The 57,671-nt window shown below is 34.6% G+C and carries 43 protein-coding genes and 1 tRNA gene (1 of these 44 running past the window's edge); 15 read left to right on the top strand and 29 right to left on the bottom strand.

The features are described 5' to 3' along the window. Nucleotides 1-88: 88 nt before the first annotated feature. From B0A65_RS19090 to B0A65_RS19175, 17 genes are all read right to left on the bottom strand, one after another. A tRNA-Ser gene (locus tag B0A65_RS19090) sits at nt 89-173 on the bottom strand. 149 nt (nt 174-322) lie between these two features. Continuing rightward, on the bottom strand, nt 323-712 hold the full coding sequence (locus B0A65_RS19095) for an acyl-CoA thioesterase (RefSeq protein WP_074656248.1): 390 nt from the start codon (nt 710-712) through the stop codon (nt 323-325). 1 nt (nt 713) lies between these two features. Further along, entirely contained in the window at nt 714-1,844 is a 1,131-nt protein-coding gene (gene ribB, locus B0A65_RS19100; protein WP_074656249.1) for a 3,4-dihydroxy-2-butanone-4-phosphate synthase, read from the bottom strand. Between the two features lie 5 nt (nt 1,845-1,849). Next, a complete protein-coding gene (locus B0A65_RS19105; protein WP_074656252.1) occupies nt 1,850-3,301 on the bottom strand; it encodes an LptF/LptG family permease in 1,452 nt (483 codons plus the stop codon). Between the two features lie 7 nt (nt 3,302-3,308). Next, nucleotides 3,309-4,001: a LolA family protein gene (locus B0A65_RS19110; RefSeq protein WP_074658239.1), complete on the bottom strand. Its 693-nt coding sequence runs from the start codon at nt 3,999-4,001 to the stop codon at nt 3,309-3,311. A 7-nt stretch (nt 4,002-4,008) separates the two neighbouring features. Then, nucleotides 4,009-6,462 (bottom strand): DNA translocase FtsK, encoded by a 2,454-nt coding sequence (locus B0A65_RS19115; RefSeq protein ID WP_074656254.1) that lies wholly within the window; start codon nt 6,460-6,462, stop codon nt 4,009-4,011. A 15-nt stretch (nt 6,463-6,477) separates the two neighbouring features. Continuing rightward, a complete protein-coding gene (locus B0A65_RS19120; protein ID WP_074656259.1) occupies nt 6,478-6,852 on the bottom strand; it encodes a diacylglycerol kinase in 375 nt (124 codons plus the stop codon). 10 nt (nt 6,853-6,862) lie between these two features. Continuing rightward, the gene (gene tpx, locus B0A65_RS19125) at nt 6,863-7,360 is read right to left on the bottom strand and encodes a thiol peroxidase (protein ID WP_026985956.1); all 498 of its coding nucleotides are present in this window, start codon (nt 7,358-7,360) and stop codon (nt 6,863-6,865) included. A 745-nt stretch (nt 7,361-8,105) separates the two neighbouring features. After that, nucleotides 8,106-8,363, bottom strand: a complete 258-nt coding sequence (locus B0A65_RS19135) for a DUF6952 family protein (RefSeq protein ID WP_017495510.1) — start codon at nt 8,361-8,363, stop codon at nt 8,106-8,108. 83 nt (nt 8,364-8,446) lie between these two features. Next, on the bottom strand, nt 8,447-8,755 hold the full coding sequence (locus B0A65_RS19140; RefSeq protein ID WP_007805605.1) for a thioredoxin family protein: 309 nt from the start codon (nt 8,753-8,755) through the stop codon (nt 8,447-8,449). Nucleotides 8,756-9,029: 274 nt separating this feature from the next. Further along, complete coding sequence (locus B0A65_RS19145) at nt 9,030-9,668, bottom strand: peroxiredoxin (protein ID WP_041519144.1); 639 nt, start codon at nt 9,666-9,668, stop codon at nt 9,030-9,032. Between the two features lie 137 nt (nt 9,669-9,805). Further along, nucleotides 9,806-11,419, bottom strand: a complete 1,614-nt coding sequence (locus B0A65_RS19150) for a glycoside hydrolase family 3 protein (RefSeq protein WP_074656262.1) — start codon at nt 11,417-11,419, stop codon at nt 9,806-9,808. A 2-nt stretch (nt 11,420-11,421) separates the two neighbouring features. Beyond that, complete coding sequence (locus B0A65_RS19155) at nt 11,422-11,871, bottom strand: GNAT family N-acetyltransferase (RefSeq protein WP_083370348.1); 450 nt, start codon at nt 11,869-11,871, stop codon at nt 11,422-11,424. A 25-nt stretch (nt 11,872-11,896) separates the two neighbouring features. Then, the gene (locus B0A65_RS19160; protein ID WP_056188821.1) at nt 11,897-12,238 is read right to left on the bottom strand and encodes a tetratricopeptide repeat protein; all 342 of its coding nucleotides are present in this window, start codon (nt 12,236-12,238) and stop codon (nt 11,897-11,899) included. A gap of 22 nt (nt 12,239-12,260) precedes the next feature. Further along, the gene (locus B0A65_RS19165; RefSeq protein WP_074656265.1) at nt 12,261-13,802 is read right to left on the bottom strand and encodes an MFS transporter; all 1,542 of its coding nucleotides are present in this window, start codon (nt 13,800-13,802) and stop codon (nt 12,261-12,263) included. Further along, nucleotides 13,789-15,360, bottom strand: a complete 1,572-nt coding sequence (locus B0A65_RS19170; RefSeq protein WP_074656267.1) for a glycoside hydrolase family 10 protein — start codon at nt 15,358-15,360, stop codon at nt 13,789-13,791. The genes B0A65_RS19165 and B0A65_RS19170 overlap by 14 nt, the downstream gene beginning before the upstream one ends. Before the next feature lie 393 nt (nt 15,361-15,753). Next, nucleotides 15,754-16,962: an anhydro-N-acetylmuramic acid kinase gene (locus B0A65_RS19175; RefSeq protein WP_074656270.1), complete on the bottom strand. Its 1,209-nt coding sequence runs from the start codon at nt 16,960-16,962 to the stop codon at nt 15,754-15,756. A 232-nt stretch (nt 16,963-17,194) separates the two neighbouring features. On the opposite strand from B0A65_RS19175, the gene B0A65_RS19180 reads away from it, so the two are divergent. From B0A65_RS19180 to B0A65_RS19200, 5 genes are all read left to right on the top strand, one after another. Continuing rightward, nucleotides 17,195-18,466 carry an AbiH family protein gene (locus tag B0A65_RS19180; protein WP_074656272.1) on the top strand — a complete coding sequence of 424 codons (1,272 nt, stop codon included), beginning with the start codon at nt 17,195-17,197 and terminating at the stop codon, nt 18,464-18,466. 13 nt (nt 18,467-18,479) lie between these two features. Continuing rightward, entirely contained in the window at nt 18,480-19,334 is an 855-nt protein-coding gene (locus tag B0A65_RS19185) for a HEPN domain-containing protein (protein WP_074656275.1), read from the top strand. 266 nt (nt 19,335-19,600) lie between these two features. Further along, nucleotides 19,601-20,029, top strand: a complete 429-nt coding sequence (locus B0A65_RS19190) for a DUF6896 domain-containing protein (RefSeq protein WP_074656277.1) — start codon at nt 19,601-19,603, stop codon at nt 20,027-20,029. Nucleotides 20,030-20,043: 14 nt separating this feature from the next. Further along, entirely contained in the window at nt 20,044-21,444 is a 1,401-nt protein-coding gene (locus tag B0A65_RS19195) for a hypothetical protein (protein WP_074656280.1), read from the top strand. 259 nt (nt 21,445-21,703) lie between these two features. Then, on the top strand, nt 21,704-21,925 hold the full coding sequence (locus B0A65_RS19200) for a hypothetical protein (protein WP_074656283.1): 222 nt from the start codon (nt 21,704-21,706) through the stop codon (nt 21,923-21,925). A gap of 143 nt (nt 21,926-22,068) precedes the next feature. Here B0A65_RS19200 and B0A65_RS19205 read toward each other — a convergent pair whose 3' ends face one another. Together B0A65_RS19205 and B0A65_RS19210 are read right to left on the bottom strand one after the other, a co-directional pair. Further along, nucleotides 22,069-23,349, bottom strand: a complete 1,281-nt coding sequence (locus tag B0A65_RS19205) for an SH3 domain-containing protein (RefSeq protein WP_074656285.1) — start codon at nt 23,347-23,349, stop codon at nt 22,069-22,071. Beyond that, nucleotides 23,342-25,216 carry a DUF5675 family protein gene (locus tag B0A65_RS19210; RefSeq protein WP_207556461.1) on the bottom strand — a complete coding sequence of 625 codons (1,875 nt, stop codon included), beginning with the start codon at nt 25,214-25,216 and terminating at the stop codon, nt 23,342-23,344. Before B0A65_RS19210 ends, B0A65_RS19205 begins: the two co-directional genes overlap by 8 nt. 808 nt (nt 25,217-26,024) lie before the next feature. On the opposite strand from B0A65_RS19210, the gene B0A65_RS19215 reads away from it, so the two are divergent. Next, the gene (locus B0A65_RS19215) at nt 26,025-28,934 is read left to right on the top strand and encodes an FAD-binding and (Fe-S)-binding domain-containing protein (RefSeq protein ID WP_074656288.1); all 2,910 of its coding nucleotides are present in this window, start codon (nt 26,025-26,027) and stop codon (nt 28,932-28,934) included. Between the two features lie 153 nt (nt 28,935-29,087). Here the strand turns inward: B0A65_RS19215 and B0A65_RS19220 are convergent, their stop codons facing one another. Beyond that, on the bottom strand, nt 29,088-30,245 hold the full coding sequence (locus B0A65_RS19220; RefSeq protein WP_074656291.1) for a Gfo/Idh/MocA family protein: 1,158 nt from the start codon (nt 30,243-30,245) through the stop codon (nt 29,088-29,090). Between the two features lie 378 nt (nt 30,246-30,623). Here B0A65_RS19220 and B0A65_RS19225 point away from each other — a divergent pair, with 378 nt between their 5' ends. Continuing rightward, the gene (locus tag B0A65_RS19225; protein ID WP_074656293.1) at nt 30,624-32,555 is read left to right on the top strand and encodes an amino acid permease; all 1,932 of its coding nucleotides are present in this window, start codon (nt 30,624-30,626) and stop codon (nt 32,553-32,555) included. Nucleotides 32,556-33,028: 473 nt separating this feature from the next. Here the strand turns inward: B0A65_RS19225 and B0A65_RS19230 are convergent, their stop codons facing one another. After that, a complete protein-coding gene (locus B0A65_RS19230; RefSeq protein WP_074656295.1) occupies nt 33,029-34,231 on the bottom strand; it encodes an aminotransferase class I/II-fold pyridoxal phosphate-dependent enzyme in 1,203 nt (400 codons plus the stop codon). A gap of 428 nt (nt 34,232-34,659) precedes the next feature. Here B0A65_RS19230 and B0A65_RS19235 point away from each other — a divergent pair, with 428 nt between their 5' ends. The 3 genes from B0A65_RS19235 (at nt 34,660) to B0A65_RS19245 (ending at nt 37,639) form a co-directional block, all read left to right on the top strand. After that, nucleotides 34,660-35,115, top strand: coding sequence for an Lrp/AsnC family transcriptional regulator (locus B0A65_RS19235; protein ID WP_074656297.1), 456 nt, complete (start codon nt 34,660-34,662; stop codon nt 35,113-35,115). A gap of 407 nt (nt 35,116-35,522) precedes the next feature. Further along, nucleotides 35,523-36,926, top strand: coding sequence for a dihydrolipoyl dehydrogenase (lpdA, locus tag B0A65_RS19240; protein WP_074656300.1), 1,404 nt, complete (start codon nt 35,523-35,525; stop codon nt 36,924-36,926). A gap of 167 nt (nt 36,927-37,093) precedes the next feature. After that, a complete protein-coding gene (locus B0A65_RS19245) occupies nt 37,094-37,639 on the top strand; it encodes a lipocalin family protein (protein WP_074656303.1) in 546 nt (181 codons plus the stop codon). 446 nt (nt 37,640-38,085) lie between these two features. Here B0A65_RS19245 and B0A65_RS19250 read toward each other — a convergent pair whose 3' ends face one another. Beyond that, nucleotides 38,086-38,460: a DoxX family membrane protein gene (locus B0A65_RS19250; RefSeq protein WP_074656305.1), complete on the bottom strand. Its 375-nt coding sequence runs from the start codon at nt 38,458-38,460 to the stop codon at nt 38,086-38,088. 210 nt (nt 38,461-38,670) lie between these two features. After that, entirely contained in the window at nt 38,671-39,564 is an 894-nt protein-coding gene (locus B0A65_RS19255) for a DUF4349 domain-containing protein (protein ID WP_074656307.1), read from the bottom strand. 277 nt (nt 39,565-39,841) lie between these two features. Here B0A65_RS19255 and B0A65_RS19260 point away from each other — a divergent pair, with 277 nt between their 5' ends. The 3 genes from B0A65_RS19260 (at nt 39,842) to B0A65_RS19270 (ending at nt 45,287) form a co-directional block, all read left to right on the top strand. Beyond that, nucleotides 39,842-41,128, top strand: coding sequence for an anthranilate synthase component I family protein (locus B0A65_RS19260; protein ID WP_074658245.1), 1,287 nt, complete (start codon nt 39,842-39,844; stop codon nt 41,126-41,128). Nucleotides 41,129-41,877: 749 nt separating this feature from the next. Continuing rightward, the gene (gene tilS / locus B0A65_RS19265; protein ID WP_074656310.1) at nt 41,878-43,188 is read left to right on the top strand and encodes a tRNA lysidine(34) synthetase TilS; all 1,311 of its coding nucleotides are present in this window, start codon (nt 41,878-41,880) and stop codon (nt 43,186-43,188) included. Then, nucleotides 43,188-45,287, top strand: coding sequence for a protein-disulfide reductase DsbD family protein (locus B0A65_RS19270; RefSeq protein WP_074656313.1), 2,100 nt, complete (start codon nt 43,188-43,190; stop codon nt 45,285-45,287). The genes tilS and B0A65_RS19270 overlap by 1 nt, the downstream gene beginning before the upstream one ends. Before the next feature lie 256 nt (nt 45,288-45,543). On the opposite strand, the gene B0A65_RS19275 is transcribed toward B0A65_RS19270, so the two are convergent. The 3 genes from B0A65_RS19275 to B0A65_RS19285 all read right to left on the bottom strand — a co-directional run bounded on the left by B0A65_RS19275 (nt 45,544) and on the right by B0A65_RS19285 (nt 51,543). Beyond that, complete coding sequence (locus tag B0A65_RS19275; protein WP_074656316.1) at nt 45,544-46,860, bottom strand: ammonium transporter; 1,317 nt, start codon at nt 46,858-46,860, stop codon at nt 45,544-45,546. Nucleotides 46,861-47,198: 338 nt separating this feature from the next. Beyond that, entirely contained in the window at nt 47,199-48,506 is a 1,308-nt protein-coding gene (locus tag B0A65_RS19280) for an amidohydrolase family protein (protein ID WP_074658247.1), read from the bottom strand. A gap of 37 nt (nt 48,507-48,543) precedes the next feature. Beyond that, nucleotides 48,544-51,543 (bottom strand): amidohydrolase family protein, encoded by a 3,000-nt coding sequence (locus B0A65_RS19285; RefSeq protein ID WP_074656319.1) that lies wholly within the window; start codon nt 51,541-51,543, stop codon nt 48,544-48,546. A gap of 131 nt (nt 51,544-51,674) precedes the next feature. On the opposite strand from B0A65_RS19285, the gene B0A65_RS19290 reads away from it, so the two are divergent. Both B0A65_RS19290 and B0A65_RS19295 read left to right on the top strand, forming a co-directional pair. After that, nucleotides 51,675-52,649 (top strand): Gfo/Idh/MocA family protein, encoded by a 975-nt coding sequence (locus tag B0A65_RS19290; RefSeq protein WP_074656320.1) that lies wholly within the window; start codon nt 51,675-51,677, stop codon nt 52,647-52,649. Nucleotides 52,650-52,728: 79 nt separating this feature from the next. Next, a complete protein-coding gene (locus tag B0A65_RS19295) occupies nt 52,729-54,264 on the top strand; it encodes a YifB family Mg chelatase-like AAA ATPase (protein WP_074656322.1) in 1,536 nt (511 codons plus the stop codon). 308 nt (nt 54,265-54,572) lie between these two features. Here B0A65_RS19295 and abc-f read toward each other — a convergent pair whose 3' ends face one another. The 3 genes from abc-f to B0A65_RS19310 all read right to left on the bottom strand — a co-directional run. Further along, nucleotides 54,573-56,162, bottom strand: coding sequence for a ribosomal protection-like ABC-F family protein (abc-f, locus tag B0A65_RS19300; RefSeq protein WP_074656325.1), 1,590 nt, complete (start codon nt 56,160-56,162; stop codon nt 54,573-54,575). Nucleotides 56,163-56,331: 169 nt separating this feature from the next. Next, the gene (locus tag B0A65_RS19305) at nt 56,332-57,012 is read right to left on the bottom strand and encodes a GNAT family N-acetyltransferase (RefSeq protein ID WP_074656326.1); all 681 of its coding nucleotides are present in this window, start codon (nt 57,010-57,012) and stop codon (nt 56,332-56,334) included. Nucleotides 57,013-57,224: 212 nt separating this feature from the next. Further along, nucleotides 57,225-57,671, bottom strand: the 3' portion of a protein-coding gene (locus B0A65_RS19310; RefSeq protein WP_123890386.1) for a hypothetical protein. The gene runs 111 nt beyond the window's last position; only the last 447 of its 558 coding nucleotides appear in the window; its start codon lies beyond the right edge, outside the window; it ends in the stop codon at nt 57,225-57,227.

Consider the following 57,671-nt stretch of genomic DNA (forward strand, 5'->3'; position numbering starts at 1 on the left):
ATTTACGTCTTGATCCATTATTTTACAAAGAAAATAATAGGATAAAAAAAAAGAAACCCTTAACAAAAGTTAAGGGTTTCAAGTTCAGCGGAGAAAGAGGGATTCGAACCCCCGGACCTGTTACAGTCAACAGTTTTCAAGACTGCCGCATTCGACCGCTCTGCCATTTCTCCAGTATGTCGCCATCATTTGCTGATTGCGAGTGCAAATATAGTGCGCTTTTCCGATTATAAAAACTTTTTCATTGATTTTTTTAACTTAATTTTCAAGTGTCTAATAATCAGTATTTACTAAAAGGATATTTTTATGCTAAATAATATAATTAATCTAAAATAGGCGTTGGTTTCTTGTTTTCATCGACTGCAACAAACGAAAAAGTTCCTGAAACTACGGTTTCGCGAAGTTCAGAATACATTTGTTCCATGAAAATATCCACATGAATTTTGCAACTTGTTCTTCCAACGCTAATCACTTTGGCAACTAATTCTATTAAAGTTCCGGCTGGTATTGCTTTTTTAAAGTCAATTTGGCCTGTAGAAATCGTTACCACTTTCTTTCGGCTGAATCTGGTAGCGCAAATAAAAGCAACTTCATCCATAAGATGAAGTGCAGTTCCTCCAAATAAAGTATCATAATGGTTCGTTGTACTCGGAAAAACGGCTTTGAATATATGGGTTTCTGACTTTGAAATTCTCTCTTCTAATGTCCCCATATTAATAACTTACGTATTCAGTAATTTCAAGACCATAGCCAATCATACCGACACGTTTTGTTTGTTCCGTGTTTGATACTAATCTAATTTTTGAAATATCGATATCATGTAAAATTTGAGCGCCAATTCCGTAGTCTTTACTATCAATAATTACTTTTGGAGCTTTCATTGTACCTTCTGCTTGTAAAGATTTAAGCTCAGAGATACGGCTTAATAGGTTTACGGCCTGCATATCCTGATTGATAAAAACGACAGCACCTTTTCCGTTTTCATTAATAACTTTAAACATACCGTCTAATTGTTGTTCGGCATTGTTGGTTAAAGTTCCTAATAAATCATTATTTACCTGAGAAGAATGAATTCTGGTTAAGATTGGTTCTCCAAGATTCCATGTTCCTTTGGTTAACGCAATATGTATTTGTTTATTGGTAGTTTGCTCGTAAGCTCTTAAACGGAAAGTTCCAAAACGGGTTTCGATATCAAAATCCTCTTTTTTAACGATCAGGCTGTCGTGTTGCATTCTGTACGCAACTAAATCCTCAATTGAAACTAATTTTAAATTAAATTTCTTTGCTACTTTTATCAATTCAGGCAAACGAGACATCGTTCCGTCTTCATTTAAGATTTCGCAGATTACACCAGCCGATTTAAATCCGGCCAATCGTGCGAAGTCAATTGCAGCTTCTGTATGACCAGTTCTTCTTAAAACACCACCTTGTTTTGCGATCAAAGGGAAAATGTGCCCCGGGCGTGCCAAATCATGTGGTTTTGTATTGCCATCAACTAAAGCTTGTACTGTTTTAGATCGGTCTGCTGCTGAGATTCCTGTGGTAACACCATGACCTTTTAAATCTACAGAAACAGTAAAAGCGGTTTCCATATGATCTGTATTGTTGCTTACCATGGCACGTAAATCAAGTTCTTTACAACGGCTTTCAGTAAGTGGAGTACAAATTAGTCCGCGTCCGTGAGTAGCCATAAAATTGATCATTTCCGGAGTTACTTTTTCGGCTGCTGCCAGAAAATCACCTTCATTTTCACGATCTTCATCATCGACTACAATGATTACTTTACCTTGACGAATATCTTCTATAGCTTCTTCAATGGTATTCAGTTGTATTTTTGTTGACATAATTATTATTTTTTTTGAGCAGGAGTAAACCGCTCGGAAATTTTTTGAAATAGTTGTGAAATCGGAGTTGTGATTGCATCAAAATTTATTAATCCATTATCGTTTGTAGCACGATACGTTAATAAAATGGCTAATGGAAGTAAGATAAAGGAGGACATCCAGGATCCCATAAACGGACTCATACCGCCTTCCTGCGAAAGCCTTTTTCCAAAAGTATTGATGAAATGAAAAGTAATAAAAATTAATACTGCAAAGACAATAGGTAAGCCCAGTCCGCCCTTACGAATAATAGCACCTAAAGGCGCACCAATAAAAAACATTAAAAAGCACGCAAAGGCAATCACAAACTTCTCGTATAAAGCGCTTAAGTGTTTGTTGATGTCTCTTTGTTTGTCTTTTAATTCTTTTTGTGTAGCATCTATTGAATAAATATTGCTGCTAACGTTGCTGGTGGCCATTTTTAAAATGTCCAGCTTTTGTTTATTGTCATAAAGAGATAAAAGATCGTTAGGCAACGATTTTTTCTTTTTGTCTGTTTTGATTACAACAGGTGGTTGTTTTTTAATACCCACACGCTGATTTATATTTTCTGAAAAGGATAAAATTTCATTATCCAGATTTTTATTTAAAGAGTCTAAAGTATAGCGCAGTTCATTTACATTCAGCATACCGTTAGTACTGCTAATTTCCTGATTGTCGTCAACTTTATTTAATTCGGATAAGTCAATATTGATGATTTGTTTCTTAAATGCTGCTTTTACAAACGGCAACTTAGCACGATCCTCATATTTTTTTGGCGTGACATCCTGATAATAGTAACCGTCATTTAAAACTAATTTTAAGATGCTCGATTTCTCGTTACTGATAAGTTTACCATTTTTAGCTTTAATAACGGTTTTGTTTTCTCCAACGTTATTTGCTTTTTCATGAATCGTAACGCCGGTTAGGATGTTACCGTTTTCGCCTGACTTTTTGTTTACTTTAATGTTATAAGTTCCAACATCGTTGAACTGGCCTTCGGCAATCGCCATGGCAGGTTTGGCCTGAGCAATGTTTTTTCGGAAGTTAACAAACTTATATTCTGCGTACGGAATAACATTGTTGGCAAACCAAAAGGCCACAATACTCAGCACAAAGATAAAGACGATTAAAACACGCATCGCTCTTTGAAGTGATATTCCTGAAGATTTCATAGCTGCGAATTCATAATTCTCAGCCAGGTTTCCGAAAGTCATAATAGAAGCCAATAAAACCGATAATGGCAGTACCAGCGGAATAATTCTCGGCATGGAGAAAAGAAGGAATTTTACAACCAATATCAAATCAAGATCTTTACCTGCTAGTTCAGAGATAAAAAGCCATACGGTTTGAAGTATGAATATAAAAAAAAGGATTACGAATACCGTAGTAAACGTAATCAGAAATGTTTTTAGTAAGTATTTGTCTAAAATTTTCAACCTTGGTTTAATCTAATTTGTTGATGTAGTATTTTGGATATTTGCTCGCTACAAAGGTAAATTGATTTTTTGATAAAGGCTGATTGGTTTTAAAAGAATTAACGGTTAAAGTGGTTTTTGTTCCATTTTTTCCTGTTTCAATCAAATTATAGATGTGTTTTGTTTGTACGTCAATTCCTAAAAGAATCTCTTTTCTTTGATCCTTAGTGTTTGTTGGCGCTAATTTGATGTATTGAATTTTTCTTCCTTTAATATTTTGAACGATGTCCATGTTGTATTTGTAGCCGGAATTGAAAAAAGTCAACATTTTTGAAGGCGTAATAGCATTGTCATCTTTCTCGTTAACTTTTGAGATAGTAACTTCTTCGTCTTCAGGGTTTATTGTATAGGTTTTTTGTCCGTCAAATATCTTAGTGACACCCATAAAATTCAATACATATTGATTGCCTTTCATGATCACATTTCCTTTGCTGTCCTGGTTGATGTTTTCTTTAACGTTGTTTAAAGAGTATTTAAAATCAATAGAAATATTATCGTAGCTTTTTATTTTTGCTGTTACCTCGTTCAATAAATCTTTGGCTTTTTTATCCTGTGCCTGAATAGAAGTAAAGCTCAAAAGCAATAAAATTGCCATTTGAAAAAACTTTTTAGTCATGTTAGAGATAGAATTGTTTGTGATTTCCTGAATTTTCGTTTTCATGATGGGATTAATTTTGTTCATTGTTAAAAAATTGATCAAGAGCACTTAAGTCAGAAATGTTTACACTTCGCGCTTTACTGCCTTCAAACGGACCAACAATTCCAGCTGCTTCCAGCTGATCGATCAAACGACCGGCTCTGTTGTAACCCAATTTTAATTTTCTTTGCAATAACGAAGCGGAACCTTGTTGTGCATTGACAATAATCTCTGCCGCTTCTCTAAATAAAGTATCTCTTTCGGAAATATCCATATCAAGATTGATGCCAGTTTCCTCTCCAACAAACTCGGGAAGCAAATAAGCCGTGGCATATGCTTTTTGTGAGCCAATAAAATCTGTAATTTTTTCAACCTCAGGAGTGTCGATGAAGGCACACTGAACACGAACAACATCGTTTCCGTTTGTGTACAATAAATCTCCACGACCAATTAACTGATCGGCTCCTTGTGTATCTAAAATCGTTCTGGAGTCAATTTTTGAGGTTACCCTAAAAGCAATTCTCGCAGGGAAATTCGCTTTAATCAAACCTGTAATTACGTTTACAGATGGTCTCTGAGTCGCAATAATCAAGTGAATACCAATAGCACGCGCCAACTGTGCTAAACGCGCAATCGGGATTTCAACTTCTTTTCCGGCCGTCATAATCAAATCGGCGAACTCATCGACAACCAGGATAATGTATGGTAAAAAGCGGTGGCCGGCTTCCGGATTTAATTTTCTGGCTTTAAATTTATCATTGTATTCTTTAATATTACGGACCATCGCATCCTTTAATAAGGAATAACGATTATCCATTTCAACGCAAAGTGAGTTTAATGTGTTGACTACTTTGGCATTGTCTGTAATAATGGCATCTTCAGTATCAGGAAGTTTGGCTAAATAATGTCTTTCAATTTTATTGAAAAGTGTAAGTTCCACTTTTTTCGGGTCAACCAGAACAAATTTCACTTCGGCTGGATGTTTTTTGTATAAAAGAGAAGTCAAAACCGCATTCAATCCAACTGATTTTCCTTGTCCTGTAGCTCCTGCCATCAATAAGTGAGGCATTTTGGCTAAATCGACAACGAAAGTTTCATTGGAAATGGTTTTACCCAAAGCAATTGGTAACTCCATTTCAGCTTCCTGAAATTTAGCTGATCCAATAACGCTTTTCATCGAAACCATAGTTGGGTTCTTGTTCGGAACCTCGATACCAATTGTTCCTTTTCCAGGAATTGGCGCAATAATACGAATTCCTAAAGCAGATAATGACAACGCAATATCGTCTTCTAAACTCTTAATTTTAGAAATTCTGATTCCCGCTTCCGGCACAATTTCGTATAAAGTTACCGATGGACCAACGGTTGCTTTAATCTGTGCAATTTCAATTTTGTAGTTACGAAGAGTGTCTACAATTTTGTTTTTATTTTCTTCTAATTCTTCCTGATTGATTGTAATTCCGCCCGTCGAATATTCTTTTAATAAATCGATAGTAGGGAATTTATAATTAGATAGATCTAAAGTCGGATCAAATAAACCGAAATCAGCAACCAGGCGAGAAGCCAGATTTTCTTCGATGATATCTTCCTCTTCCGGTTTTTCAACAACAAATTCTTCGGTGTGCACCGGAGCTGTTACAGTAACCGGATTAACATTCATTTGAACGGGTTTTAAAACCGGGTTCAAATCAATTTCTGATGAATTTGAAATGGTTGGTTTTAAAGCCTCTTTGTTAATTTCGAATTGAGTGTCTTCAGTTTTTAAATGAATATTGTCTAATTCCGGATCTTCTTCTTCAATAGCAAATTCTTCTAAATTGTAAGCACTTTCAGGCTGTTGTGGGGTTTTTAAGGTATTCAATTCCGATTTAAACTCCTTTTTAGTGGAATCAAAATAAGATTGAATTTTCTCCGGAGATAATTTTATTTTGAAAATTAGATACACAATTAATCCAAAAAGCAAGGCTAATAAAGTTCCTGTTTTTCCAATGTAATCCTGTGAAAATAAATTTAATTCATACCCAATAGTTCCACCTAATTCAGGTGCAGAAGTGGCGAAAAATCCAAATAAGACAGAAACAATAATAATGGCAAATAAATCCCAGAACCAAATACTTTTTAGTCTTTTGGTTGACATTTCTAAAGCCAGAAATAATCCGGTTAAGAAAAATAAACGCACTAATATAAAAGAAGCAAGACCAAAACCTCTGTATACAAGCAGATCAGCAAGATAAGCTCCGAATTTTCCGAGCCAGTTTTGCACTTCTTCAGAGCGATCGCCAAGATGACTTACTGCGCTTTGATCTGTTTGCCATTGTCCGTTGACATAAAATGAAATAAATGCAACTAATAATGCAATAGAAAAGAGTACCAAAAGACAACCTAAAACAAATTTTTGTTGTTTGGTTATCTTCCAAGATCTTTTACTCTCGGTGTTTGGTTCGTTTTTTTTATTTACAGTTTCTTTTTTGGTTGTTTTTGCCATTCTTGCGTTCCTTGCCTATATAAATTTGGGTAAATAAATAATCAAGCCTATTGCTATAGCTGTCATTGCAGCAAAAAATACCGCTCCAGCCGCAATATCTTTAATAAATCCGATTCGTTTGCTGTAATCAGGATGAATAAAATCGGCGATTTTTTCAACTGCCGTATTCAAGCCTTCGACAGCTAAAACTAAACCGATTGCCAATGTCTGACAAAGCCATTCGGTTTGTGTAATATGAAAGTAAAATCCAGCAATAGTCATTAGGATTCCCAATGAAAATTGAACCATAATGCTATGCTCTGTTTTTATAAGTTTTACAGCTCCGTTAAAAGCATAGGTCATGCTTTTTAACCGACCTGTAACAAAGGTATTGTCTTTTTCGAATGCCATTTAATGGATATTATAGTGCTGCTAAAGCTGCTTCGTAATTTGGTTCGTTTGCAATTTCTGCAACTTGTTCTGTATGTAAAACTTTACCGTCAGCATCAACCACAATGATTGCTCTTGAGTGTAAACCTGCTAATGGTCCGTCAACAATTTCTAAACCGTTTGTTTTACCAAAATCTCCAGCCTGAAAATCAGATAAGTTTACTACATTTTCTAAACCTTCAGCACCACAAAAACGTTTTTGAGCAAATGGCAAATCTCTAGAAATACAAAGTACAGTTGTGTTTTCTAAGTTACTTGCACTTTCGTTGAATTTTCTAACAGAAGTTGCACAAGTTCCTGTATCAATACTTGGAAAAATATTTAAAACTAATTTTTTACCAGCAAAATTACTTAATGAAGCAACTGATAAATCGTTTTGTACTAATTTGAAATCAGCTAGTTGTGATCCAACTGTTGGTAATTCTCCTGAAGTATGAATAGGATTTCCTCCTAATGTTATTGAAGCCATGATATTTGTTTAAATTAATGAGGTTCAAAAGTAAGGATTAATATTTGAATCTAAAAGTATTTGTTGTGGGTTGTGAGCACAATTAGGCGAGTTTTAAGACTAACGGAGAAATCGGGATTTTATGATATAAACGTGTTGATTTGTCAATTGCGAGGAACGAAGCAATCTCGTGTAGTATATCTATTTCAAGGCTTTTAAAGTTTTATTTTGATCGTGTGGTTGCTTCGTTCCTCGCAATGACTTTGCGTGTGTTTATTTTTGTCAAATTACCGTGGGAAGCTACTTGCCGGGATTGCTTCGCCAGTTCACCATCGTTCGTGTCCTCGTTCCTCGTTACGACATACTTCGTGGTTCTTTATTCTTTGTTCTTTATTCTTTGCTCTTTATTCTTTATTCTTTGCTCTTTATTCTTTATTCTTTATTCTTGCCTCTATTTTCTCTTTTTCCCGCGAGAGGGATAGGAGCAAACTACCGAAGTAGTGCGGATAGCCCGACAGCATCCCGATGAGAGGGCGTATATGCTCAAAGTTAATTTGCCCTCTTATCGGGATGCTGTCTCGCCCAAACTATTTTAGATTTTAGAGTGGAGATTTTAGATTAATTTATGAAATGACAAGATTGAGTTGATAACTGAATAGTTAAAACTGAAAACGGAGACTGTGACTGAAAACTAAAAAAAAAAGCGTCTCTTATCCAGAAACGCTTCTTCAGTCATGTTTTTTGTTTTTTCTTTGAAAGAGGCCGACTATTTGTCGATAGAACCTAAAACACGTTTCATGAACGCATTTAAAGCTTCTTTTTTATCTGTGCCCTGAACTACCATTTTGTGTACTTCAAGCGCACCATACATGTTGGAAATCAATTCGCCAATTACATCTAATTCTTCATCTTTTAGAGACGGAATTTCAGTCATCGCTTCCAGAACTTCAATCGTTTCAATGATATAATCCTGATCGTTTTCTTCGATAAATTGGGTCAATTGCTTTATTACGGGTAATTTCATTTTATTGATTGTTAGATTGTTGGATGATTGGATTTTTAGATAAAGATTCGAAAAATCTAACAGTCTAAAAATCTAAAATCTATTTACGCAATTGCGTTTACCAGGTCGATTAAAACTTCTTGTTTGTTGGTTTGAGTTTCACCAACCAATTGTCCGTTTACGAAAGTAGCGAATGTTGGCAAGTTGCTTACATTGGCTAATTTTCTCGATTCCGGAGAATTTTCAGCATCAACCAAAACAAAAGTGATAGCTTCATTTTCTGTGGCTAATTTTTTGAATTTTGGTTTCATAATACGGCAATTTCCACACCATGAAGCTGAATATTGTACTACTACTTTTTCGTTTTTAGCAACTAAATCTGCTAACGTATCTTCGTTTAAGTCGATTAACATTTGTTTTGTTTTTTGAGGTTCTGAGGGACTAAGGTTCTGAGGGGCTAAGGTTTTTAGCTTCTTTTTTTAGTCTCTTTTGAATATTTTTGATAGTAAGACTTCAATGTCCAAGGTTTTTTTAGAGAAAATCTTAGAGCCTTAGCATCTTAGATTCTTAGAACCTTTCTTTAGTCTTTTGAATGTTTTTGGGTTGTAAGATTTTAAGTTACTAAGGTTATAAGTATAAAAACTTAGAACCTTAGCACCTTAGTATCTTAGAACCTTTATAAAAAAATTAGTTTGCACTCAAGTACTCAGCTGTACTCAATCTGTCTGCAGACATTGCTTCTTTACCAGCTTCCCAGTTTGCAGGACAAACTTCTCCTTTTTCCTGGATATGAGTGTAAGCGTCAACCATACGTAAGTACTCGTTTACGTTACGTCCTAATGGCATATCGTTAACACTTTCGTGGAAGATTTTTCCAGTTTCGTCAATTAAGTAAGTCGCTCTGTACGTTACGTTTGAACCTTCGATGATAACTGAATCAGTTTCTTCGCTGTATTCTGTAGAATCGATATCTAAAATTCCTAAAATGTTAGATAAGTTACGGTTTGTATCTGCTAAGATTGGGTACGTTACACCTTCGATTCCACCGTTGTTTTTTGGAGTATTTAACCAGGCAAAGTGAACTTCGTTTGTGTCGCATGAAGCTCCAATTACGATAGTATTTCTTTTTTCAAATTCTGGTAATGCAGCTTGAAAGGCGTGTAATTCAGTTGGGCATACAAAAGTAAAATCTTTTGGGTACCAGAACAATAATACTTTTTTGTTGTTGTTTACTGCTTCTTCAAAAATGTTGATTTTTAAGTTATCACCCATTTCTGAGATAGCATCTACTGCAATACTTGGGAATTTTTTTCCTACTAAAGACATCTTATTCGTTTTAAAGTTAAAAATTTATTTGTGCTGCAAAAGTAGGGTATAAGTAGAGTTACTTACAATAAGATGTAATTATAAATATTTATTAAGTGATAGTATTTAGTTATAGGTGTTAATGTGTGTTTTGTAAGTTATTGAAGTTCAATATTTACAGGAAGAATTCCGTTGCAGATTTTATTTTCTAAAAATTGAATTCCTGCATTTTTTTGAAATTCTTCAAAATCCTGATACACCTGAATTAATCGGGAAGCTTTAGAAAGATTCGGAATAATGGGTAAAACGTACGGATTTCCGAAAACGTAAACGATGCATTTTTTGGTTTGAAGCAATTCTGAAAGAAATGCTAAAACTTCGTCATTAATTTCAAAATTATTCATTGGTTTTGCCTTTGGAACAAATAAGGAAATCAAAATGGTTTCAAAATTACCCAGCTCTTTTTTGATTGTAGCAATATCAGAAACTTCTAAGTTTTCAAAAGCAAATTCCGGTGCTTTTAGTTTTGAATTTAGAGTTTGAAAGAAAGTATTTTCTACATTTTTATACAAACTTAATTTCGCTAATTGATTCTTTTTCTGCGCTTCAAAAGCTAATTCTGTATTTGAATTGTCAATGATTTTTGTGATCGAATCCTGAGCGATTTCAAAGTTTAATTCGGCTGCTTTTTTGAAGTTTAATTCGCCTGAAGTAAAATTGTTATCAGATAGAATTCCAACTTTTTTCTTTGCCTTCATGATTCTGTTGAAGCTTTCTTCGATTCTTTCTGGCGACGCATTTTTAAGAATGGTTTCAATTCCTTCGGGAACATTTTCGGCGAAACATAAAACATCATTTCCGGCGTTGAAGGCTTCCCATTCTAAATCGCCTTTTGTTTCGTACAATTTCGAAACGCTGTGCATGTTTAAAGCATCAGAAATAACCAAACCATCGTAGCCTAATTTCTCACGCAAAAGCGTCTGAATAACTGCTTTTGACAAAGTTGCCGAAGTGTCTTTTCCGTCATTCAAACTTGGAACAGCCAAATGTCCAATCATAATAGAGTCGACATTATTCTCGATTCCTTTGATGAAAGGGTATAATTCGTTTTCTAATAATTCTTCTAAAGTCTCTTTTAAAACCGGTAATCCTAAATGCGAATCGACATTGGTATTTCCATGTCCGGGAAAGTGTTTCAGACAGCCTAAAACGCCAACTTCCGACATTCCGTTTAAATATTCAACAGCAAAATGGGCAACTTTTTCTTTGTTTTCACCAAAAGAACGATACCCAATAACCGGATTATTCGGATTGTTATTAATATCTGCCAAAGGCGATAAATTATAATGAATTCCGGCTGATTTTAGGTCTAAACCAATTTGTTTTCCAACTTCGTAAACCAAATCCGATTTCCTTTCCGGCAAAGCACCAAGCGTAATCGCGTACGGATATTGCGGTGTTTTTTCGATGCGCATGGCTAAACCCCATTCGGCATCAATACTGATTAAAAGTGGAGTAGAAGCCGACTTTTGGTAACGAACAATAAGTTCTTTTATTTTTTGATAACTGTCATCATTAAAAACTACTTTTTTCTTGCTTTCATAATTCGTGGCCGCGCTCGCACGGCTGTGAAAAAAAGTCAGTCCGCCAATATTGTGTTCTTTTATTAAACGTTCGGTTTCCTGAATATGTTCTTCGGTATCGTTTATGAAAACTGCGGGAAAAAAGAATTGTCCCACTTTTTGTCTTAATGCTTCAGCTGTCATTTTCATTATTATAAAGTCTTTTTCATGCACACACTATTCTCCATTGCTTCATACGGCGGATAATTTGGAATGATAGTGTAATCTTGTTTTTGGTACAGATTAATAGCTTCCGGCTGATTTTTTCCGGTTTCTAAAATCGTATAAGTATAACCTGTTTCTTTTGCCCAAATTTCTAATTCTTTTAGAACGGAAGAGGCAATCCCTTTTTTTCGAAAATCAGGATGAACGTACATACGTTTGATTTCTACTGCATCACTTTCTTTTTCCCTAAAAGCGCCACAGCCCACAGCGGTATCATTTTCGTAAAAAACAATAACGTGTTTTATTTTATCGGTTTTATTAAACTGATTGTAAAAGGCGTGATCTTCTCCGTCTCTGATCGCTAAATCCTGGTCTAATAAAACAACAAGATTTTTAAAATCAGTATCGTCTGAGTTTGTTCTTTTGAGCGTAATCATGATAAAGTGCGTAAAAGTTTATGCTTTATTTCAACTTTGCTTTCTTTTGTTTAGCCAGTTGTTTTTTGGTTTCAATTGCTTTTTCTAATCGGTTTTTGAAACGAAAAAGTTTCGGTAAACCTTCTAGTCGGTCTTCGAGTGTGATTTCTTCAAAAACAATAATTGCTTTTTCGAGCACCCGAATTTCGTTGTCAATATCATTTTGGTTTTTGTAGATCGTAGCTAATCGATCATAAGGATGATTTCCTTTAAAGCTTTCCGCGACATTTTCTTCATATACTTCAATTGCTTTTTCAAAATCTCCTGTTTTCTCGAACTCAGCTCCTTTTAGGTTGCGTTCGGCTTGCAGATTTTCGTTGAATTCCATATTTAAGATGTTTGATTTGGGGTTAAACTTCTTCTGATTTTTTTCCAAAATCTTTTGGGAAAATTAAAAAACGGGATAAAATAATACCAGGAATTGTAGCCAGAAATACCCAAATAAAGAAATTTCCGTAGCCTAAATATTCCTGAATGTAACCGCTAACCATTCCAGGCAACATCATTCCCATAGCCATAAATCCAGTTGCAAGAGCGTAATGTGCCGTTTTTGATTCTCCTTCCGCCACATATATCAAATACATCATAAAAGCAGCAAAACCAAAACCGTAACCAAATTGTTCGATTATAACAACAGCATAAATATAATAAATGGAAGCCGGATGAAAATGTGCTAACAGGATAAAACCAATTATAGGCAAATGCATGGTCAAAATCATTGGCAACATCCATTTTGTCAAGCCTTGTTTCGAGATGGCAATTCCACCTAGAATTCCGCCTAAGGTTAAAGCAATTAATCCAAAAGTTCCATAAATCAAACCGATATCTTCGGTCTCAAGTCCCATGCCGCCTTTTTTGATTGTTTTTTGATTTCCTTTATTCGCAATCAATAAATCTACAAAGTCAATTCGGGCTTTGTTGGCATTTTTGTATTCTTCTTTATCTTTGTTTTCTACTTCTGCCAGTGGTTTCTTCTGATCTCTCATTTCCACTAAAATTGGCAGTTTAGAATAAAGAGATTGTAATTCTGAATCCGATAATTTCTCTCCGTTTTTAACCTTTGAATTGTATAATTCTAATGCTTTTGTCTGCCCTTCGTCTGAGCCTGATTCAACCAATTCGTATTTGATGGGATCTACTAAAAATGGTGTCAGCATTTTAATTAATTGCGATTCTCCTAACCTGAATAATAGGATAAAAGCTAGGACAATAACGATTTGTTTTTTCCTGAAGAAACTTGCAAAAATGCTGGCAAAGCTTTGTTTGTTTGTATCTACAGGTTTTTCGCCCGCGTTTATTTCGGTTTTTGGAGTTGAGAAAAAATTGTAAACCGTTATAAAAGTCATCAAGAAACCAACCGCAATCATGGTATACGACCAGGCTTTGGTATTGTCGCTGTATTTATGTTCCAGATATCCGGCCAATAAAACAATTAATCCGTTTCCGGCCAACATTGCAAGTCTGTAAAAGGTACTTCTGATTCCGATAAAAAAAGATTGTTTGTCTTCTGGTAAAACCAATAGATAAAAACCATCGCTGGCAATATCATTTGAGGCCGAAGCAAAAGCTGCAACCCAAAAAATAGCCAAAGTCATCATGAAAAAACCGCTTGTTGGAATAGTAAAACCGACTAATAAAAAGGCTATCGAAATAAGCAGTTGCATGGACAAAAACCATTTTCTTTTGGTTCCGATTAATTCAATAAACGGACTCCATAATGGTTTGATTACCCAAGGCAGATATAATAAACTGGTATAAAGACCAATGTCTTTGTTAGAGATTCCGAGTTTTTTGTACATGATAACCGAAACGGAAATGATGACAGCATAAGGCAGTCCAGATGCAAAATTTAAAAGCGGAATCCAATACCAGGGTTTATTATCTGTTTTCATTCGGTTGGTTAGGGGAATAGGTTTTAAATGTATTATTTAAGTCAATAAAAGTAGCCGTACTTTCGTTTGCAAAATAGTCAATAAATGTTACAGCACAAGCTTTATACTGATTCATTTTTTGAGCCGGTATAGAAAATGAAATGGTTCCGTCAAACTGATTCACGGTTACTTTGTCAATTATTTTTGAAGGATCATTAATATCTACTTTCGAAATATGTTCTGCACCATATAGCACCATATAGCGCACTTTAGTGTTCAATGGAGATTTGATATTGAAGGAATATTTAGTGCTGTCTTTTTGATATTCATTGACAATCGGTGTATCAATAATAACATGTTTTAAATTCGGAACCGGAGCCGGAAGCGCGGGATATTTATATTGATTTTCTTCTAAAAGTCTTACAATGTCAAAGTTTTTATCCATGAACCATTTCGAACTGAAATAAGCACTTCCGCCTACTTTTTTGAAACTTCTGGCGTAATCAATCTGAGTTGGAATTTCAGTCGCGAAGTTCCAGCTTTTGTCTGCATCTCCTCTAATTTTATAAGATGCGTGACCAATATAAAGTGCGGTATTATTAGAGTTTTCTGACCACCATTTTACCAATTTAGAGTAAGAAGCTCTCGGATTATTCATACTCCAATACAATTGCGGCATGATATAATCGATCCATTTTTGGTCCATCCATAAAACAGGATCGGCGTATAAATCGTCATAGTTGGATGTTGATTGTGTTTCGGAACCTTTAGGATCCTGAGATTTATTTCTCCAAACCCCAAACGGACTGATTCCGAATTGTACCCAAGGTTTGCTTGCTTTAATAGTAGTAGAAATCGTGTGTACAAAGTTGCTCACATTCGCACGACGCCAATCGGCAAGGCTTAAACCTGATCCGTATTTTTTGTACGATGCATTGTCGTTAAATGTTTTTCCGGGAACAGTGTAAGGATAGAAGTAATCATCAAAATGAATGGCGTCGATATCGTATTTATCCACTACTTCTTTTACGACTTTCGTCAAATGTTCCTGAACTTCAGGCAATGCAGGATCATAATATATTTTTCCGGCGTATTCGATCATCCATTCCGGATGTTTGAAAATGTCGTGAGTCGGGCTCAAAATTTGTTTGTTTAGATCGAAAGTCGCACGATACGGATTCATCCACGCGTGAAATTCAAAACCTCTTTTATGTGCTTCCTCAATCATCCAGGCCAATGCATCGTAATACGGATTGGGAGCCTGACCTTCTTTACCCGTTAAAAAACGCGACCAAGGCGCCAGTTCTGAAGGATAAAAAGCATCACCTACACTACGAACCTGAACGATTACAGCATTATAATTTAGTTTTTTATACGCTTCCAGAGTTTCAATATAATCCGCTTTTTCTTTGGCAACACCGTCTTGCGCTGTTTTTGGCCAGTCAATATTGACAACGGTAGCGATCCATACACCTCTAAATTCGTTTTTAGGATGCATTAGTTTTTCCTGTGCGTTGGATGTCCATCCTAAGAAAAGTAAGAATATGATAGAGAATAGTAGTGGCTGATTTTTATGCATTGCAATCTTTTTTAACAGAAACCAAAAATAGTTTTTTTAGCTGATTATCGTAAATAATTAATAGATTATAATTTTAACGGTATTTATTTGAATTTCATATACGTGATTTTAGTTTTTTTGCCACGAAGGCGCTAAGGCACAAAGTTTTTATTTTTTAGAAAAGATCTGCAAGATCTGCTAAATCTGCGTGAGAAAATTTTTAGCCAAAGATTATGAATCAGTGCGAATAGTTTTTTCACGCAGATTTTAAAAAGATTTAAGCAGATTTAATTTGGATTAAACTATAAATAAATCTGCGTTCATCTGCTTTAATCTGCAAAAATCTGCGTGAAATTTTTTAGCCACACAGTAAACAAAAACTTAGTGTCCTAGTGCCTTCGTGGCAAACCCTCCCTAATCCGGTAAAGAAATTTTTCCCATTGTTACTGAGGGAATTCCTTTTTTTGTGCCAAAGTTATAATCCCCGCCGGCAACGGTTTCGTTGGCTAAAACGGCAAATAAAACCGCTTCTTTTGCGTCGCCTGAAATGCCGAGATCGTCACTTTTTTTGAACGGGCACGACAATAATTCCTTTAATCCTTTTACCAATAACGGATTACTTGCGCCACCGCCGGACATGTAAACTGTGAATTCTTCAATTGGCGTTCCCGTGTTTTTTACGACAAACAGAATCGCTTCTGCAATTGTTTCGGCGCTTAGTCTTGTTAATGTGGCAAGCAAATCTGGTGCCGAAATATTTTCGAGCTTGGTTTTTGACAAAGCCGAATCGACAAAAGCTTTATTGAATAATTCCTGACCGATGGTTTTGGGGAAGCTTTTCTGGAAGAAAGCATTGCTTTTTAATTCCGTTAAAAGGGTTTGGTTTACGGTTCCGGTTTGGGCAATTTCGGCATCTTTATCGTAACTTTTTTCAGGGAAAAAGTGTTTCGTAAAAATGTCGATTAAGGTATTTGCAGTTCCGGTATCGGTTACAAAAACTTCTTCGGCGTTTTGGGAAGCGGGTAAATAGGTGAAATTCGCGATGCCACCCATGTTGAGCATAATGCGGTTTTCGCCTTTTTTGCTGAACAATAAATAATCGCCATAAACCGCCAAAGGCGCACCTTCACCACCGCCAGCCACATGTTTTTGCCTGAAATCTGATAACGTTATAATTCCGGTTTTTACAGCAATATGATCGCCGTCGCCAATTTGCAAAGTCGCATTGGGGAATTTTTCCTGCTGATGCAAAAACTTCGGAGCATGTAAAACCGTTTGGCCGTGCGAGGCGATTAAGTCGACTTCGTGGGCTGGAATATTCCATTTTTGAAGACAATCGTTGACCATACCGGCGTGCAAAAGACCGATCCATTCGTTTAATAAAGCCAAATGCTGAAAATCGATTGTTTTCTGGGCAAACACTTTACGGATTTCGGTTTTAATGTCTTCGGTATAACTGATGGTTTCGAATTCCAGAATTTTTACAGCCGTATTTTCGCCCGCACCAGAAATAGCACAAAGCGCAATATCCAATCCGTCAAGCGAAGTTCCGGACATTAAACCTACTATTTTTCGGGTCTCTTTTTGAGCGATTTCAAAAAGGGCGCTTATATTTTTATTCATTAAAATGATGTTTTAAGGAAGTGTATTATTTGGTAATGCTAAAATGGGATTTATTTGGGGATAAATTTAGGGAAAGTTGGGGATTTTTTTGGGTTGGGAAAAAGGGGTATTTGTACTTGGTGGTTTGGGATGGTTAATTGATATTTTTGAGGAATAGCTTTTTGTCAAAAATACAATTGATAATAAATATTGTAAGAAAAAATATTCTATATATTTGATTAAAACAAGGAACATGAATAGAATTATACTTATTGGAAACGGCTTTGATTTAGCACATGGAATGAAAACAAGCTATAAAGATTTTATCAACGATTATTGGGTTAACACGATATCTGATATCAGGTCATCTACAGAAAGAGTATTTGAAAATTCAGAATTTAGTATCAACAAAAAACCGCCAGGTGCTTATTTGTCGTCAATTACCACATTTGAAGAATTATCCAAAATTTTAGAATCAGGTGGAAGTTCACTAACTTTTAAAAATAAATTTCTTGAAGAAATAAATAAAAAAAAGCAAATTCAAAATTGGGTTGATATAGAAAATGAGTACTACTTATTACTAAAAAAATCTTTTAAGGATAAAAATTGCACTTATCAAATCTCTCAATTAAATTCCGATTTCACCGAAATACAAAAACTATTAGAAACATATTTACAAAAAATAGAATATGACTTCAATGAAGGCTTTGGCAGAGATAGTACTGACAACCATTTAAAAAAAGCTATCACGTACAAGGTTTATTCTAATTTTAAATTAAAAGATTTCACAGAAGCATCCATTAACAAAAAAGTTGAATTTGAATATCAACAGATTAGGAATGACCTTAAGGGTATTAATTCTGGAGATATTACAATGGAGGATATAAATGAAGAAAAACGTTCTTTAATATCTACAATAGGGAAAAGTGACCCAACAAGCACTATAAGAAACAGATTACTTTCAGATTCTGCTATTAACTATTTCAACTTACAACCAACTGAAATTTTATTTTTGAATTTCAATTATACATTTACAGAAAAATTATATTATAATGTTTCTTGGTTTGACCTTTCTGGAGATTTTAATAGAAATGTAGAAAAAAATGTTATTCATATTCATGGTACTACTAACCAAAGAGATAATAATAATGTTATTTTTGGATTTGGAGACGAAATTGATGAAGACTACAAATCAATTGAAAATCTAAATGACAATATTTATCTCGAAAATATCAAATCAATTAAGTATTTAGAAACAGATAACTACAAAAAACTATTAGAGTTCTTAAATGGAGGAGATTACCAGATATTCATTTTTGGACATTCCTGCGGAAATTCAGACAGAACACTTCTAAGTACACTTTTTGAACATAAGAATTGTGTTTCAATAAAACCCTTCTATCACAAGAGAGAAGGTAACGATAATTACAGCGAAATTGTACGAAACATAACAAGAAATTTTAGTAACAAAGCTGTTTTGAGAGATAAGGTAGTGAATAAAGAATACTGTGAGCCACTAACATAAAAATTCTTTACTAATGGTAACAAAAGGAACATGGTACATTTTAGGAAATGGAATCCATTTTAAAGAAAATGAAATAGAATTACTGCCGTATCTAACGATAAGAAAAATCAATAAAATATCTGTATTTGAATTGGCGGGATTAGGCTCCAAAGGTTTTAAACAATGGTCATTAGTTGAGCCTTTTTGTTATTTACAAAATACATTTGAAATCGTTAGTACCGAAAACGAATCCACTTTTGGTTATGACATTTTAAACAGAGCGTGGCTATTAAATACACTATTTGTCTTAAGAAATAAAACGACGATAAATTCAGTTGCATTGTTGAATCGCTCTTGGAACAATTTAAAAGGCCCTGAAAATATCCAAGCAGGTCTTTGTGATTATCATGTTAATATGATTCAGCTAAAAACTCTGCAAGAAATCAAAATTGAAAACACAGATATCGATTGGATTAAAAAGTATTTTGAGATAGCAAATACTTTAGCTTATAAACATGAAAAATTTAGATATTCTATCGAAGTAATAAATTCGTGGAGATATTGTGTGGATATTAAAAGTGCTATTGCAATTATTTGGGCTGCAATTGAAAGTATAGTTGATGTTTCAACAGAAATCACTTATCGATTATCATTAAGCATATCATCGTTACTATGTGGAAGAGGTGAAGAAAGAGTACTAAAATTTAAAGAAATCAAAAGTCTATATGGCTTGCGTTCTAAAGTTGTTCATGGCTCTAATATTAAGGAAGCTGAAATTGAAAAAGCGTTAGTCGGCTCTTTTAGTTTACTTGCTGAATTAGTTGTTTTCATGATTGAAAACAACAAAATGATTAATGATGAAGACTTCCAAACTGCTATTTTCAAATAGAATATTCACTGAATTATATCCCGTGCTGGCGCGATCGTCTCGCTCGTATTCACAGGGCAATAGTTCCATAATCTCGTTTGGCAAAAGGAATTTCTTTTTCGATGATTTCGATAGTTGCATCACTGTCGTACAAGTCCATTATTTGCTCATAAGTATCTCTTGCTAAATCTCCATCAATTATTTTTGTTCCGTCTGTTGCAATTGTATATTGAAAAATATTTTAAAAGAATTTTAGGCTAAATATAAATAGTTATTTTTACAAAACTATGATCGAAGAAATTTTAATCAACTATATCAATTTTATAAGGCATTTTGAAACTTTATTAAAAACTAAGTACAAACAAGATATCAATCCGTGTTCATTTTCACGTACTTTTTTTGAAAGAAAAGGAAATATAGAAGGAATTGAATATTGGTTTCACGGAAGCGGTTGTACGGCAGAGAAAGATGGAGTTATTTATGCCTATGATATTACTGTAGATGAAATTAAGTTTTCACAATGGAAATTTTCAGAGCTTATTAGAACACATCCTGATTATCAAAAATTAAATTATACTCCTGAATTTATTGAATATGAATTGTATCAACTTATAAATAAAGGAATTTTAGATTGGGTCATTATTGAGGGAATCGAGGGAAAAGATTTTGGATGTGTTTTTATGTCGTATAGAGTTCTTCTGGAAGTATTTAATTAAATAAAAGTTCAAGTATGGTTAAAAAAATTCTTCTACTGTTATTGGTAATTTCCTTTTCAGCAAACTCTCAGGATTTAGCTGAAAAAATAGTCATTTCTAAAATTACTTATGTTAATCAGTTTGATGACACTGACAAAGAGTTTAAAACAGAAAAGAAGGTTATTAAAAATCAAAAAGCAATCAAGAATTTATTGCTGGAATTACAAAAAGTTGATGATACCACTCAATTATTATCAAAATTTAAAATTGACACCAACTACATAAAAAATAATCCTGAGAAATTATTGAGCCTTTACAATAGTGAACCTGTAATTGCCTGGAATCAGGAACAAAAAGAATACATTTTTAAAGTTTTACAAAACATAGCTGTATACAAAAAAGAGCTTAATGAGTATTTATCTAATGGCTGTTGTTATGGCATGCACAGTTCTTATCGAAATCAATTTGTGATTGAGGTTTTTAAAAATACGCAGTCTAAAAAAACTTTCAAATCCAGAAAGTATGTTTGGGGTTACGCAATGCCTTTTGAGGATGATAATAAGGATCTCATTTATAATTTTGAAATTGAGAAAATACTAGATGAAGTTTTTAATACTAAATCTAAAATTCAGAAACCGCTTGAAGGAAATGAATTGCTGAAATATTTAGTCAATAACATAATTAGAAATAATAATGATGAGCTTTATAAATTATCGGCTTATACTTACTTAAAAGAGATAAACGAATTAAAAACTGATTTCAATATTCTATCTTTTGAAGAAGTGCTTGGTAGAGGAAGATATATTTGGAATGAACCGAAAACATTTAAAGTAACGTTGAAAAATGACAAAATGCTTCCAAATGTTTGCATTCAGTTTTTAGCATCAAAGGAAGGGAATTCAATTTATTCCCGAGATTCTATTAAAACTGATTATCAGGAAATTTTAAAAAGAGTTCAATCGATAAAGTTCATTTCAGAAAGCTTGAATAGTAATCCAAATCTCAAACTTGATATTTATTACTTTAATAATAATGCAATTAACGCTTATAATATTGATGGCGTAAATAAAAATCCTGAAGAATGGAAAAAGCAGGATGATTATGTAAAAAGCTTAAATTGGTCTGCAGTAAATAATATCAAACCAACTTTTGATAGTAACGAAGCTTTAAAAACTTCAGAAAAAAATCATTGCGGCTGTAATTATAGATTTGATCAAAAATTCATTGAGAAAGCCATATTTTTTGAATTAAATGACGAGCAGAGCACAGATAATTCGGTTTGGTTTTTATTACCAGATAATAGGGTTTTATTGTATATATTGGAGGGAGAAAAAGTACTTAATCATGATTATTCAGAATTTGGGAAGTTTTCCGGAATTCAATTTCCGTGTGTTATGTTTAATGAGAATGGAAAAATAACGAATAGAAAGTTATAAATCTTAAACCTTTTTGTGGAAAAGATTTCCCTAGCCCTGATGGTCCCGAAGTGTCGGGAGCAAAATCCTTTCGTATTCCAAACTCAAATAAGGATTTAAAACTTCGGCTAATTCGTTCAACCAAAAAAAGCTGTTTTCTAAAGTGTTTATTTGGGTTTGAAGGGTTCCATGTTCCCTCATCAATTAGGATAAAATGAATATTATCATCTGATTGAAAAATATTTTTCTTAAATTAGAGAAACAATTAAATTCAAAAAACATGAATCCATCAAAAATAATAGGAATAATTCTAATCGTTATTAGTCTCGGTGTGGGATATATAGGTATCAACAAAATAGCTGATAATACAAAAGAAATTAATTTATTAGGACTAAAAATTAATGCGTCCAACGAATCAGGTAAACAACAGGGATACCTTTATTTAGGGCTGGGCGTCATTTTACTTGTGGGCGGAATTTACACTGTCAACAAATCAAAATAAAGTGCTGTAAGCAGGGATTGTAAATATTGGATGAGGGAATTGTTTGGGAACTATTTCTTGTCCCCGTGCTGGCGCGCGTATCGCTCGTGCGCGTAACTATTTTACATTCTAAATGTCAACGAGCAAGACGATATCAATAATAGTTATTCATTTTTTATCTTGGTCTTACACACGTAACCCTTTTTGCCTTCTTTAGTTTGCACAAACCACCAATCTCCTGAATTGTCAATTACTTTTACATTTTCTCCAGTTTTAATTTTCTCCAGTATTATCGAACTGCTTTTTTTTTCTTTCCTTAAATTAGTGAAACCATCTAAGTCGGCTATTATTACAGAATAGTTTAAATAACTTTTATAATCTTGGTAATTAAAATTTCTTAAAGAGATTGAAGTATTTAGTTTTATTGAAACCGTATTTGCAAAGTCATTATTTAATTCAGAGCTTGTAGTAGTAACTCTATCTAACTTGAAATCACTTTTATTATTTAAAAATTCATACTTTATTTTGATTAAATTAGAATCGCTAATTTTTAATTGAATAAAACTTAAGATATTATTATTGAAAGATAAATCATCATACGAATCTTCTCCTCCAGTTCCTCCAGCACATTTTAAGCAAGGAATAATATTTGAGCTTTTAAAATTTAACGAGTACTCCTTATTTTGGTTGTATAATAAAATTAATAATATTCGGGATTCGTTATTTTTAAATTCTTGACTATTGGCTAAAATTAAAATTTTATCTGTTAAATTGTCATCATTTATATAGCCGGACAAGCTGTCTAATATTGTATAACCTTCTGGTATAAAATCGTTGATTAATTTTAATTTATTGGTTTTACTTTCATTAGTAATTTCGGAAACTAAATTCTCTTTTTGAATTAATGTCAATTCTTTTTCTAGCGAAGAATATATTTGAGGACAGCTATTTTTTAGAATTTTAAAGATATCAGGAACAGCGGTCAATGGTTGTGGAGAATCTAAATAAAAGTGCCAAAAACTATCTATTTCTTCAAGCGTTCTATTGCCTAGAAGATCACAAGCTAAATTTGGATTTTCCTTAAATATTCTTTCAATATTTATTTTAAAATAGTTTACGGCATCAGCTTGATATTTTCCATTAATGCCAATATCTATAATTAATTTAAGTGATTTACCAGTTTTGTCTTTTTTAATTATTTTAAATAATCTATTGATATATTCTTCACTTTCATTATATAACGGATACGGAACATCTAAGCTATCATTCCATCCAAAATACTTTACAAATTGATTGTAGTTTTTCGGAAAGTTTTGTAAAAAAAGTTTTTCATCATTTTTTGTAAAAGCGATTTTTAAATCAGCTATTGTGGCTTCTTTACTTTGTGATTTTGATGTACAAGAAATAAAAAGCGACAAAATTATTAAGGCGATTAATTTATTCATATTCTTGAGTTATTATAATTTTTGCATTTTCAATTCCAATTGATTTAACGTATTCATTTATTTCGTTTAATTTATCAACACTTTTCGATACCCAATCTACACTTCTTGAAGAACCAGGTAATAGGCATCCCTCTGTTGCCTCAGCTGAATTTCCTGCGTGAATTAAAATTGCCCTATTAATATTAACTTCGTTATTATATAATTTTAAAACATTTTTAAATTTTGTACCATTATGCCAAACTAGATTGTAAGTACCTATAGGAATTCTTTGTTCAATTCCTGAAATAGTTGTGTCTGGTCCTTTTTCTTCTAATATGTATCCCGTTATATCTGAATTATCGATTGTAAATTCGCCAATAGTTGATTTTTTTGTTTGCCATTTTCTTATTAATCTAATAACAACTCCTGCATTTAATTCTTGATCTATATTTTTACATTCATTTAGACGATAAACTTCTTTTGAAGTCAAAAAAGATTTCCTTCTTTTTTCATAATGACTCGCATCTAAGTTTTTATTTATAATTTTTGTAATACTATCAACATTTGCTGGATTTGATCCTATATCAGCTTTAGAATTTAGATTATTATTAATCCAGTAGCTAAATGCAGACATTACGGCGTATTTAGGTTCTTCTAAAAGATCAGGATTTTTTATTAAATCTCCCTTCCCTGGAAAGGCTTTTTTAAAATCTTTATTAATTTGAGAATAATTGTATTTTCCAGTTAATTGAATTAATCCTCGCCCAATATACGTATAACCTTCTTCTTTACTTTCATTGCCTAAGTCATTACATTTACCTCCAGGCGATAAAACACAAGATACAATATCTTCATCGTTATCTACTTTTCTTAGACCGTAAGCTCTGATAGCAATTTCATAAAGATTTCCTTTATAAATCTCTGCTTCTTTTGGATGTCTTTTAAAATAACCAAATAAATTCGTTAGGGTAGTTGTACTATATCCGTCAATTTCTTCTATCAAAGTATTAAAACCTGTTTCAGAACCTAATTGGTTTATCAAATGAGCTTTTCTTAGACAAGTATTAATTTTATATTCATCTTTTAATAAATTTATTTCTTCGATTAATTTCGTTGCTAAATTTTTATTTTTCGAAGCTGATGGAAATATTTTTACAATGTCATCATATTTAAAATCTTGATTACATCTAGGGCAATTATTTTTTCCTTTTTCATCTTCTTTTTTCTTCCACCAATCAGGATCCATATTAACGGTCATCATACTATTAATCTTTTCCCATACAGGATTTGTCGAAATTTCATTTTTTACAGAGACTTTCGTTTCATGATAATCATGAATGTTCTTTTCAGATTTCGCTATTCCTTTTTCTTCTTTTTTAGACGGGCCTTTTTTTTCCGCCGGAGTTTGCTTCTTAGGTGCTTGAACTTCTGGCTTATAATCAGGATTGGGGATATTTGCATTTTTACTTGTTGCTCGTTTCGAAATTTTTTCAAAAATTTCGGCAGTTACGTAGTACTCATGAAATTTTCCTTCGTTTTTGTCGCCTTTAGCTAATTTCGCATTTGCCAGCCAGGCATGACTAGGGTTTAGATAAAATTTAGCATAAGCTATTCCATTTAAAATGTCGCTTATTTTAGTTTCGATCCTTACATTTGTTGTGTTTTGCTTCGTTTTATCTCCGTCATCTTCCCATAAAGTTACTTTTACAGGCAGCAATTCCATATCTACACAATGTACACGGGCAATTATCCAATCGCCGTATGCAAATGGTCTTGTAGGTTTATTATAATTATTGTCTAGTAAATCAACATGCAATATTTTCCCTTGTGTGGCTTTTTCTGTTTTTATATCAAGGACTGCTTTTTCGCCATTTGCCTCGACCAGCATTCGGATTCCTTTTCTGGTCAGGCTTTTTTGAGAAAAAGTATAAGGTACCGTTATTCCTGTCTTGTTGTTTTCAGGTCTTTTTGACCATGAACTTCCACTCAATGTCCAAATGCTCCATTTAACATGTTCATCGGATAAACTTTGAAATTGTGATTGATCAAATGAAACAAGGTTGGAGCTACCAAAAAAATCATAAATTGAATAATATTCTTTTTTACCTACTACAGGATTGGCTTTTCCAAATATTGTTAATTTCGACATATTATATTTATTTGTAAATAAAAACTTATAAATAACGAATATAATATTTTTCTTAAAATAAAATAATTTTCTTACAAATTTTAACTTTGGATAAAACTTCTTATGAAAAAGAATGCCCTAGCCCTGATGGGAGGGAAAATCCTTTTGTGTCCGCCGCGGCGGACACAAAAGATTTAGAAGGACAGCAGGAAATAGCTCCTTATTAAAAACGAAATTCCAATAAATGAAATTGAAATTCCAATTGTAAAAATCGTAAAGGCCCGGAAAAAAATTGCGTAAAATTTCTTAAAATAATGATTATACGTTACTATTTGTCATTTCGACAAAGGAGAAATCCTCGCAAGTAACTCCGCAACGAAATTCCAATCTTTGTAGAGTTACTTGCGGGGATTCCTCGTTCCTCGGAATGACATAAAATGAGAAAAAACCTTCGAACCTTTGTTCCTTTGCTCCTCTGCGCCTCCAAAAAAAAAACCTTAGAACCTTAGCAACTTAGAACCTCAGAACCTTAAAAAAACCTATTTTTGTCAAATAATATTCAGCAAAAATGTCACTATTTAAGGATTTAGAACAATTATCAGCATCGTTGGAAGGAACACTTTTATACGATGATCTTCATAAAACGCTTTATTCGACCGATGCTTCGGTGTACCGGATTAAACCAAAAGCAGTTGCGGTGCCTAAAACGATCGCAGATATTAGTAAACTGATTCGGTTTGCGGGGGAGCATCAGATTTCGATTACGCCAAGAACAGCGGGAACTTCGCTGGCCGGACAAACGGTGGGCGACGGAATTGTGGTCGATGTTTCGAAGAATTTTACCAAAATCCTGAATTTCGACCCGATTAAAAAAACAGTTACGGTAGAGCCTGGCGTGATTCGCGATGAACTGAATTTGTTTCTGAAACCGCATGGCGTGTTTTTCGGCCCGAATACTTCTACATCTAACCGCTGTATGATTGGCGGAATGGTGGGCAATAATTCTTCGGGAACGACTTCGATTCGCTATGGCGTGACGCGCGATAAAATTGTGGAGATCAAAGCGATTTTGAGCGATGGATCGGAAGTGGTTTTTAAGGAACTGACTTCGGCGGAATTTATCGAGAAAACCAAAGGCGATACCTTAGAAAATAAAATATACAAAAGCGTTTACGACGAACTTTCGGTAAAAGCAATGCAGGATGAAATTGTAAAAGAGTTTCCGAAACCGGAGATTCACAGAAGAAATACGGGTTATGCGGTTGATATTTTACTGAAATCGGATTTGTTTGGCGGAACAGAACCGACAATCAATCTCGGAAAATTACTCTGCGGAAGCGAAGGAACTTTGGCTTTTACTTATGAAATTACCTTAAAAGTTGACAATTTACCGCCGGCCAATAATATTATGGTGGTAGCGCATTATCATAGTATTCAGGAATCGCTGGAATCTGTTGTGGTGGCGATGAAACATCATTTGTACACAGCAGAAATGATCGACGACACGATTTTGGATTGTACCAAAACGAATCGCGAACACATTAAAAATCGTTTCTTTTTGGTGGGAGAACCGAAGGCGATTATGATGTTTGAAGTAGCTTCGCATGATCCTGAAGATGCAGAAAGACAAGCGAATGCTTTGGTTGCCGATTTAGAAAAAAACAACTTTGGTTACGCGCTCGTAAAAATTTACGGGGCCGATATTGAAAAAGTAAACGAATTGAGAAAAGCCGGCCTCGGACTTTTAGGAAGTATTGTTGGAGACGACAAAGCAGCCGATTCTATTGAAGATACTGCGGTTGAGTTGAGCGATTTGCCCGCTTATATTGCAGAATTTTCGGCGATGATGCTGCGTCACGGACAAGGTGCGATTTATTATGCGCATGCGGGTGCGGGCGAACTGCATTTACGTCCGGTTTTGAATTTGAAGAAAGCATCTGACTTAAAACTTTTTAGAACCATCGCGACCGATGTGGCAATTTTGGTTAAAAAATACAGAGGTTCGCTAAGCGGAGAACACGGTGACGGAATTGTGCGCGGCGAGTTTATTCCGTTTATGATTGGCGAGACAAATTATGAATTGTTGAAACGCATTAAGTTGGCTTTTGACCCGAATTCGGTTTTGAATATCGGGAAGATTGTGAACGCTTTAAAGATGGATGAAAACCATCGTGTGATTTCGGGCAGGGTAGAACCGGATATTAAAACGTTTCAGGATTTCTCAGACAGTTTAGGGATTTTGCGTGCGGCCGAAAAATGCAACGGATCTGGAGATTGTCGAAAATTGCCATCGGCAGGAGGAGCGATGTGTCCGAGTTACCGAGCAACTAAAAACGAAAAAGAAACCACGCGTGCGCGAGCCAATGCGCTGCGTGAATATTTGACCTATTCTGAAAAAGAAAACAAATTTGACCAGAAAGAATTATATGAAGTTTTTGAATTGTGTGTAAGCTGTAAAGCCTGCGCCAGCGAATGTCCGAGTAATGTGGACGTTGCAACTTTAAAAGCCGAATTTTTATACCAATATCAAAAAGCTAACGGATTTTCGACCCGAAATAAGATTTTTGCACACAACGCAAAACTGAATAAAATGGGAAGTAAGTTTCCGTCAATCACCAATTTTATTTCGAATCAATCGCTCGTTAAAAAAAGCATGGGAATTGCGCCGGAAAGACAAGTGCCACTTTTGGCAAAAAAGACTTTCAGAAAATGGCATGAAAATCATAAACCTGCAGTTACGGATTTTCCGAACGGAAGATTGTATTTGTTTGTAGATGAATTTACCAATTATTATGATGTAAATATAGGAATCGATGCTTTCGAATTATTAACTAAACTAGGGTACCAAGTTCTGGTTATCGACCATGAAGAAAGCGGAAGGGCTTATTTGTCTAAAGGTTTTTTAGAAGAAGCAAAAAAAATAGCCAATCACAATGTCCGCATTTTTAAAGATTTGGTTTTAGGCAATGCGCCTTTGGTTGGTATTGAACCTTCTGCTATTTTAACTTTCAGGGATGAATATCTTCGCTTGGCAGATGATAAAGAAGAAGCTGAGAAGTTATCCCGAAATGCTTTTACCATTGAAGAATTCTTTAAAAAAGAGATTATCGATGGAAAGATAAAACCGGATTCATTCTCTGATGAAAAGAAAGAAATCAAGATTCACGGACACTGTCACCAGAAATCATTGAGTTCTGTTGAAGCAACTTTTGCGATGCTGAATTTACCAACCAATACTACGGTTACGATTTACAATTCGGGCTGTTGCGGAATGGCAGGATCTTTTGGTTACGAAAAAGAACATTACCAGGTAAGCATGCAAATGGGAGAAGATACTTTATTTCCAAAAGTGCGTGCCACGGCCGAAAATGTAAAAATCGCTGCCGCAGGAACGAGCTGCCGTCATCAAATTTATGATGGAACGAGTAGGGAAGCACAGCATCCGGTTAGTATTTTGAGAAGCTGCCTGAAGGCTTAACCGCAATCCCGATAGCTATCGGGAGCAAAGGTCTACGCAAGGTTCGCAAAGATTTTAAAAAAATAATTCGTGAATTCGTGGCTATTTTTTCCGCCACGAATTCACGAATTAAAATTATTAAAAACTCTGTGTCTTAGAGCCTTTGTGGCAAAACTACGTCAGTGAAACTTTCTTTCCAGTTTCAGCGGCTTTGTAAATGGCGTTTATGACTTTAATGTCTTTCAATCCTTCTTCTCCAGTAATATGGTTGGGCAGTTTTTTGTTTTCTAAAAGTACTTTCGCGATTTCATCCATTTGAGTTTGCTGTTGGTTGATAACCGGAAATTTTAATGGTCCTTTTGATGATTTTCCTTCATACGGTCCATAGCTCAATGCTGGACTTAGTTCAAAGAAACCTTCATCTGCGGAAGCGTATAATCTATCAACATTATAACTAACAGTAGTGTTGCAACTGGAGAGCGCACCGCTTGGAAATTCCATTTGCCACGAAATGCTTTCTTCAGTTTCAGAAAAAATTTGTTTGTTATGTATGGTTCCAAATTGTGCTGTAACAGCAATAGGCTCTTCTCCTAAAATATAACGACTGGCCTGAATGCAATAAATCCCTAAATCCATTAACGGACCACCTCCGGATAATTTTTTGTTTAGTCTCCATTCATTTCGGTCATTCAAATTAACAGTGCTTTTGGTATCACGAGGATCATGTATTTGATAACCCAAAGAAGCTTCTATAAAACGGACTTGTCCTAAAACTTTTTCTTGTCCGAGTCTTTTAATTTCTAAATGAGTCGGTTCATAATGCAAGCGGTAACCAAGTGCCAATTGCACCTTATTATCGTCGCAGGCTTTGATCATTTCTTCGCAGTCTTTAACGGTAATAGCCATTGGTTTTTCGGTAATGACGTGTTTGCCGGCTTTTGCAGCGCGAATGACAAATTCTTTGTGCAGGCCATTTGGTAAAATCACATACACCAGGTCAATGTCTTTATTTTTTATTATTTCATCAAAGTTCTGATAATTATAGATATTTTTTTCTGGAATATTGTACTGACTTTTCCATTGTGCTGCTTTTGATGGTGTTCCCGTCACTATTCCGGCAAGCGTACAATATTCAGAAACCTGAATTCCTTTCGCTACCAAATCAGCGTAAACTCCCAAACCACAAAGCGCAACATTTAATTTTTTTCCGGTATAAGGTGTCTTATTTCCTTCCGGTGCCGATAAAAAAGAGGGAAGAGTGGTTATGATAACGGATGCACCAACGCCAATACCAAATTTATTCACAAATGATCTTCTTGTAATTTTTTCCATATAGTTTATCTTTTAAGTTAAATATCAATTTATTAGTAAGCACTTTTTGATAAATGTTACATTTGTTAAGTTTAAAGTTGTTTTCGCAAAAAATGTTCTGCCACAGATTAATGGATTAAAAAGATTTTGTTTCGCGCATATTAAGCAGATTTTAAAATAATCTGTGTAAATCTTTTAATCTGTGGCAAAAAAATAATTCGGGAAAATTCGTGCAATTTGTGGCAAAAAAACTTCGAGCCTTAGCGCCTTAATAGCAAAAAATAATTCCCATTAAAACAAAATGGTTTTATATATTTGAAATCAGGATAATTTTTGCATTATTTGCAAAATAAAACCACAAAGACCGATATAAATTAATTTTAAAAAGCAAAATCATATATGGCATTATCAGGTTTATTCCGAAAAAAAACGGTACAAGATATTCTCAAGCAAGTTGCAAAGAACGAAGCAGATGGTCATAATGCATTAGGAAAACATTTAACGACCAGGGATTTAACTGCTTTTGGAATCGCTGCAATTGTTGGAGCGGGAATTTTTAGTACTATCGGAAAAGCAAGTGCTGATGGTGGACCAGCCGTTATTTTCTTGTTTTTATTTACCGCATTGGCTTGTAGTTTTGCCGCTTTTGCTTACGCCGAATTTGCTTCGATGGTTCCGGTTTCAGGAAGTGCTTATACGTATTCGTATGTAGCTTTTGGAGAAATTGTTGCCTGGATAATTGGTTGGGCTTTAATCATGGAATATGCCGTCGGAAATATAACAGTAGCCATATCGTGGAGTGATTATTTTACGGGACTGCTCCAGAGTGGCGGGATTCATTTACCGCAATGGGTTCAGATGGATTATCTAACCGCTTCAAACGGATTTAAAGATGCCACAGCTTTAATGCAGGGCGGAAAAACATACGAAAACTTAGGTGCAGGATTACAAGCTGCTTACACGGCCTGGACAACAGCACCAACAATTGGTTCTTTCCATTTTGTTGCTGATTTACCGGCTTTATTTATTATTGTTTTAATTACAGCTTTGGTGTACCGCGGAATGAAGGAATCCCGTAATGCGAGTAATGCAATGGTTGTGGTAAAACTTTGTATCGTACTTTTAGTTATTGCTGTAGGTGTATTTTATGTAGATACTGCCAACTGGGATCCGTTTGCTCCAAATGGTGTTAGTGGCGTTTTAAAAGGAGTTTCTGCCGTTTTCTTTGCTTATATTGGTTTTGACGCGATTTCAACAACGGCCGAAGAATGTAAAAATCCACAACGTGATTTACCTCGTGGAATGATGTGGGCGATTATCATTTGTACTATTTTATATATTGCCATTGCGTTGGTTTTAACCGGAATGGTGCGTTATAACGAATTGAATGTTGGAGATCCTCTGGCGTTTGTTTTCGATAAATTAAACTTAAAATGGATGTCGGGAATTATCGCCGTAAGTGCTGTAATTGCGATGGCTAGCGTTCTTTTGGTTTTTCAAATGGGACAGCCTCGTATCTGGATGAGCATGAGCCGTGACGGTTTATTGCCAAAGAAATTCTCTACCGTGCATCCAAAATTCAAAACACCATCTTTTGCAACCATTGTAACTGGTTTTGTAGTGGCAGTTCCGGCATTGTTTTTAAACTTAACAATGGTTACCGATTTATGTAGTATCGGAACTTTATTTGCCTTTGTATTGGTTTGTGCAGGAGTTTTGGTTTTACAAAACAAAACGGATATTCCAAGAGGTAAATTCAAAACGCCTTATGTGAATTCAAAGTATATTTTGCCTGTTTTAATGATTGCTGGTTTGTATTATGCATTTGCTTTCAACAATAAGGCGACGATGGCTTTCATTAATAATGAAGCGCAAACAAATGATGCAACGACAATTATAACGGCTTTAGATAAAGAAGAATCAGCTAAAGTCTTTAATTATTTAGAAAGTATCGATGTTCATAATAAAACGGCTGAAACTTCGGATTTAGAGCATTTATTAAGCCAATACCAAGACGACGATGCTAAATATGCTGAAGTCGTAAAAGGTTTACCAATTAATGATTCTCTAAAATACGAGTCAGGTTTCAGTTTATTCAAACACAAAATACCAATGTGGATTTTCCTGTTTGTTTTAGTTGGATTAGCCGTTTGGTCATTCAGACAAAACCTTTCTTTGATTCCACTTTTAGGATTAATCTGCTGCCTGTATATGATGGCCGAATTAAGCGTTTGGAACTGGATTTACTTTACAGTTTGGTTGTTAATCGGATTGTTTATTTACTTTACTTATAGTAGAAAAAATAGTAAGCTGAATGCGATTGAAGCGTAAATAATTATTAATTGTGAATTATAAATTATAAATGGGAAAGCCGTTCTGAGATTGATCAGAACGGTTTTTTTATTTTATTTTTTCACGCAGATTTGGCAGATTAAAGCAGATTAAAAAAAGATTTTTTAAGCTATAGCAATAATAAATCTGCGCGAATCTGCCTAAATCTTTTTAAATCTGCGTGAAAAATTCTGTGCTCTCTAAAAAAAATCCGCTAAGAGAAAAATCTCCAGCGGATTTAAACAAACAAATTAAAAATCTTGCAAATTTATATATAAAGAAATGTTTGCCTTTTTAAGACGTTATGATTTTGTTTCACGCAGATTGTGCAGATTAAAGCAGATTTAAATAGATTTTTTTTTAGCTGAGCAATATATAAATCTGCGCTCATCTGCTTAAATCCTTTTAAATCTGCGTGAAATAACTTAGTGTATCTCTGCGAAAACCCTCCGTGAATCTCTGCGAAATATAAATTACAAAATTCCCAATTCCACCATACAAGCTTTCATCATTTCATAAGTACGCTGAATATCATTATCCAGTCCAATAGAAAAACGAATCAAGCCATCTGTCAATCCCATTTCAGTTTGTTCCTCTAACGGAATTTCACTAGAAGTTGAGGTTCCGGGTGCGCTGAAAAGTGTTTTGTAAAATCCTAAACTTACCGCCAAATAACCTAAGTTTCTTGCCTGCATTAATTCCATTAATTCATTGGCTTTTTCCAAAGTTCCAACGTCGATTGTCATCATCCCACCAAAACCATATTCCGGATTAATCATCGTTTTATATAACTCATGACTTGGGTGGCTTTTCAATCCCGGATAAACGGTTTTCAAGCCGTCAGCTTCAAATTGGTCTGCCAGAAAATGCGCATTATGGCTGTGTTGTTTGATTCGGATATGAAGTGTACGAAGATTTTTCATTACCGAGGCCGAACGCAAACTATCCATCGTTGGTCCCAAAAGCATGCTTGCTCCCGAGTTTACATTTTTCAATGAATTGATAAATTCTTTAGAGGCACAAGTAACACCACCAACCGTATCACTGCTTCCGTTAATGTATTTCGTCAAACTGTGAATCACGATATCAGCTCCTAATTTTGCAGGTGAAACAGATAAAGGTGAAAAGGTATTATCAACCACCAATTTCAAATTATGCTTTTTAGCAATATTAGCCAAACCAGCAATATCAGCCACTTCCAACAACGGATTACTAACCGTTTCACAATAAATAACTTTCGTATTTGGTGTAATTGAAGCTTCTACAATATCTAATTTCGTGATGTCTACAAAGCTCGTTTCAATTCCGAATCGAGGTGTAAAATTCTTCAAAAAAGCATACGTTCCGCCATAAATAGTTCGGCTTGACACAATATGATCGCCCGCACCGCACAACTGCAATAGCGTAGGCGTAATGGCTCCCATTCCCGAAGCGGAAACGTTTGCCGTTTCCGTTCCTTCCATTGCCGCCAAAGCCTGATCCAAATATAAATTACTTGGCGAAGAATGGCGTGAATACAAATAACAGCCTTCCATGTTGCCTTCAAAAGTATCAAACATCGTTTTCGCCGAAAGGAAAGTATAAGTAGAAGAATCAGAAATCGAAGGATTCACCCCTCCAAATTCCCCAAAGTATTGCAAATCCTGAATTTTATCTGCTGGGTTATAGTCTTTCATATAGTTAGTTTTTGTTTGTTTTGTTTCTAGTTTCAGGTTTCAAGTTCCAACAACGTGAAACTTTAAACCTGAAACAAAATTTTTAGAACCTATTCCAGCTTTCCGTTTCATCCCGATAGCTATCGGGACATAAAAAAGGCAAAGTTTCTAATGTTCTAAAAAGAGCTTCCGTTGGTCGCTTTTTTAGAACAAGAAACTCTTGCCTTTTTTACTCCGGGCTTTACTCTTCAATCTGGGCTAGGGCACTCGTTTTCAAAAGAAAATCAGTTCAAAATAACATCTATTAAGAAAATTAATCAATGATTAGTTTAAAAATTAGATTTTAAAACTATTAAATATGGTTATGATGGATTATTAGTTTAAATTTGTTATAAAAAACCCAAATAAGTAGATTTTTTTTCGGCAACAGCCACCAACAATCAACAATCATGACCTTAGACGCAATTGATAAAAAACTTCTGGTTCTGTTACAAACCGACAGTAAAAAGACAACCAAAGAATTATCCTTAAAACTGAATCTTTCGGTTACAGCAGTTTATGAAAGAATCAAAAAACTAGAACGTGAAGGAATCATCAAAAACTACGTAGCTTTAGTCGATAAAACCAAAATCGAAAGAGGATTTGTGGTTTTCTGCCATTTAAAACTGATCCAACATACCAAAGAATTCTTAACCAAATTCGAAAGCGAAGTCATCAAACTCAACGAAGTTTTAGAATGCCATCACGTAAGCGGAGATTACGATTACATATTAAAAGTATTAGTAAAAGACATGGAAGCTTACCGAGAATTTTTGGTAACCAAACTGACAACACTACAACATATAGGCAGCACGCAAAGCACTTTTATGATTAGTGAAGTGAAGAATTCGACAGTGATTTTCTAAGATACTAAGGTTCTAGGTTGCTAAGATTCTAAGTTTTTATTGAATTGCCTCCAGCTTTAGCTGGAGGTTTTAGAATTAGATAGAAAAAGGCTTTAGCCAAAATTGCAGCATTTGGCTAAAGCCTTTTCACTTTGACGATATTTTCCATCCAGCTAAAGCTGGACGCTATTCAATTTTTTCCCAGACTTTGCGACTCTTCTCCGATAGCTATCGGGATTTCGAGATTAAAAAAATAAAGCTTCGAGACCTTTGCAGTAAAACCCACAACATAAAAAAAACTTTGCGTCTTAGTGCCTTCGTGGCAGAAACCCTTCACCTCAAATTTCACACAAAAAACATTGAAATTTAAACTTTAAACAAAACTTTATTCCTTAATTTTGTATCGCTAAAAATAAAATAGACAAACTATGAGTTCATTTGACGTAGTCATTATAGGTTCAGGTCCTGGCGGATATGTATCAGCAATTCGTTGCGCACAATTAGGTTTCAAAACAGCTATTGTAGAAAAGTATAGCTCTTTGGGCGGAACTTGCCTTAACGTAGGTTGTATTCCTTCAAAAGCATTGCTTGCTTCTTCTCATCATTATGCAGAAATTGCTCATTTCGCAGATCACGGAATCGAAGTTTCTGGTGATGTGAAAATCAATTTAGAGAAAATGATCGCGCGCAAACAAGCAGTTGTAGATCAAACCGTAGGTGGAATCAACTACTTAATGGATAAAAATAAAATCACTGTTTTCAATGGTTTAGGTTCTTTCGTAGACGCAACACACATTGCAGTTGCAAAAGCAGACGGAACTTCTGAAACTATCGAAGCAAAATATACTGTAATCGCTACAGGTTCAAAACCATCTTCTTTGCCTTTCATCAAAATTGACAAAGAAAGAATCATCACTTCTACTGAAGCTTTGGCTTTAAAAGAAGTTCCAAAGCACTTGGTAATTATTGGTGGTGGTGTTATCGGAATCGAGCTTGGACAAGTTTACCTGCGTTTAGGAGCTCAGGTTTCTGTAGTAGAATTCATGGACAGAATCATTCCTGGAATGGATGCGTCTTTGTCTAAAGAATTGACTAAAGTATTAAAAAAACAAGGAATGAAATTTTACGTTTCTCACAAAGTAAAATCAGTTGAAAGAAACGGTGATGCTGTTGTTGTTCAGGCTGAAAATGCAAAAGGAGAAACCATCACTCTTGAAGGAGATTATTCATTAGTTTCTGTTGGTCGTCGTCCTTACACAGACGGATTAAACGCTGACAAAGCAGGAGTAAAAATTTCAGACAGAGGACAAGTTGAAGTAAACGATCATTTACAAACTAATGTTCCAAATATTTACGCCATTGGTGATGTTGTTCGTGGAGCAATGTTAGCGCACAAAGCGGAAGAAGAAGGAACTATGGTTGCTGAAATCTTAGCAGGTCAAAAGCCACATATCGATTATAACTTAATTCCTGGTGTAGTTTACACCTGGCCAGAAGTTGCTGCAGTTGGACAAACTGAAGAGCAGGTTAAAGCTTCAGGAACAGAATACAAAGTAGGTAGTTTTCCTTTCAAAGCTTTAGGTCGTGCAAGAGCAAGTGGAGATTTAGACGGATTTGTAAAAATCATTGCTGATGCTAAAACAGATGAGGTTTTAGGAGTTCACATGATTGGAGCACGTACAGCTGATTTAATTGCTGAAGCGGTTACTGCAATGGAATTCAAAGCTTCTGCTGAAGATATTTCAAGAATGAGCCACGCACATCCCACTTTCGCGGAAGCGGTAAAAGAAGCAGCATTAGCCGCTACTGATAATAGAGCATTACACGTATAAGCTACGTAAAAGCATACTTTAAAACCCATCAGTCCCGTAGCCTCGGGATTGATGGGTTTTTCTTTTGCTGTAAATTTCTGGTTTAGAAAATATAAAATTCAAAAATAATTTTGTAAATTAGATGTATAATTCTGATGCTATCTTTACTTCTATAAAAAGATAACATTATGAAAAATAGATATATAGCTCCAGTACTTCTTGGAGCGGGAATTGCATTTATGCTTTATTCCTGTAGTGGTTCAAAGATTCCGAAAAAAGCTGTTGCTGTCACTAATTTTGACAAAGCAAAGTATCTTGGAAAATGGTTTGAAATTGCAAGATTAGATTATAAATGGGAGAAAAATTTAAATAACGTAACGGCCGAATATTCGCTTAAGGATGATGGCACGATTAAAGTGGATAACAGGGGCTATAATGTCAAAAAAGACAAGTGGGAGGAAAGCATCGGGAAAGCCAAGTTTGTCAAAAAGGATAATGTTGGAATGCTAAAGGTCTCATTTTTTGGTCCTTTTTATGCCGGATATAATGTAATTGCGGTTGATCCGGATTATAAATATGCACTCGTAGCAGGAGAAAATTTAAAATACATGTGGATACTTTCAAGAGAAACTACAATTCCTGAAAGTATAAAAGCAGACTATCTTATAAAAGCACAGGAAATTGGTTATAATGTCTCAGACCTCGTTTGGGTCGAGCATAATAAAGCCAATTAGCATCAACATGAAAACCTGTGGAGCAGCAAAAAAAAATTACTGCAAAGCACGCAAAGTTTTTTTTCTGCTGTGTGTAGGATCTTTAATAAGTTTGCAAAGCTGTATGTAATTAATCTTTGCGGGCATTCTGTTAATCCTTTGCTAACATTGCGGTTAAACAATCCTATGTTGAAATAAAAAATAGTACCACAGGAAATATTAAATTTCATTCTTTATTTTTATAAAAAGCTGAAGTTTAAATATTTGTATTGGTTTAGCTTTTTGTACTCTGTGTTTTCAACGGCATCAAAAGATAAAAAGTCTTAGTGATCTCTGTGGTAAAAAATAATTACTAAATACATTCTTGTTTTTTTACAACATTTATGGTTTATCCGACAATAAAAAGCAAACCCGGCAGGTTTTTAATTTGCCGGGTTTGTTATTTTAAAGTTCTAAGGTTAAATTTTTTATGCAGTGAAAACGCTTTTATAATTATCCCAATACCTGTAAATCAAAAATAAGTTGGCCAGGAAAAGTACGGCTGCAATAGGCAAGCCTTCCGGAGCTAAGAAATAATTGATAAACAAAATGTTTACCGTTATAGGTAAGATCAAAATATTAGCTAATGTTACATAACGTCCTGTTACAAATGCAATTCCGCAAAGCAATTCTATTGATTTTGCCAAAGGCATTAAATACGTTGCAGCCATTAAACCAACATTAAAGGCTTTAAAATTACCGGTTGTTTCTGGTTCTGGCATGAGATGGAAAAAATAACTGATCGATGCAAAAAGTAGCAAAAGACCAATTAAAACACGGACAATAATAGTAGCAATTTTCATAATACTTAAAATTTTTAAAAGGTTAAAAAATATATTTATTTAGCTGGAAATCGTATACGTTTTCTGTCCTAATAAAAATGAAATTTAATATTTAGTCTCTTTTTATTGAGGAATTCACAATCAATACAACCCTATTTTAGGATTAATTGAATGCTATATCAAATATAACGCTTTTTTTATTATGATATTGCTATTTTATTAACACTTTTCTTATTTCTTGCTGTATTTTTTATAGAGGAAAAATCCGCCGAAACTAATTAAAATAAAAGGCCAAAGGTTAAGTAAGAAAACCAAAATTCCTTGCAGGATATACCAACCCGTTTTTAAGGAATCGATAATTTGAATTCCTAAATTGGGTTTGTAATACGCAGCATCTTTTTCTCCGGCTGTTATTTCTTGTTTAATCGTTTCGTTTTGATAAAGTTGTAAGGTAACGGTGCTAAAGTTAATTTGATCCTGCATAGATAAATTTTCGATGACTTTACTATCATTACCTTCTTTTTGACTGGCCAAAGTATTTTCGGCTTCTATAATATCATTTATTTTTTTGCCTTTCGCGTCTATTGCTTTTTCAATTCTTTTTTCATTTGTGGCACTTCTTTTTTGTGAAAACTGATTGGCTAATAATTTCAACGAAACATCATCTGCTTTGATCACTCTGAAATCCAGAAAATCAATTTGCTTTGCGATGCTTTTAATTACAGTATCAAGCTGGGTGTTGGGAACGCGAATGGTAATATTATTTTCTACTGAAAACTTAGTAGTTTCCAAGGTGCTGTCCTGACTGATTTTTGTTTTAATCTGATCGTGAATATTGCTTTGCAGATTAGTGTACGTAACAAAACCTCCAAATTTTGCTACGGCATTTTCAATTGCATAAGTAGATTTGACGACATTTTTAACCTTGAATTTAATATCAGCGGTTCGAATAAATTTCTGTTTGCTGTTTTTGGGCTGCACTGCGGCAGATGAGGAAACAGCCGTGCTGTCTGCTGTAGTTTTGTAATCGGCAGCTTCCTCAGAAGCGTAATCTGCTTTTTTACAAGAAAATAGTAATGCGATAATCACCAAGGTAGTCAAACCTAATTGTGCAATTGTTTTCATAAAGGTTATAAAATTTGATTAATAAATAGACTCGCCTGTCTTTCAGGTTAGTTTTGTTTTTTTGCCACAGATGAAATGATTTTAGAGATTTTTTATCTGTGTTAACCTGTACAATCTGTGGCATTTTTTAGAAAGTAATTTTTTAATCAAATGGCAAGAAAAGTTTTAATAATTAGCACTAATTCGATATACTAAAAAGTGTGCCAATAATTTTTTGGGATTACTTTATTGAAGGATTTTTTTTGTCGTAATTTTGGAGTCTAAAATTTATACTTTTTTGAGAGTTTCCATTCATAAATCCATTTCAAACCCAGAGCAGTTTAAACAGCAACTTCTAACATGGTCACAGCAATTTCGTGAAGTTGTTTTTTTGGACAGCAATTCGCATACGCAAGACTATTCAAGTTTTGATTGCATGATGGCTGTAGATGCTTTCACCTCTTTAAAAACGGATTTTCAAAACGCTTTTGACGATTTAAAACAATATCAGCAAACGACTAAAGACTGGCTTTTTGGTTATTTGACCTACGATTTAAAAAACGATGTCGAAGAGTTGAAATCGGCTAATTTTGATGGATTGAATTTTCCGGATTTGTTTTTCTTTCAACCAAAAAAAATATTTTTATTGAAAGGAAATGAGCTTGAAATTCGGTATTTATTACTTTGTGATGATGAGGTTGAGGAGGATTTTGAAGAGATAGTTAGAAGTGAAAAGTTAGAAGTAAAAAGTCTGGAATCTTTGGAAATTGAACAGCGAATTTCAAAAGAATTTTATATTGAAAAAGTAAATAAAATGCTCGAACATATTCACATTGGCGATATGTACGAAGCTAATTTTTGTATGGAATTTTACGCTGAAAATGCGGTTATAAATCCCTTGGACAAATTTTTAAAATTAAATGAAATTTCAAAAGCGCCGTTTTCGGTTTTCTTTAAAAATTGCAAACAATATCTGCTTTCTGCTTCTCCGGAACGTTATTTGAAAAAAGAGGGAGAAACTATTGTTTCACAACCGATAAAAGGAACTTCAAAACGATTTTTAGATCCGATTGAAGATGAAAAATCAAAACAATTCTTAGAATCAGATTCTAAAGAAAGAGCAGAGAATATCATGATTACCGACTTAGTCAGAAATGATTTGTCGCACACAGCACAAAGAGGTTCAGTTGAGGTAGTGGAGCTTTGCAAGATTTATTCGTTTTTGCAGGTGCATCAAATGATTTCAACCATAAGTTCAAAACTAGATGCTCAATATGCTCCGGTTGATGTTTTGAAAACGACTTTCCCAATGGGAAGTATGACGGGAGCTCCGAAGATTTCTGTAATGAATATTATTGAAAATCTCGAAGAAACAAAACGTGGTTTGTATAGCGGAGCAGTAGGTTACTTTACTCCCGACGGTGATTTTGATTTTAATGTTGTAATCAGAAGTATTCTGTATAATCAGGAAAATCAATACGTCTCCTTTTCAGTAGGAAGCGCGATCACAGCGCAATCGGACCCTGAAAAAGAATATGAAGAGTGTTTGTTGAAGGCTAAGGCAATGCATGAGGTTTTGCAGTAAAAAATTAAAAAAGTTAACCACATATTTCACAAATTCTCGCAAATTTTTATTAGTAAACTGCATAATAAAACATATAGTAATTAGTGAAAATTTGTGAAATTTGTGGTAAGAAAAAATATAGCCACAGAATTAAAGGATTAAAATGATTTTGTTTCACGCTGATTCTGCAGATTGAAGCAGATTTAAATAGATTTTTAGTAAAATAGATTTGGGTGAAATAATTAGTGAAAATTAATGAAATTCGTGGCAAAAAAAATATAGCCACAGATTAAAGGATTAAAATGATTTTGTTTCACGCTGATTCTGCAGATTGAAGCAGATTTAATAGATTTTTAGTAAAATAAATTTGCGTGAAATAATTAGTGAAAATTTGTGAAATTTGTGGTAAGAAAAAATATAGCCACAGATTAAAGGATTAAAATGATTTTGTTTCACGCTGATACTGCAGATTGAAACAGATTTAATAGATTTTTAGTAAAATAAATTTGCGTAAATCTGCTGAAATCCTTTTAAATCTGCGTGAAACAATTAGTAAAAATTAGTGAAATTCGCAGCAAAAAAGAATAGCCCCAGATTAAGGGACTAAAATGACTAAAAAATCGGTGTAAATCTTTTAATCTGTGGCAAAAAAATCCAGGCCAATCAGCTAAATCTGCATGAAAAAATAATTCGTGAATTCGTGGCAGAAAAAACACATGCTTAACATTTCATTTAAAAATTGATCGAATTTAATTCTTTACATTTATCAAATGTTTTTAAAATTTCAAAATCACATCATTTCGAGGTTTCCATTTCTGGAAGATAAAAAACTATTTCTGGCGGTTAGCGGAGGTTTGGACAGTATGGTGTTACTGCATTTGCTGCAGCAATTACCTTTTGAAATTGCCGTTTTGCATTGTAATTTTCAACTACGCGGATTAGAAAGTTTTGGGGATCAGAGTTTTATTCAAAACTATTGCGATCAAAATGAAATCCCTGTATTTACTACCCAATTTGATACCCAAGCTTTTGCAAAAGATTATAAACTATCCACTCAGGTTGCAGCACGCGAGCTACGTTACAGTTGGTTTTATGAGCTTTTGGAAACTGAAAAATTCGATTATATTCTAACAGCGCATCATGCCGATGACAATCTCGAAACGTTTATTATCAATTTAACGCGCGGAACCGGTTTGGATGGTTTAACAGGAATTCCGGAACAAAATGATAAAATTATCCGTCCGCTTTTGCCATTTTCAAGAGATGAAATTCTGAACTATGCTGAAGAAAATAATATCGAATGGCGAGAAGACAGCAGTAATGCATCTAATAAATATCTTCGAAATAAAATACGTCATGATTTAGTTCCGATGCTTAAACAAATCAATCCTAACTTTTTGAATGCTTTCCAGAAGACACAATCGTATTTACAGGAATCGAAAGAAATGGTTGAAGATGCTTCGATTATGATTTATCAGCAGGTAGCGAAAGAAGTGGGAGCTGCTATTCATTTTGATTTATATCAGCTTCAAAAATTACCTAATTATAAATCCTATCTGTACCAATGGCTGAACGAATTTGGCTTTCTGGCGTGGAATGATATTTATGATTTAGTGGATGGACAATCTGGAAAACAAGTGTTTTCTGAGGAATTTAGATTGCTAAAAAATAGAAATACCTTGATTTTAAGTCCGCTTTCAGAAGAAGATGAAAAGGACGAATATTACATAAATAAAGAAGATCAAGACGTTAATTTTCCCTTAAAATTGAGGCTTTGTCAGGTAGACGACATTACATTAGATTCAAATAAAGCTATCTTTGTTGACGCCGAAAAAATCCAGTTTCCCTTGGTTTTACGTAAATGGAATGAAGGCGATGTTTTTCATCCGTTTGGAATGAATGGAAAATCTAAAAAAGTCAGTAAACTTTTTAAAGATGAAAAATTATCACTGATCGAAAAAGAAAAAACGTGGATTTTGTGTTCAGATAATCAGATTGTATGGGTTATCGGAATCAGGCAGGACGAACGTTTTAAAATAGAAAATACCACAAATAAAATACTTAAAATAGAACTACAATAATGAACTTTACTCAATCCTATCAAACGATAACTTCAAAAAGTATCTGGAATACAACCATCGTTTTTTTGTTATTTTTCATTTTTGCTTTTGCAAAAGTTAACGCTCAGATTTTAGAACCGGTAAAATGGACGGCTAAAATTGAAAAAAAATCAGGTACAAATGCTGTTTTAATTTTTGATGGAACTATTGAAAAAGACTGGCATATGTATTCGCAATTCACGCCAGACGGAGGACCGCTTCCGTTGGAAATTGTGTTTAAAAATCAAAAAGGAAATTATAATTTGGTTGGCAAGGCCAAAGAAGGAAAAACCAAAACGGCTTTTAATGATGTCTTTGGTGTAAATGAAACTTTCTTTGAAGGGAAAGCGCATGTCGAACAGGAAATTACGATTACAAATCCGGATTTAAAAACGGTTGATGTCGATTTTGACTTTCAGGTTTGTAAAGAGGTTTGTATCAATTCCAGTAAAAAATTCTCTATCGCAATTCCGGCCTCTTTCAAAATGGAAGCTGTTGCAACTGTTTCTGAAGTGAAAAAAGATGAAACAAAAGTAACAGGAATTGCAATTGATACAGTAGAATCAGTTGCTATCGATACTGCTAAAGCAGATGTTCATATTGCTCCGAAAGGAATTTCTGCGCAGGAAGAACTTCCCGTTTCAGCTCCAACAAGAAGCTTATGGTCGATCTTTTTTATTGCTTTTATATCCGGATTTGCTGCGTTGCTAACACCTTGTGTTTTTCCAATGATCCCAATGACGGTAAGTTTCTTTACCAAACAAAGTAAAAGCAGAGCTAAAGGAATTCGAAATGCTGTGATTTACGGATTTTCAATTATTGCCATTTATGTAATATTAGGATTAGTAGTGACTAAAATATTTGGAGCTGATGCATTAAATGCTTTGTCTACGGATGTTTGGTTTAATTTGATATTCTTTATTTTATTGATTGTATTTGCTGTATCCTTTTTGGGAGCATTCGAAATTATGCTGCCAAATTCATGGGCGAACAAAGCAGATCAACAAGCAGACAGAGGCGGAATAGTTGGAATATTGTTCATGGCTTTGGCTTTGGCAATTGTATCTTTTTCTTGTACAGGTCCAATTGTTGGAACATTATTAGTGGATGCCGCTTCAAACGGTGGAATTGCGCCAGTAATAGGAATGTTAGGATTTTCATCGGCTATGGCATTGCCATTTATGTTGTTTGCTATGTTCCCGGGCTGGTTAAATTCATTACCAAAATCAGGTGGTTGGCTGAATACAGTAAAAGTGGTTTTAGGATTTTTAGAATTGGCTTTGGCTTTCAAATTTTTATCAAATGCAGACTTGGTTTTACAGTTGCATTTATTAGAAAGAGAAGTTTTCTTAGCGATCTGGATTGCAATCTTTGGAACTTTAGCATTGTATCTTTTCGGAAAAATTACATTGCCACACGATAGTCCAACTAATCATATTTCGGTTGGAAGATTATCATTCGGATTATTAGTGCTGACTTTTACGATATATTTAATTCCAGGACTTTGGGGAGCGCCCTTGAAATTAATCAGTGCGTTTCCACCTCCACAAACCTATAGCGAAAGTCCTCTTGGATTTGGAGGTTCGGCAAGTTCAAATGTCAATACCGGCGAAATAGAAGGTTTACCTGAAGGCGCTGAATTAGGACCACACGGTATTATGGTTTTTAACGATTATGAAGATGGATTAGCGTATGCGAAATCAATCAATAAACCTATAATGTTAGATTTTACAGGGTATGCATGCGTAAACTGTAGAAAGATGGAAAACAATGTTTGGTCTGACGAAAGAGTTTTGCCTATCTTAAAAAATGAAGTTGTTTTGATCTCTCTTTATGTAGATGACAAACGAGAATTGCCAAAAGAAGAGCAATTTGTTACTACAAAAGGAGATAAAATTGAAACGGTTGGTGATAAATGGACGGACTTTATGATTTCAAAATACAAAACAAATACACAACCTTTATATGTTATCACTGATCTGGAAGGAAAGAATTTAAACAGTTCAAAACCCACTATTAGTTATGTAGATGTTGAGGAATATCTGACTTGGTTGAAAACTGGGATTTCGAATTTTAAGTAGTTTTTTGAGAGATAAGAGATAAGAGATAAGAGACAAGAAAATAGAATATAGAATATAGAATATAGAATATAGAATATAGAGTATAGAATAGAAAGTATAGAATATAGAATAGAAAGTATAGAATAAGGTGTTTAAAAATCTAAAATCTACAATCTAAAATCAAAACATAATAAAGGGGAAATTAATTCAAAACAAAAAGCACTCTAAGTAAAACCTAGAGTGCTTTTTTATGATTGGGCAAATCGGGAATTAATTCTTATAGGTATTCTCCGTGTTGAGAGATATCTAATCCTAATTCTTCTTTCTCTTCAGTAACTCTTAGAGGAGTAATTTTATTTACAACGAAGAATAATATGTAAGAACCAACGAAAGCAAAGATAGAAACTCCTACTAAAGCAATTAATTGGTTGATAAACAAAGTTGGAGTTCCGAAAATCAAACCTTGATTGTCACCAACAACCGGGTTAATTGCTTTTGAAGCAAAAACTCCTGTTAATAACATACCTACCATACCACCAACACCGTGACACGCAAAAACATCTAAAGCGTCATCGATTTTTCCTTTAGGGAATTTACTTACTACCAGGTTACTTACGATAGCAGCAAAAGCTCCAATGAAAATCCCGTGAGGAATGCTTACGAAACCAGCAGCAGGAGTAATAGCAACAAGACCTACAACAGCTCCAATACAAGCTCCAAGTGCAGATAATTTGTGTCCTAATATTTTGTCAAGGAAAACCCATGCCATTGCAGCAGCAGCAGCAGCTACAGTTGTAGTTCCTAAAGCTTGTACAGCTAAACCATTTGATCCTAAAGCAGAACCTGCGTTGAAACCAAACCATCCAAACCATAATAAACCTGTTCCTAGTAATACATAAGTAATTCTTGCCGGGTTAACTTTTTGAATTTTTCTTTTTCCTAAGAAGATTGCACCAGCTAATGCAGCCCAACCAGCACTCATGTGTACTACAGTTCCTCCAGCAAAGTCTAATACTCCCATTTTGAAGAAAACACCATCAGGATGCCAAGTCATATGTGCCAACGGTGCATATATAATCAGGATGAATAAAACCATGAATAATAAATAAGCCCAGAAACGTACACGCTCTGCAAAAGCACCTGTAATTAACGCTGGTGTAATGATGGCAAATTTTGCTTGAAATAATGCGAATAACATAAATGGAATTGTAGGAGCAAGACTCCAGGCAGTATTTGTACCAACACCCTGAAAAAATAAATTTGGAAGTGGATTTCCAATGATTCCTCCAATAGTAGGACCAAATGCTAAACCAAAAGCAACAACAACCCATAAAATAGTAACAATTACCATTGCCATAAAACTTTGTAGCATAGTACTGATAACGTTTTTCTTACCTACCATACCTCCGTAGAAAAATCCTAAACCTGGTGTCATTAGCAATACAAATGCAGTTGCTACGATCATCCAAGCTGTATCTCCGGTATCAAACTTTACAGCTTCTGCTGGAATTGGGTTGTCTGATAAGATGAAATTTGATACAAAAGTCAGTACCAAAATAGTGATAAGAATCACACTTAAAATAATTTTTCGCATAGTTATTTAGTTTTAAATTTTTTATAAAAATATAAAATCATTCGACACCCCTATCAAAAATAGAGTCTAATGTTTAATTTTTGTTAATTTTTGAATTTACCCCCCTATATTTTATGTGTATTTGTTAAAATGAACTTAAATTTTACAATTTATTAAACCGAAACTGAAAACGTGTAGGTTTTTTCGGCTTTGTTAACAAAAAACAATGAAAATAATTCTAATTTTAAGACTAATTATGGTTAAATATTTATAAAAATAGTAAAATTGCTTCATTTTTAAATAAAAAAGGCATCAAATGAAAATTTCAAGTGATGCCTTTTTAATAAAATGATTTTAGACTATTTCTGTCCGTACTTTGCTTTGAATTTGTCGTTCAGCTTGCTTTGAAAAGTTTCCAGATTAATAGTTCTTCCCTGAATGAAAGCCGTTGTTAGTTTATTTGTTCTCATATCTAAGGCATCTCCTTCAGAAATAAAGAGTGTTGCATCTTTACCTGATTCTAAAGTTCCGCAACTTGCCTCAATGCCCAATAGTTTAGCCGTATTTAAAGTAATCAGTTGTACTGCTACTTCTTTGTCTAAACCAAAGGCAGCACAGGTTCCAGCTAAGAACGGAAGGTTTCTAACACTCATACGTTCGTGATCTCCACTGTTTTCAAGTCCAACCACAATACCTTTATCCGTTAATATTTTTGCCATTTTGTATGGTAAATTTACATCCTGGTCGTCGCTTGTTGGCATGTCGTGAACACGTCTTAATAATACACCAACATTGTATTTTTGTAAAACTTCAGCCGATTTATAAGCTTCAAATCCACCAACAATAACAATTTTTTTGATTCCATGATTTTCCGCAAGCTCGATAGCGTCTACAATTTGCTTCTCCTCGTCAGCATGAATATAAAGCGTTTGTGTTCCGTCAAACAAACCTTTTGTAGCTTCTAAGACAATGTTTCTTTCTTTGGTCGCCGTTTGATTGTAAGCTTTTGAATTAATCAGGAAGGCATTTATTTCCTCAACCTGTTTTGCATAATCTTTATTGGCTTCAATAACGCCAGGTTCAAACCATGATCCTGATCTTTTAAAACCGGATGGGAAATTAAGATGAATTCCGTCATTTTCTTTCAAAATAGCATCTTTCCAGCTCCATGCATCTAATTGCACTACTGATGACGTTCCTGAAATTCTCCCTCCACGTGGCGTAACCTGAGCGATTAAAACACCGTTTGGACGCACCGTTTCTACTACTTTAGATTCTGAATTATAAGCAATAATACTTCTCACATTCGGATTAAATGTTCCGATTTCTTCTTCATCATCAGATGATTTCACAGCATCAATTTCTACTAAACCTAAAGTCGAGTTTGCAGCGATGAATCCAGGATAAACATGTTTTCCTGTAGCATCAATAGTGGTGTCATAAGCGCCAGTAGCAAGCCTGATCGTTGTGGCATCGGCTACTAATGTTAGTTTCCCATCTTTAAACCCAATAGCACTGTTCTGAATCACTTTTCCGTTACCTAAGTGGGCCGTGGCGTTTAAAATCAAAACCGATTTGCTTTGTTTTGGCGCCGGGATTTGCTGTGCATTTATTTGCACAGAAGCACAAAATACGAGCAGCAATTTATATATGTTTCTATTTATCATGTTGTCTTTTTTTATCATTATGAATTTTCTAAAGTTCTTATAACTGTTCTAAAGTATCACAGTGATATTCTTTCTTCTCTTTTCTGGTTGGTTGTTGCGTTCCGTTTCCTTTATTTTTTTCCTGCAACATCTGTCCAATCAATTCACTTCTTTCTTTAGTAATGGCCAATTGTTTCTGAGCATCTTTTTCGATATCAAAATAAACAACACCTTCAATGATTGTTTTCTCAGCTTTAGCATAAATAGAAAGCGGGTTTTCGCTCCAAAGTACAACATCAGCATCTTTACCTACTTTTAAACTTCCTACTTTATCATCAATATGTAAAAGTTTTGCAGGGTTTAAGGTTACAAATTTCCAGGCATCTTCTTCAGAAATATTTCCGTATTTCACTGCTTTTGCAGCTTCCTGGTTTAATCTGCGTGACATTTCAGCATCATCAGAGTTATAAGCAACCACTAATCCTGCGTTATGCATAATTGGTCCGTTATACGGAATGGCATCATTCACCTCAAATTTATAAGCCCACCAGTCAGAGAAAGTTGAAGCTCCAACTCCGTGTTCTTTCATTTTGTCTGCTACCTTATAACCTTCTAAAATGTGTGTGAATGTATTTACTCTGAAATTGAATTTCTCGGCAACATTCATCAACATCAAAATTTCAGACTCTACATAAGAGTGACACGTAATGAAACGCTCTTTGTTTAAAATTTCAGCAAGCGTTTGCAATTCTAAATCTACTCTTGGTGCTTTTCCTTTTTTAGAACCAGCGTTGAATTTTTTCCAGCTTTCATCATATTCTTTTGCCAATTGAAAATAATCTGTAAAAACCTGTTCAACTCCCATTCTGGTTTGTGGAAAACGAGTTGGATTGTCAATTCCCCAATTCGCTTGCTTTACGTTTTCACCTAAAGCAAATTTGATGAATTTAGGTTGGTTTTTGTATAACATTTCATCTGCTGAAGAACCCCATTTCCATTTTACAATCGCAGAACGACCCCCAATTGGATTCGCAGATCCGTGCAATAATTGTGAAATAGTTACACCTCCCGCTAAATCTCTATAGATATTAATGTCTTCAGAGTTGACAACATCCTGAATCGTAACTTCTGCAGTTGAGTTGTGACCGCTTTCGTTTACCCCTTTAGAAATCGCGATATGCGAATGCTCATCGATGATTCCGCTGGTAATGTGTTTTCCTTTAGCATCAATAACGGTCGCGCCGGCATCAGCAAGATTTTTACCAACAGCAGCGATTTTTCCGTTTTTAATTAAAACGTCAGTTTCTGTTAGGATTCCGTCTTTTTCATTCGTCCAAACCGTAGCATTTTTAAACAATAAGGTTTGGGCCGTTTGTTTTTTAGTATCACCAAAAGCAACGTTTGGATATGTTACAGGCATAATAGGATTTGGTTTTTCTACTTTAGAAGAATCTTTTGCCATAACAAACGGACTCGTTTTTACAGCAGTCCAAACCAATTCGTCTCCGTTTGATAAAACCGCTTTTCCAGATAAAGCAGCTGTTTTTTCAATAAAGCCGCTTAAACGGGTGTAGTTCGATTTAATAGTATCTGCAGGTTTGATTACCAATGAAATCCAGTTTTTAGCAATAGAAAAAGTGCTTTTTACCTTTTTGGCATCAACAGTAGTTACCTCTGATTTTTGAGCATCAGCCGTTCCGTCGATTTTCCATTTGTAAACATCTTTTCCAACTGTTAAGTCATAATTTCCACGGATATCTTTAGCACTAAGATCATTTACAATAAATTTAGATCCCTGAACCCAGTTTTCATACAGAACTGTTTTCTCGTCAAAAACTTCTCCTGAAGTAATGATAAAGTTAGCATAAGTACCCACTTTCAAACTACCTATTTCATCGCTTTTTCCTAAAATAGCAGCCGGAACTGTAGTCAGGGCTTCTAAAGCTTTCATTTTATCAAAACCTAATTTTATAGCTTTTAGTAGATTTGGTTTGAAATCTTCAATCTTTTTTAATTTGTCTGTCGTAAGGGCAAATACCACTCCGTTGTCTGAAAGCACTTTTAGGTTTGTTGGTGCCTGGTTCCAGAAACGCATATCAGCCAATTCAATTTGGTTGGATAAATATGGATTTGAAACATCGTAAGCTTCCGGGAAACTGATCGGAATAATGAATTTAGCATTGGTAGCTTTAATTTCCTCAATTCTTTCAAATTCATTTCCGCTTCCTTTTAGAACGTAAGTTAAACCAAATTCTTTTGCAATTTTGGCCGCTCTCAAACTGTTTAATTTATCTTCAGAAGTAAATATCTGAACCAGTTTTTCATTGTTTGCTAAAGCTTCTAATGATAAATCTTTGGTTTCAGAATTGCCTTTTTTGTACCAGTCTAAATCCAGATACATTTGGCGTATCAATGCCATTGATCCCATTAAAGAGCTTGGATAAGCCTGATTGGTAAGGGCACTTTTTGAGAAAGATAAATGATTGGTTAATTTATTTGCGATAATTTGTTTGCTGTTGTCTTCATTGTTCAGGGCAACCAAAGCTCCGGTTCCTTGTGCAATTCCGTCAGCAACGTGAGTTCCAACAACACCAAAACCAGCTTTCAGTAATTCATCAGCTTTTGGTTGGTCGTATTTAAAAGTTTCGTAAACGTTGATTTCCGGACGAACGCTTTCATTCCAGTAGTAACCAACTCTTTTAGTATCGTACAACGGGTTACGGTTACGACCCGGAGTGAAATTTCCTTTTGGTTTTTCAATTCCAAAACTCGTATAAATATCAATAAAAGAAGGGTAAATTGTTTTTCCGGCTAAATCTATTGTAATAGCATTTTTCGGAATTGAAACAGTATTTCCAACCGCAATAACTTTACCGTCCTGGATCAGTAAAGTTCCTTTTTCGATTTTTTGAGTTGGCGTAACATAAATAGTGGCATTCGTAAAAACAGTAAAGTTCTTGTTTTTGTTGTGCACACTTTCATTAACAGGGAAGTAATCTTGAGCATACGTTTTTGTTAAAAAAACACTCAAAAAGAGTAGAAGTAGGGCTTTTTTCATATGTAATTTGGTAAATTTTTGCTAAAAATATGAAATATATGTTATAACCGATTTGTTTTTGATAATCTTTTTTTCTCTATTTTCGTAAGCTTGCTAGTTAACCTTTTGATTAGAAGTGTAAATAGGACATTATGAAAAATAAGGATAAAATAAATTGGGGAATTATTGGTTTGGGAAATATAGCCAATCAATTTGCTGCTGATTTAGTATTGATAGAAGAAGCTAATTTGATCGCTGTTGCTTCCAGAAATTTGGATAAAGCAAATGAATTTGCGAAACAATACAACTGCCAAAAAGCATATAATTCATATGAAGCACTTTTAGCCGACGATCAGGTTGATATTGTTTATATCGCAACGCCTCACGATTCCCATGCCGAATTATCCATCAAAGCTTTAGAAAACGGAAAACATGTTTTGTGCGAGAAGCCAATGGCGCTTTCGTATACAGATGCTGTTAGAATGATTGAGGCTTCAAAAAAGTATAATAAGTTTTTTATGGAAGCCTTTTGGACGCGTTTTCTTCCGTCTGTAAAAGAAGTTGTAGAAAAAGTAAATCAGGGAATAATTGGCGACGTAAACTCTCTAAAAGCCGATTTTAATTTTTATGCCGATGAAGCAGCAGGGGGAAGACTTTTTGATAAAACATTAGGAGGAGGAGCACTTTATGATATTGGTGTTTATCCGTTATTTCTATCCTATATCATGTTCGGAATTCCGAAAGAAATTATAGCGAAATCAATCTATAGCAAAAACGGAATTGATTTGCAGACTTCTATGATTTTACATTATGAAAAAGCACAGGCTATTTTAAATGCTTCAATAAATTCTGAATCAGACATGAAAGCAGTGATCGGAGGAACAAAAGGACATATTCAATTGAACGCTCCGTGGTATGTGGCCGATGGATATTCGATTGTAAAAGATAATAAGGAGGAAGTTTTTAATTTGCCAAATCTTGGAAAAGGATATGCGCATGAAGCAATTGAGTGTCATAATTGTATTCGAAACAATCAGATTGAAAGTGAGTTATGGTCGCATCAGAATAGTTTGGATTTGAGTAAGATTGTGGAGGAGATTAAGGTTCAGATTAAGTTGCCTTTTTAGAAATATATTTTTTTGTAGTAAAATAGTTACAATATAATTATTTTCATTAGATTTAAAAACATTTAATGAAATTGAAATTATGTTAGTAAAAGTTTACGGAAGTGCCGTTTTTGGAGTCGAAGCAACCACCATTACCATCGAAGTTCATATGGACAAAGGTATTGGTTTACACTTAGTTGGTTTGCCGGATAGTGCTATTAAGGAAAGCAGTTTCAGGATTGCAGCTGCCCTTAAAAACAACGGATTATATTTACCGGGAAAAAGAATAACCATCAATATGGCGCCCGCCGACCTTCGAAAAGAAGGTTCTGCTTACGATTTACCGTTGGCAATGGGAATATTAGTAGGTTCCGATCAGATTAAAGCACCCGAAATCGAACAATATATTATAATGGGTGAGCTTTCTCTTGATGGAAGTTTACAGCCTATTCGCGGTGCATTACCAATTGCGATAAAAGCAAAAGAAGAAGGATACAAAGGCTTTTTTCTCCCAATTCAGAATGTCAAAGAAGCCGCAATAGTGACTGGTCTGGATGTTTACGGCGTTACCAATTTACAGGAAGTAATTAACTTTTTTAAAGGAAAAGGAGATTTAAAACCCACCATTATCGACACAAGAGCCGAATTTTATAAAACCTTGGATTTCCCCGAATTTGATTTTTCTGATGTTCGCGGGCAGGAAAGTATAAAACGTTGTATGGAAATCGCCGCTGCCGGAGGACATAATATTATTCTGATTGGTCCGCCGGGAGCAGGAAAAACCATGTTAGCCAAAAGAGTTCCGAGTATTTTACCACCTATGACCTTGCGTGAAGCATTAGAAACAACTAAAATTCATAGCGTTGCCGGAAAACTGAAAGAAGTTGGGTTGATGAATCAAAGACCTTTTAGAAGTCCACACCATACTATTTCGAATGTAGCCTTAGTTGGCGGTGGAAGTTATCCGCAACCGGGCGAAATCTCGATGGCACACAATGGCGTTTTGTTTTTAGACGAATTACCGGAATTCAAACGCGATGTTTTGGAAGTAATGCGCCAGCCGTTGGAAGATCGTGAAGTAACGATTTCGCGAGCTAAATTCACGGTTACTTATCCGTCGTCGTTTATGCTGGTAGCAAGTATGAACCCGAGTCCGAGTGGTTTTTTCAACGATCCGAGTATGCCCAATACTTCTTCGCCACACGAAATGCAACGTTATCTGAGCAAAATTTCCGGACCCTTATTAGACCGAATCGACATTCATATTGAAGTAACACCGGTTCCGTTTGAGAAACTCGCCGATGACAGAAAAGCCGAAAGCAGTGTCGAAATCAGAAAACGTGTTACCGCCGCCAGAGAAATTCAGACCAAACGATTTGAAGAAGTTGAAAACATACATTACAATGCACAGATGAGCAGTAAATTAATTCGCGAATATTGTGCACTCGACGAGCAATCAAAAGAGTTATTAAAAACGGCTATGGAAAGATTAAACCTCTCCGCCAGAGCCTACGACAGAATCCTAAAAGTAGCCAGAACCATAGCCGACTTAGATGCCTCGCCAACAGTAATCTCCCAACACATAGCCGAAGCCATTCAATACAGAAGCCTCGATCGCGATGGATGGCTGGGGTAGAATTGTGAATTGTGAATTATAAATTGTGAATTAAAATAAAGAGCACATTATTCATTTTCAAAAGACCTCTAGTCCCGCTGTCCACTATATCTTTTGTGCCTCCCGAAGCCTCGGGACCGGCACAAAAGGATATCGCTCCCATCGGGGCTAAATAAGAGGTTTAGTTTTTAGAATAAGTAAAAAAAGCTTAAAAAAGAAAACTTTGCGACTCTGCTCCCGATAGCTATCGGGATTGCGAGATTAATTTATGCATAAAGCTTAGCGAACCTTGCGTAAAATCCTTGCGACCCTTGTGGTTAAATCAGCGGTTAGGCAAGTTCAACACAACGCTCAATATTAATTTGCTCCAAGAAAGCTTCATCATGCGAGACCACAATCAAAGTACCCTCATATTCATTAACAGCCGCCGTAAGAATCTCAATATTTTGAATATCTAAATTATTCGTAGGTTCATCCAGAATAATAATATCCGGTGCCTGATTGTTTATCGTCAGACAACAAAGCATCAAACGCATTTTTTCGCCGCCACTCAAAGCACTGCAAGGTTTTTCTAATTCATTTTGTGAAAACAAAAACCGATTCAGCCGCATCCTAATGTCATGCTCCTGTAAACCGGAACCATTGAATTTTTGAGCCTGATCATAAACCGTTAAGTCATTTTCGATTAAAGAATAATCCTGATCGATATATACAATTTTAGCGTTAGCTTTATACATACTTCCCTGTGTCGGGACTACTTTTCCTGTAATGATTTTAATTAAAGTTGTTTTTCCGGAACCATTGGATCCTTTTAAAACAAGGCGCTCACCACTCAGAATTTCAAAGTTTAGATTCTCCTTCCAAAGCAATTTTTCTCCATAGCCGTAATTTAAATCAGTAGCCGTAAAAAGTATTTTGCCTTTGTGTAGTTCGGTACTATCAAAACCAAATTTCATTTTATCAATATCAGGTAAACCAGAACGTAGTCCTTGTAATTCCTGTGAGATACCACCAATTTTTTCTGCATGAATGCTCTTGGTTTTCGAAGTGCTGTTTTCAGCATTATTCCGCAAAGTGTTCATCATGATTCGGGATACGCCGGCTTTTTCCTGTTTCTTTTTTCCGCGAGCGTCCAGTTTTTGCTGACGTTCCAGCGTATCACGTTCTTTTTCTTTAGCTTTACGCAACGCTTTCTCTTTGCTATGAATGTCCTGTTGTAAAGCGTTGTTTTCTATTTGTTTTTGCTCTGCATAAAAATCATAATTTCCGCCATAAACCGTAATACCATGTTTATTTAATTCATAAACCGTATTCAAAAGATTCAATAACTTGCGGTCATGACTAACGATAATCACAGTACCCGACGTATTTTGAATGAAATGATAAAGCAATTTTCTGGCAGTCAAATCCAAATGATTGCTCGGTTCATCCAATAAAATAAGTTCAGGCTGGTGAATCGAAATTCCGGCAAGGAAAACTTTTGTTTTTTGTCCGCCACTTAAATTTTCCAGTTTTTGTGTTAGATCTAAATCGGTTAATTGCCAATATTCTAGTGCTTCATTGCAACGATCCTCAATAGTCCAGTCATCGTTTAAGATTTCCAGATTTTCCTCGGTTACATTTCCATTCAGAATCTCTTTAAGTGCATTGAGTTTGTTATCCACTTGTAACGCCTCGGCAAGGGTAAAATGATTGAATTGCCCGAAAATCTGCGGGACATAATAAGGTTTTGCATCGGTTCTAAGCAATCCTTCTGAAGCTTGCAATTCACCGGCAATGATTTTTAAAAGTGTCGATTTTCCAACACCATTATTTCCAATTAAGGCAATTTTTTCCTGCTGATTCGCAGTAAAAGTAATTTTGTCGAATAGCAAATCTCTATTCGTATGTAAATAGGATATATTTTGTAAAATAAGCATAACTTCTTTCTTTTGGGAATTAACAAATAAGCAAACTGTTTTGCAGCTGCTTTTATAATTGTCTGAAAGAAATTTTATTTCACATGGAATTTTCTAATTAGTTTGTGGTTGCAAAGATAAAAATATTTTTTAACTCTGTTTCCTTGCTTAAAAAATGGAGTTCAGGATGTTATTTTGTAATGTTCCAAAAACTCATTTTGCGTCTGGTTGTAAAACCTAGCTTTTGATATAAGGCGATAGCACCAAGATTCGTTTCTGCAACGTGCAAAAATGGAACTTTAGCCTGATCAAATATGGTATTTACAACATGGGTAATGAGTTGCTTAGCATAGCCTTTTCCTGTATAATCAGGATGTGTAATTATCGCGCTTAGTTCAGTAAAAGTATTCATTTTCATCCGCTCTCCGGTAACGGCAATCAGCTGATTATCTTTGAAAATTCCGTAATAATCGCCGAGTAAAATGGTTTTATTTTTAAAATATCCTGGTTGAACCAAATTAACCAGATCGCATAAAATTTCGTTATGATCGGTCGTTAATTTCACGATTTCAATATCAATAGGAAGCTGAATTTTTTCGTTAATAACCATTTGAAGGCAAACCAGTTCTTTTGCAATTTTTAGATTAGGGGCGATTTCAGGTTTTTCCCCAACAACAAAGTAATTATCAATCAAGGCGGAATATTTCTGCGTTGCCATTGCAGTATTTTCTAAAGCTATAAAACCTCCAAACGGGCCATAATTTGGATTATAGAATTTAGTATTGCCATAATCAATTGCAAATTGCTGATGGTTTTCGGATAAGGAATACCACACCGGATTGTCTAGTTTAGTTTCTTCTGAAATTATCATTGTAACGTTTTTCAAAATTAAAATTAAAGTAAATTTTGAAATATAAAAATAAGGATTAAAAAATAAAGTAGTTGATTACGACGGATGCAAGTCAAACAGCTTCCCTACAAAATTGTCCAAAATGAAGAACGCTATTAATAACAAAAGAATTATAAAAATTAGGGTTATTGCTTTTCTATTTTTCATTGATGAACCTCGTGTGTTGCTGAAAATTATTTTTTCTTTTTCAAATCGTTTAAGACTTTTCGCATTACAATCGAATCTTGTTTTGTACAGTTAATTTTTGAAAGGTGAATGTTCACAAATAAATCCTTGCCGAACATGCAATAAGCGTACATGTTTTTTTGGTTTACTTTCTGTCCTTCAAATTCAGGAATATCAGTTTGTTTGAACATGAAATCATCAGTTGGTTCGCCCCACTTCGCAAAGTTTTTTTCATATTTTGCTAAGTTAGAATTCATAAAGTAAGTAAAAGGAATTATCGGACTTGTAGTTTTTCCTTCCGGATCAAAAGAGTCCACCATCATTTTTTGTTCATCCTTATTAAGTTTGTAAAAAAGGACAGAACAAATGATTTTACTTTCTCCTTTTTCGCATAAATAATAATAGTCTTCGCCACGCCATTCTTTTTCAAATTTATCAAAGAGATTGGTTTTCAT

Origin of the sequence: Flavobacterium frigidimaris (assembly GCF_002217275.1) — a bacterium.
GTDB lineage: Bacteria > Bacteroidota > Bacteroidia > Flavobacteriales > Flavobacteriaceae > Flavobacterium > Flavobacterium aquidurense.

Coding starts and splice junctions, on each gene's coding strand:
- B0A65_RS19115 (WP_074656254.1), bottom strand. CDS start 6,462: ATGGCAAAAACAACCAAAAAAGAAACTGTAAATAAAAAAAACGAACCA.
- B0A65_RS19145 (WP_041519144.1), bottom strand. CDS start 9,668: ATGTCTTTAGTAGGAAAAAAATTCCCAAGTATTGCAGTAGATGCTATC.
- B0A65_RS19215 (WP_074656288.1), top strand. CDS start 26,025: ATGTCACTATTTAAGGATTTAGAACAATTATCAGCATCGTTGGAAGGA.
- B0A65_RS19110 (WP_074658239.1), bottom strand. CDS start 4,001: ATGAAAACGAAAATTCAGGAAATCACAAACAATTCTATCTCTAACATG.
- B0A65_RS19170 (WP_074656267.1), bottom strand. CDS start 15,360: ATGCATAAAAATCAGCCACTACTATTCTCTATCATATTCTTACTTTTC.
- B0A65_RS19255 (WP_074656307.1), bottom strand. CDS start 39,564: ATGAAAACAATTGCACAATTAGGTTTGACTACCTTGGTGATTATCGCA.
- B0A65_RS19295 (WP_074656322.1), top strand. CDS start 52,729: ATGTTAGTAAAAGTTTACGGAAGTGCCGTTTTTGGAGTCGAAGCAACC.
- ribB (WP_074656249.1), bottom strand. CDS start 1,844: ATGTCAACAAAAATACAACTGAATACCATTGAAGAAGCTATAGAAGAT.
- B0A65_RS19135 (WP_017495510.1), bottom strand. CDS start 8,363: ATGAAATTACCCGTAATAAAGCAATTGACCCAATTTATCGAAGAAAAC.
- B0A65_RS19190 (WP_074656277.1), top strand. CDS start 19,601: ATGATCGAAGAAATTTTAATCAACTATATCAATTTTATAAGGCATTTT.
- B0A65_RS19220 (WP_074656291.1), bottom strand. CDS start 30,245: ATGGAAAAAATTACAAGAAGATCATTTGTGAATAAATTTGGTATTGGC.
- B0A65_RS19185 (WP_074656275.1), top strand. CDS start 18,480: ATGGTAACAAAAGGAACATGGTACATTTTAGGAAATGGAATCCATTTT.
- B0A65_RS19245 (WP_074656303.1), top strand. CDS start 37,094: ATGAAAAATAGATATATAGCTCCAGTACTTCTTGGAGCGGGAATTGCA.
- B0A65_RS19305 (WP_074656326.1), bottom strand. CDS start 57,012: ATGATAATTTCAGAAGAAACTAAACTAGACAATCCGGTGTGGTATTCC.
- B0A65_RS19195 (WP_074656280.1), top strand. CDS start 20,044: ATGGTTAAAAAAATTCTTCTACTGTTATTGGTAATTTCCTTTTCAGCA.
- abc-f (WP_074656325.1), bottom strand. CDS start 56,162: ATGCTTATTTTACAAAATATATCCTATTTACATACGAATAGAGATTTG.
- B0A65_RS19120 (WP_074656259.1), bottom strand. CDS start 6,852: ATGGCATTCGAAAAAGACAATACCTTTGTTACAGGTCGGTTAAAAAGC.
- tilS (WP_074656310.1), top strand. CDS start 41,878: ATGTTTTTAAAATTTCAAAATCACATCATTTCGAGGTTTCCATTTCTG.
- B0A65_RS19175 (WP_074656270.1), bottom strand. CDS start 16,962: ATGAATAAAAATATAAGCGCCCTTTTTGAAATCGCTCAAAAAGAGACC.
- B0A65_RS19160 (WP_056188821.1), bottom strand. CDS start 12,238: ATGGAATTCAACGAAAATCTGCAAGCCGAACGCAACCTAAAAGGAGCT.
- B0A65_RS19225 (WP_074656293.1), top strand. CDS start 30,624: ATGGCATTATCAGGTTTATTCCGAAAAAAAACGGTACAAGATATTCTC.
- B0A65_RS19150 (WP_074656262.1), bottom strand. CDS start 11,419: ATGAAAATGACAGCTGAAGCATTAAGACAAAAAGTGGGACAATTCTTT.
- B0A65_RS19235 (WP_074656297.1), top strand. CDS start 34,660: ATGACCTTAGACGCAATTGATAAAAAACTTCTGGTTCTGTTACAAACC.
- B0A65_RS19165 (WP_074656265.1), bottom strand. CDS start 13,802: ATGAAAACAGATAATAAACCCTGGTATTGGATTCCGCTTTTAAATTTT.
- lpdA (WP_074656300.1), top strand. CDS start 35,523: ATGAGTTCATTTGACGTAGTCATTATAGGTTCAGGTCCTGGCGGATAT.
- B0A65_RS19155 (WP_083370348.1), bottom strand. CDS start 11,871: ATGATTACGCTCAAAAGAACAAACTCAGACGATACTGATTTTAAAAAT.
- B0A65_RS19275 (WP_074656316.1), bottom strand. CDS start 46,860: ATGCGAAAAATTATTTTAAGTGTGATTCTTATCACTATTTTGGTACTG.
- B0A65_RS19210 (WP_207556461.1), bottom strand. CDS start 25,216: ATGCTGGTCGAGGCAAATGGCGAAAAAGCAGTCCTTGATATAAAAACA.
- B0A65_RS19250 (WP_074656305.1), bottom strand. CDS start 38,460: ATGAAAATTGCTACTATTATTGTCCGTGTTTTAATTGGTCTTTTGCTA.
- B0A65_RS19095 (WP_074656248.1), bottom strand. CDS start 712: ATGGGGACATTAGAAGAGAGAATTTCAAAGTCAGAAACCCATATATTC.
- B0A65_RS19230 (WP_074656295.1), bottom strand. CDS start 34,231: ATGAAAGACTATAACCCAGCAGATAAAATTCAGGATTTGCAATACTTT.
- B0A65_RS19290 (WP_074656320.1), top strand. CDS start 51,675: ATGAAAAATAAGGATAAAATAAATTGGGGAATTATTGGTTTGGGAAAT.
- B0A65_RS19285 (WP_074656319.1), bottom strand. CDS start 51,543: ATGAAAAAAGCCCTACTTCTACTCTTTTTGAGTGTTTTTTTAACAAAA.
- B0A65_RS19180 (WP_074656272.1), top strand. CDS start 17,195: ATGAATAGAATTATACTTATTGGAAACGGCTTTGATTTAGCACATGGA.
- B0A65_RS19270 (WP_074656313.1), top strand. CDS start 43,188: ATGAACTTTACTCAATCCTATCAAACGATAACTTCAAAAAGTATCTGG.
- B0A65_RS19200 (WP_074656283.1), top strand. CDS start 21,704: ATGAATCCATCAAAAATAATAGGAATAATTCTAATCGTTATTAGTCTC.
- B0A65_RS19205 (WP_074656285.1), bottom strand. CDS start 23,349: ATGAATAAATTAATCGCCTTAATAATTTTGTCGCTTTTTATTTCTTGT.
- tpx (WP_026985956.1), bottom strand. CDS start 7,360: ATGGCTTCAATAACATTAGGAGGAAATCCTATTCATACTTCAGGAGAA.
- B0A65_RS19280 (WP_074658247.1), bottom strand. CDS start 48,506: ATGATAAATAGAAACATATATAAATTGCTGCTCGTATTTTGTGCTTCT.
- B0A65_RS19140 (WP_007805605.1), bottom strand. CDS start 8,755: ATGTTAATCGACTTAAACGAAGATACGTTAGCAGATTTAGTTGCTAAA.